The following is a 57,020-nucleotide window of genomic DNA, read 5'->3' on the forward strand; positions in this document are numbered from 1 at the left end:
TTGATGATGGAGAGAGGATTGTTGATTTCGTGAGCCAGCTTGCGGGCTTCAACCCGCATCTCCTCCTGCTGATCGGTGAGCATTTTGCGGTGGATGTCCAGCAGCCTCAGGGCGCGCGCCATGTAGCGCGAAATATGCTGCGAAAACAGCTCAATACCAATGGCGGGCGGTTTTATGCGTCGCCAGCGCGGTTCCGAAACCCCTGCGAAAAGGACGCCGAGAAATTTTTCCCCGTCGCGCAGGGGCAAAAACAGCAGGCCGTCCTGATGAAGCAGACGGCAGAGCTGCTGATCGATGACAGCGGCGGGATCGTCCTCCTCCACGGAATCGAAGGTGCAGTGGATCCGGCCTGTTTTCAGGGCCCTGGCGGCAAGGCTGGCTGATTTGTCGACATTGATATGAAGCTCGCGCAATAAATCCTGCCCATCATCCACTGTCGACAGGGGGTGAAGCGAGTGATTCTCTTCGTCGTAAGTCAGGAAGTGGATATCCTGCAACCCAAAGGCGATGGTCAGCTCCTGCCGGATGCGATCGAAGATCTGCTCGGGGGTGTCGGCCGGAGACGCATCGAGTTCACTGCTTCCGGTCAGGGCTGCATGGCGTACGTACTGCGAAAGTTTGTGCCGCATCTGCTGGTGCGTCGCGGTTTTCTCTTCCCGGTTGGGTTTGTCGGTTGAAGGGAAGATCAGACTCGAATGGATGCCGAACTGCTGGGCGCACTCAAGAACCGTTCTCCGTGCGCAGTCGCGGCATTCAGCCAGTAGCGCTTCATCCAGTCCGAACAGGTCGTCATGAGGGCGGGTGTCCGGGGTGTCCGGCCCGTGCAGCACGCTCTGGGTCAGTCTTGCCGCCAGATTAAGCAGCTTGACCAGATTCGATGCATCGCTCAAGGCGGCCTGAGGAGTATTCTGGAACAGAATCGCGTCGGCGACGAAAGGGTGCAGCGGCCACTGCCGGATCACCGCGGCGCCGACCTGCGCATGAGATGCGTTGAAAAGTTTTTTCTCGGCCCGCTCCACGGCCGAATCCGGATCGTCCATGAAAAGGATATCGAGATAGCTCTCCGGGTGGTTCTTCAGCAGCACAAGCTGGCCGAAACGGGAGAGCAGGCCGGTTGTATAAGCTTCATCAGGAAAGGGATAGCCGACCAGACGGGCCAGCTCCTGGGTGATATGCCCACAGAGCAGCGAGCGCGCCCAGATCGCGGTGACGATATCCTCCTGATGTTCGGAAAATTGACTGAAATACTGGTAAATAGCGCTGGTGACCGCGATATGGCGGACTTCATCGATGCCCATGACCACCAGCAGGCGGCGGATATGCTTGATTTCTGACCACTGGCGATAGAAGGAGGTATTGGCGATATGCAGGATTTTGGCGGAAATAACCGGATCTTGTTCGATGATGTGGGCGATATCGCCAAATTCCACCGTCGATTGGTGGAAAAGACGCAATAGCTCCAGCAGAACCTGCGGAACGGAGGGGATTTCCTCGATGTGGACCTCTGCATATTCCATAAAATAAAAAATCGTCGTCCAATCAAAGGGTTTGAGTTGGAAAATCAGACATTAACATATCATAAAAAAATGACATTTCCACACAAATGTATTTTACAAAGCGAAAAGACCAGAAATTTCTTCTGTTGGAATGTTGGCTTTGCAATAAAAATGCCGCAAGATTTAAAATATGCAATAAAGGGATGATAGTGAAAAGAAGTACAGGAATTAATGGTTTTTTTGAAGAAATCAGGGAAAAGTTGATTTTTTTTAAACAGCAGATAAAAAAAGGCCGGCTCCTGAAAGGAACCGGCCTCGAAACAGCCTTAGAAACGGCTGCTGAAACGCGCCATTTTGCGTGCTTTTTTGCGCAGGCGACGTGCAGCCTCCGCCTCTTTGCGCTTGCGGCGGACGCTGGGCTTCTCATAGAAGCGGCGACGCTTCATGTCGCGGAAGAAGCCGTCCTGCTGCAGCTTGCGTTTCATCACTTTCATTGCTTTGGCCAGATTGTCGTCATAGACCTTGATCTCCATAACTACACTCCTTTCATAGAATGAGGGCATTAAAAGATACCTGCCGGCCCGCAGGCGCAGTGCGCCCGCAGGAGACCGGCAGGGGGTGCGTTTTATTCAGGCACGTTGGGAATGGTCGTAGTCTGGCCCTTATGGTTGCGCAGGGTGTATTCCTTGTCATCGTGCCCCACGATGTAGTAATCGGGCATCAGCGGGATCTTGCCGATGTTGGTGGCGATGACGTACATGGGCTGCGCAAGCCCGGTCGTGTGTCCGCGCAGGGCGTCGCGGATCAGCTCCGCGCCTTTTTCCACCGGCGTACGGAAGTGGTCGATGCCCGGCGCCGGTTCGCAGTAGAACACGTAGTAGGGGCGGATGCGCACGCGCAGAAGCTTCTGATGCAGCTCGCGGAAGGTCTCCACATCGTCGTTGATCCCCTTGAGCAGGACGGCCTGGTTGCCGACGTTGACGCCGCAGGAGAGCAGATCGTACACGCCGCGCGCGGTCTCTTCAGTCAGCTCCTTGGGGTGGTTGCACTGGGTGTTGACCCAGATCGGCACCTTGTGGAAACCGCCCAGTACCTTCTTGAGCCCCGGTGTGATGCGTTGCGGAAGCACAATCGGCGCACGTGAACCGAAGCGAATCATCTGTACATGGTCGATCTCGCGCAGTTTGCTGATCAGGTAGTCGAGCTTTTCGTCAGAGAGCAGAAACGGGTCGCCGCCCGTCACCAGGACGTCGCGCACCTTAGGATGGTCGGCGATCCAGCGCAGACCGTCGTCCACGTTGAAGTCGAAGCTCAGATCGCCGTCGACTACCAGCTCCTTGCGGAAGCAGTGACGGCAGTAAACGCCGCAGTTCTGGGTGACGGTGAAAGCCACGCGATCTTCGTACTGACGCGCGATGCTGTCAGGGCGCACCTCTTCCGTGGCGCGGTTTTCCTTCCACATCAGGTAGTCGGTTTTGCCGTATTTATTGACCTTCTCCTGGGGAGAGGGGATGACCTGCTTGCGGATCGGACAATTGGGATCGTCGGGGTCCATCAGCGAAGCGAAATAGGGTGTCGTGCCCCAGGTGGTCCTGTTATCCTCCAGCGCTTTGCGTTCTGCGTCTGTGAGGTTGACGAATTTTTCGAGAGATTCAGTGGTGTTGACGAATTGGCGCAACTGCTGCTGCCATTCTTGCTGCATGACTTCTCCTTTGTCGTTGGGGGGCGCACGGCAATGCCCCGGTTATTTATGTGGTTGCGCTTGCGCGCCTGAGTCTTTTCTGTACGGTCGGCCGATGCATGAAACGCGATCAGCCAGACGGATCAACCGCAGATGACGATCAGGTGGTGATGAAGATAGGTGCTTGCGGGAGTGGACGAGAGGGGAGTCGTGCGGCGTGGATGAGCATCGAACAAATCCAGCGCATGGTTGTAGAACATTTCGTGTTGAACAAAATAAAAAATGGACTATAAAAAAACATGACTCACTTTCGTCTGAAATTATTTTTCACGGGCGGGAGACCCGCCGAAAATCGAAGACAGCCAAGAAACTAACATGAACCTTGGGTGATGTCAAAAAGCCGGTTCACGACAGGAAATATTTCAATCTGTAAATTACTGATTTCAATAAGAATTTCCAGGGCTATTTTTCTGGATATTCTACCTGATATTCAGCGTCTCATCGGATTTTCCCAGACCAATGAAAAATCAGGTGCCACCGGCAGCACGATGCGTTATGATCGTGGACCGTTGAGTCTCTGGTCTGCGCCCGCTAACCCGGGTTAAGGCGTACAGGGCGATTTCATGTCAGGAGAGGAACGGGATTACGATGGAAAAACTGTGGAGAAAAATTTTATGGATCGAGGGCGGTGCTTTCGCCGTGATTATCGGCTTTATCTGGCTCAATGAATATCTGGATCTGCCCCACGTGCTGTTCAAGGCCCCGCTGACCCCCTTCAATTTTACCGAAGCTCTGTTTGAGACCGCGCTGATTGTCGTTCTGGGCGGCAGCGCCACCATTTATACCATGGTGCTGGCCGGGCGTCTTCAGAAGTCGGACAGGGAGAAGAATCGGCTGCTTGAAGTCATCGCCCACGATCTGCGAAGCCCCTTTACTACCTTGCTCGGTAACACCGAACTGCTTCAGAACCCCCCTGAGGATCTCTCCGAAGAAGACCGCGCGACACTGATTTCCGATGTCCACCAAAGCGCCGCAAACACTTTCCAGATGCTTGAGAATCTTTTGAACTGGGCCCGCTTGCGTCGCCAGCACGCAGCCCCTGAACCGGAATTGATCGAGGCGCGGGAGCTGATCGATGAGATCGTCAATGACCTCGCCGATCAATGGCGCGATAAAGAGGTCACCATCACCAACAACCTGGAGAATGACACGCGCATATTTGCCGACCCCACCGAGTTGCGCTCCATCCTGCGCAACCTGATCAGCAATGCGATCAAATTTTCGCGACCCCAGGGCAAGGTTGAACTGACCGGTCGCAAGCGCGGCGGCAAAACGCGTATCGAGGTGATCGACCATGGCGTCGGCCTCACCCGCAAAGAACAGAAATTGCTGATGAGCAAGTATTTTGCCTTCTCCAAGCGTGGAACGAGGGGAGAGAAGGGCAGCGGCATCGGCCTGATGCTGGTGCGGGAGCTGACCCGCCGCAACGGCGGCACGCTGAAGCTGCGCAGCGCGCCGGATAAGGGCTCGGTGTTTACCCTGCAACTGCCACGGACGGTGCGCCGCCCACCCAAGGTAGAGAAGAAAAAGAAACGAAATACCTCAGCCAAATCTGCAGCTAATCCGCCCGGAGAAGCGTAATTCCAGGTTGTGGCCCGCTAAAATGAGATAAATTATTTTGGGCGAATGTCTTTTTTCCTGTTGCGTTTTTTTGTTTTCCGGTTAAACATTAGTTAATTGCTTGGTTCCATCGGTTTATCGGTGGGATCCCGAAGATTCCAGAACGGAGAACAAGGAGAAAAAAGACAATGGCTCAAGGTACAGTCAAATGGTTCAACGATGCCAAGGGGTTCGGTTTTATCGAGCAGGACAACGGACCTGATGTTTTCGTGCATTTCAGTGCAATTGGTGGCGACGGGTTCAAAAGTCTCGCCGAAGGGGAGCGCGTTGAATTTGACGTTTCCCAGGGACAAAAAGGTCCCCAGGCATCGAATGTGCGTAAAATCTGATCGGTTTTCACCGACGTTTCAAAAGCCCCGGAGAGCTTCTTTCCGGGGCTTTTTTAGTATCCGGCACGTTGCGTTTATAACGGTTTTTTAAAAATGGGTTGCTTTATGCGTTAACTTGTATAATGTTAAAAAATAAAGGTTTTTTGTCGGCAGAAAAGGAGCTTGAAATGGGATTTTTTAACAAATTGTTCGGCAGCAAAAACGATTATCCCGAAATCAATCCTTCCAGCCCCGTTGTGAACCGCCTGGAGAAATTCAAGGATCACATCGAAACCCTGTCCGACGAGGCCAAGCAGCCCTTGGAGGTTGTCCCGGGCGATGACCGCGCCTTTGTCTTTATCGGCAAGCCGCCCAAGAAGTTCGGCATTGCCTGGATCGAGGACGGGCAGATCAACAACCTTAAAACCCTGGTGGAACGCGACAACGTCGAGCCGCCGAAAGTACAGGCCATGGCCGATCGCCTGCGCCAGATCTACGAGAACTACCAGCAGACCGATCGTTTCAAGGCCCATGTCGGCAAATGCGACGTTGTTGTCACGCCATCGGACAAGTTCCGGAAGGAAGTCAGAGAGGCGATCGCGCAAGTCACCCATTGACTGCCCGATCTCCCGGTTGCCGCACCACGCATGCAGCCGCCACCCACAAAAGAGCGTCCTGCCCTGCCGCACCAGGCCCGAGCCTGTTTGATAATCTGGTCAGGCCGACGAAAAACCTGCTTCCACCGGGCCGCCGGGGCAGGCGCTCATTCCTTCTCTCGATCCACTCAAACCGTTATTGGTGATTTGCTCAGGAGCCCAGCAGTGCCTCCATTTCGGGTCAGGCTTCGCATTTCGGGTCAGGCTTGACAAATGGGGAAACCCTTGTAGGATTGCGCTATGCCCCGAAAACCTCGCATTCATTTTCCAGGTGCTGCCTACCACGTCATCCTCCGCGGAAACGATGGCCAGGATACTTTCCTTGACGAAGCGGACCGATCCCGCTTTTTCTTTCTGCTTCAAGCCGGCACTGAACGATTCGGCCACCGCATCCACGCCTTCTGCCTGATGAGCAATCACCTTCATCTTGCCGTACAGGTCAAGGAAATACCTCTTGCCCGCATCATGCAGAATCTCGGCTTTCGATATACACAGTATTTCAACCGGCGATATAAAAGAACCGGTCATCTTTTCCAGGGGCGCTACAAGGCGCTGCTAATCGATGCTGACAGTTATTTACTCGAACTGATGCGCTACATTCATCTCAATCCCATTCGAGCCGGCATGGTGGCGCGTCCGGAGAGCTATCCATGGTCAAGCCATTGTGCTTATCTCGGCGGTGAGAAACCTCCCTGGCTGACGACCGACTGGGTCCTCGGTCAATTCCCCGACGCTGAACGCTACCATCGCTTTATTGAAGATGGTATGGAAGAGGGGTATCGCAAAGAATTCCATACTGGTTCATTTGAGGGCAGGGCACTGGGTGACGACAGGTTTATCGAAGAGGCACTGTCTCAAGCCGAAGAGCCCGCGAGAGGAAAGCTGACTCTTGAAACCTTAATCGAAGCTGTATGCCGCGCTTATGGCTTGAGAAAAGCCGAACTTGCCAGTCGCAGCCGAGTGCGTAAGATCTCGGAAGCGCGTGCCATGGCGTCTCTGCTTGTGCGAGAAACTGAGATGTTGACGATGGTCGATCTTGGAAGGGAGATCAAGCAGGATGTGTCGAGTTTGAGTCAGGCGGCTCGAAGGCTTGAGATGCGGATCGAGAGTGATTCACCCCTGGAGGAGCGCTTTGAAGCAATTCAGGGAATGATTGCGAATCCCCATTTGTCAAGCCTGACCCCTTGTGCGTAACAGTAGGTCAACCGGATGGAAGAGAGGAGCCCATGCCGAAAAACACCACTGATGAACAACGCGAACGTCTCGTTGCTGATATGCGCAAGGAAGAAGCGCAGCGGCAAGCCAGTTATCGGGAGAAAGCACTGAAATTGTTTCCTCACGTCTGCGGGCGTTGTGCTCGCGAATTCGAAGGGAAGAAACTGCGTGAGCTGACCGTACACCACAGAGACCACAATCACGACAACAACCCGCCCGACGGCAGCAATTGGGAACTTCTGTGCATTTATTGTCACGATCACGAACATACCCGGGGCATACAGGAGCAGCGGGACGCGGATAGTTCTCCGAACGAGACGGGGGGCGCCTCGTTGGTACATTCACCCTTTGCGGCCCTTGCGGAGCGGTTCAAGAAGTAAGTCGGCGGTGAGTCTGCTGTTTTATCTGGTCCGGATCGGTCCGGGGGCAGACCAACCCAGGTATTTGAAACTAGGCTCAAAGAACCGTTTTTGCACCTTTTTTCAGGCTTTAAGCGGCCCATTTTGGCTATGAAATGAAATGTTAAAGGGGGGGGATGGAATGCCATGCAAGCGCATCTCGTACTTTTTGCCGGGGCGCGTCTGGCACATTATGCTATGTTATGCAGGTCCGACCCAGCTCATTGGCCCGACCTGGCTTATTATTGAACATCATTTGAAGGGTAGTGCCTGATGTATCGTATTTTCCTCCTGCTGTTCTTGGTTCTGTTGTTACCCTTTTTTGTCGGCTGTCAGCGCGACCTGGAGGCTCTTCCCGAAGACGCAGTCATCCTGGCTTTCGGTGATGATTATACTTACGGCACCGGCGCCGAAAAAGGAGAAGGGTACCCCGCGGTGCTCGAGCGATTGATAGACCGTAAGGTGGTCAACGCCGGGGTGCCCGGGGAGACCACCGCAGAAGGGCTGGAGCGGCTGCCCGGGGTTCTCGCCGAGGTGCGTCCCGACCTGGTGATCCTTTGCCATGGCGGCGCAGACATGAGGCAGGGACTCAAGGCGAAGAAGCTCGTCGCTAATCTCGAAGCGATGATTCGGCTCATCAAGGAAGCCGATGCCGAAGTTCTTCTGATCGCTGTTCCCCCGCCGGCCCATTTCCTCCAGCCGGCAACGTTCTATTCAGAGATTTCCCGCGAAATGGACGTCCGCATTGAGATCAACTCACTGACCAATATCCTCTCTCGGGAGGAGTTGAGCACGGAAGAGACCTACCCCAACGCCGAAGGATACGCCAAGCTGGCCAAGGCGATTTCCAAGCGCCTCAAAATGACTCCGTTAAAATAACGGGTGTCAAATGGGATTACCCCGCACCTTGAGCAAGGAAAGCTTCAGGCTCTGAAACGGCTCTCTTGGAGCAGATATTTACTTTCTCTTTGTTGAGCGCCGCGTGCGCCGGGGTTTTTCCTGAGCCGTCTCCATGACAGATGCAGTGTTTTTTTTGGGACGCGCCGGTTTGATGCGGATGCAGCGATCGACCAGGCGGGCACCGTCGAGCATGTTGAGGGCATCCCGGGCTTCGTCTGCAGTGCTCATGCACACAAAAGCGCAGCCCTTGAACTGCCCCGAGACACGATCATTGATCAGGTGAACCGAACGCACCGTCCCGCAGATCGCAAAAAGTTTCTGCAGGTCGTCTTCTGTGGCGTTGAATGAGATGTCGGACACGAAAAGATCTTTGTTTGTTGAAATATCCTTCATTCAGAGTCGCTTTCCTGCTCTCCATCCGTCTCGTCGTTTGCTGTGTCTTCAGCAGTTTCTGTGTCTGGACGCTTGCGTAGCCGCTTTTCCTCTTTTTTGGCCTTTTTCGCCAGTTCTTTTTTTCGTTTTTCAAAATTGTAATTGGGTTTTTTGGCCATGGAGCACTCCTTGAGAAAGAGGGTTACAGTGACAGTTCGGCGTGTCCCTGGTGGAGTTGTTCGCGCATGCGGGTGATCTCGGGGTTGTCCAGATATTCCTCGAAATTCATCACCCGGTCGATGATGCCGGACGGCGTGAGCTCGATGATCCGGTTGGCGACAGTATTGACGAATTGATGATCGTGCGAGGAGAGCAGGACCACTTCTGGAAAGTCGATCAAGCCGTTGTTAAGGGCGGTGATCGATTCGAGGTCGAGGTGGTTGGTCGGTTCGTCAAGCAGCAGGATGTCCGGGTTGCCGAAAAGGGCCTGTGCGAGAAGCACCCGCACTTTATCGCCGGCTTCAAGCTCTTTCATTTTCTTGTGGCGAAGCTCTTCCGGGATGCCGAGGCCATTCAACAGCACTGCTGCCTCGGTTTCAGCCTCGTAGCCGTTCATCTCGGCAAATTCGGCTTCCAGTTCGCCGGAGCGGATGCCGTCGTCTTCGTTGAAGTCAGCCTTGGCGTAGATCGCCTCGCGCTTGATCATGACCTCGTAAAGCCGCCTGTGCCCCATGATAACGGTGTTGAAAACGGTTTGCTCATCAAAGGCGAACTGATCCTGGCGCAGCATGGCGATGCGCTCGCCCGAGGTGACGTTGATCTCGCCCTTGTCGGTTTCGTTTTCACCGGCCAGGATCTTGAGAAAGGTCGACTTGCCGGCACCATTGGCGCCGATTAGTCCATAACAGTTGCCGGGGGTGAACTTGATGTTAACGTCTTTAAAGATCACTCTCTTGCCATAGGCGAGAGAGATGTTTGATGCACTGATCATTGCGTGGGAAAGTCCTTTTTCAGAAAAAATAAAAACCGCAGGGATCACCCCTGCGGTTCATGGATTGATGCTTCCTTATACCACTTTTCCCCTGATGGGGACAATCCCCTTATTTCATCATGTGGGAGATATCTGCGGGGGTGGACCTGTCCAGGTCTCCGAATCTGGTGCGATGTTGCACAGGCCGACCTGGCAAGTGCCCAACCAGGAAAGCAGACGATGGTCATTCTGGTTAACGTCGACATTGCTGGCCAACAGGGACAACGTGCCTGAATAGCCTGTGGCAGCAACTGAACCTGACAGGTTCTCTTGATGGGGTATTCTCTCGTTTTGAATCCAGCCAGAACTTCAATCTCGTTGATGTTGGTGCTGTCTTCTTTGCCGGGCCGTTAGGCCTGGCGGTGACCAAGGGGTATAATTTTGCCCGGATTTTTCAAGGCTAAGGCAGTGATCTACTGGCGGCGATCCAGGCAAAATGGACCGCGAGGCGCTGCAATCCGCCCTTGGCCTTTCAGATCGCAAATCCTTCCGCGAGCGCTATCTGATTTTGAAGGTTTGACTGACGACTTTTTATGGACTATATTTAGTCTCTAGGGAGGTGTTCATGAGACTCAGCAGCCAGATCAAGCCAATCAGCTATCTCAAAGCTCATGCCGCAGAGATTGTGCGCAATCTTGGAGAGCAGGGTGAGCCCCTGGTTATTACTCAGAATGGCGAAGCGAAGGCGGTCATCCAGAACATTAAAAGTTATGAGCAGATGCAGGAAACCATGGCGTTGCTGAAAATGCTTGCTCTTGGTTCTCGTCAAATTGAAGAAGGGAAGGTCCAGCCTGCTGGCGTAATCGTCAGACGCTTGCGGGAGCGGCGGGAGCGCTTTTGATGCCGTTTCAGGTTTATTTAACGCAGGACGCTGCTCACGACCTCGAGGATATCTATGATTATATTTTTCACCTTGATGTCGAGGGAAAGGCGGATAATGTCCTTGATCGGATAGAAAAAACTTTTGAAAGTCTGACAGAAAATCCCTTGCGGGGAGCCTCTCCCAAAGAATTACTCGATATCGGGATTCAGGAATACCGGGAGGTTTTCTTTAAGCCGTATCGCATTGTTTACAGAATCATCGATGACTTTGTCTACGTTCTTCTGATTGTGGACGGGCGGCGTGACATGCAGACGCTTCTGCAACGCAGGCTAATCAACGCTTGAATATTCAACGCCGGTCAAGCCAGCTCTTTTCAGCTGCGAATGATCGTACCTGAAGGGTGCTCAGCAAGAAACTTTTCGCAGCAAAGACTCACTTCATGTCTCTCGATTACACCACTCTTGACCTTCTGCGCAAAAACCATCCCGCCTGGCGACTGCTGCGTTCAGATCATGCCCCTCTGGTGGCGAGCTTTCTGCACCGGGTTTTTATCGCGCCCAACGTGCGCACCATGGCGCAGGCCGATCTGGCCGAAGCGCTTGAGGACGAGCTTTTCGCTCTGCGCGACCGGTATGGAGAAGAGGCGTTTCCGCGTTCGGCCGCCGCCTATCTCAACGACTGGGCAGATAACGAGAAGGGCTGGCTGCGTAAATTCTATCCTGCCGGCTCAGATGAACCTCATTTCGACCTGACTCCGGCGACGGAAAAAGCCATCGCCTGGCTGGAGAGCCTGACCGAGCGCGCTTTCGTGGGGACCGAGTCGCGGCTGCTGACCCTGTTTGAGCTGCTGCGGCAGATGAGTGAAGGCAGCCAGACCGATCCCGAAACGCGCATCGCGGAGTTGCACAAGCGCCGGAACGAAATCGACGCCGAAATTGCCCGCATCCTCGATGGCGATATCCCGCTGTTGGATGCAACCGCCTTGAAGGATCGCTTTCAGCAGTTTCTGCAGCTCGCCCGCGAACTGCTCACCGACTTTCGAGAGGTGGAGCACAATTTCCGCACTCTCGATCGGCGGGTGCGCGAGCGCATCGCCCTGTGGGAGGGCGCCAAAGGTACGCTGCTCGAAGAGATCATGGGCGAGCGCGATGCCATCGCCGATTCCGACCAGGGCAAAAGCTTTCGTGCCTTCTGGGATTTTCTCATGTCCCAGCGTCGCCAGGAAGAGTTGAGTCATCTGCTCGAACAGGTTCTCGAACTTGAGCCCATTGCCGAGATGCACCCTGATGCGCGCCTGCGGCGGGTGCATTACGACTGGCTGGAAGCCGGCGAACATACTCAGCGTACCGTTGCGCGCCTGTCACAGCAGCTGCGGCGTTTTCTCGACGACCAAGCCTGGCTGGAGAATCGCCGCATCATGGATATCCTGCACGACATTGAGGGGCGCGCCTTGGCGGTGAGAGAGACTCCACCCCCTCGCGATTTCATGGAGCTGGCGGAGAGCGCTCCACGCGTTGATCTGCCTTTTGAACGCCCCCTTTACAGCCCGCCGGTCAAACCGGTGATTGCCGATGTGGAGCTGGAAAGCGGTGAAACGGACATTGATACGGCGGCCCTTTATGCTCAGGTTGTGGTGGATCGCGCCGAGCTGCTGCGCAACCTGCGCCAGGCTCTGCAGGAGCGCTCCCAGGTTACTCTCGGCGAGGTCGTTGCCCGCCATCCCCTGCGCCATGGCCTGGCGGAGCTGCTGACCTATCTGCATCTGGCCGGCGACTGGCCCGAAGCTGTGGTTGACGAGGAGCAGCAGGATCTGATCGAATGGCGCACCGAAGAGGGAACGGTCCGTCGCGCCCGTCTGCCGCGCATAGTCTTTTTGAGGAAGAACGGATGAACCAAACTCACCCCGAACCGATCCCCGCAGGAGAAAACGACGGCGACCTCTCTCAAGTCGTTATCCCGCTGCTTAAGGGCGTCATTTACCAGGATGAAAATACGCCCCTGTGGAATGGCCTCCTCAATCTGCAGGCTCGGGTGCGCGACTATGTCGCCGTCCTGGGGCTTGAACTCATGCTTGACGAGGCTGAAGGTTACGCCTTTCTGCGCTCGCGGCCCGATGATGACGAGGAGCAGGGGAGCAAGCTGCCGCGTCTTGTTGCGCGCCGCCGTCTTTCTTTTCCCGTCAGCCTGCTGCTGGCGCTGCTGCGCAAGAAGCTGGCGGAATCCGATGCCGGGGGCGGCGAAACCCGCCTGATTCTGTCCCGCGACGAAGTGGTCGACCTGATCCGGGTTTTTCTCCCTGCAGGCAGTAACGAAACCCGGCTGATCGATCAGGTGGACACCCATCTCAACAAGATCGCCGAACTCGGTTTTGTGCGCCGTCTGCGTGGGCAGGAGAAGATGTTCGAGGTGCGACGCATCATCAAGGCGTTTGTCGATGCCCAGTGGCTGGCCGAATTCGACCGGCGGCTGGCTGAATATCAACAGGAACTGACTGGGCAACTGGAACTGACCGGGCAACAGGAACGGGCTGGGGAGAACGAGGGTGACGATGAGTGAAACCCTGGAGCTTGAATTCATTGGCGACGACAAACTGGCCGGATTCCGACTGCAGCGCCTGGAGGTCCTGAACTGGGGGACCTTCGACTCCAAGGTGTGGACGCTGAACCTCGATGGCAGGAATTCGCTGCTGACGGGCGATATCGGTTCGGGGAAATCGACCCTGGTGGATGCCGTCACCACTCTGCTGGTGCCGAGTCAGCGCATCTCCTACAACAAGGCCGCCGGGGCCGATGCCCGAGAGCGCTCCCTGCGCTCCTATGTGCTGGGCTACTACAAGTCGGAGCGTCAGGATACCCTCGGCAGCGTTAAGCCGGTGGCCCTGCGTAACCACAACAGTTTTTCGGTCATTCTGGGCGTATTCCACAACGCCGGTTACAACAAAACGGTGACCCTGGCCCAGGTGTTCTGGATGAAGGATGTTCAGGGGCAGCCGGCCCGTTTTTATGTCGCCTGTGAGCGCGATCTTTCCATCTCTGCCGATTTTTCCCGCTTCGGGACCGATATCGCGCAGCTGCGCAAACGTCTGCGGGGCGACAAAGCGGAGTTGTTTGACAGCTTCCCCCCTTACGGAGCCTGGTTCCGGCGGCGTTTCGGCATCGACAACGAGCAGGCTCTTGATCTGTTCCTGCAGACCGTTTCCCTTAAATCGGTGGGCAATCTCACGGATTTCGTCCGCAATCATATGCTTGAGCCCTTCGATGTGGCGCCGCGCATCAGCGCGTTGATCGGCCATTTCGACGACCTCAACCGGGCCCACGAAGCTGTTCTTAAAGCCAAGCGCCAGGTGGAGATGCTCGAGCCCCTGGTGGCGGACTGCGAACGGCACGGCGAGATGGTGCAGTCCCGGGACAACCTGCGCGCCTGCCGGGAGGGGCTGCGCCCCTGGTTTGCCGGCCTCAAGATGGCACTGCTGGACAAACGCCTCGAATCCCTGGATGAAGAGCTTCAGCGTCACCAGACTCGCATTGCCCGTCTGGAAGTACAGCGTCACGAGCAGCAGGTGCGGGAACGTGAGTTGCGCCGTACCATTGCCGAGCAGGGTGGCGATCGCATTGAGACCCTTGCCGAAGAAATCCGCCGCAAACAGGGTGAGTTGCAACGCTGTCGGCATAAAGCCGAACGCTATGCTGAATTGATGCAGGGACTGGAACTGGTCCCGGCCGACAACGAAGAGGATTTTCTGGTTCGTCGTCGCCAGTGTGCCGACCTGCGTGAGCAGACCCTGGAGAATGAAGCACGGATTCAGAATGACCTCAATGAAGCTGGAGTCTCCTTCGCCCAGCTGCGCAGCGAGCACGAAAAGCTGCAGGAGGAGATCCGCGGTCTGAAGGCGCGCCGCAGCAACATTGACGAAAAGCAGGTCGCGGTGCGTCGCGCCCTGTGCCGGGCCCTTGATCTTGCCGAAGACGATATGCCTTTTGCCGGCGAGTTGCTGCAGGTCCGTGAAGATGAGCGTGACTGGGAGGGAGCCGTCGAGCGCCTGCTGCGTAATTTTGGACTGTCTCTGCTGGTGCCCGACCAGCACTATGCGCGCGTGGCCGAATGGGTCGATGCGACCCACCTGCGTGGGCGGCTGGTTTACTTTCGGGTACGCGAAAGGGCGCCTGCGGAGCTGCCGTCCCTGCATCCCCATTCTCTCGCCCGCAAGATTCTGGTCAAGCCTGATTCAGCCTTTTACGACTGGCTCGAGCGCGAGGTGGCCCATCGCTTCGATCTGGCCTGCTGCAACGACCAGGAGCAGTTCCGGCGCGAGACAAAAGCCATCACCCGCGCCGGCCAGATCAAGGCACCGGGGGAGCGCCACGAAAAAGACGACCGGCACCGGATCGACGACCGCAGCCGCTATGTGCTGGGCTGGAGCAACGCCGCCAAAATTGCCGCCCTGGAAGAAAAAGCCCGTCTTCTGGAAATGGAACTGACAGAAACGGGCGGACATATCTCCTCTCTGCAGAAGGAGCAGAATGTTCTCAAAGAACGCCTCGGGCTGTTATCCAAGCTCGATGAATATCCTGATTTTGGCGAGCTGGACTGGCGTCCTCTGGCGCTCGAGATCTCCCGCCTGGAAGATGAAAAAGCCGACCTTGAAGCTGCCTCTGACGTTCTGAAAACCCTCGCCGACCAGCTGCAGGAGGTGGAAAAGGCGCTGGCTGAAACGGATCAGCACCTCAAGGATCGCTACGACAAACGCTCCAGGACCGAACAAAAGCGCAGCGATGCCCAGGAACTGCGACGCCAGGCCGAAGCCGTGCATCAGGATGCGACTCCGGATCAGAATGCGCAGTTCGATCACCTTGCCGTATTGCGCGATGAGGCGCTGGGCGATCAGCAGCTCACGGTGGAATCCTGCGACAACCGCGAGCGCGATATGCGCGATTGGCTGCAGGCGCGCATCGATGCCGAAGACAAGAAGCTGGGACGCCTGCGGGATAAAATCATCGACGCCATGCGCCAGTTTCAGACCGATTATCCCCTGGAAACCCAGGAGGTGGATGTGGCAGTGGAAGCCGCCGGCGACTATCGCGCCATGCTCGATCAGTTGCAGGCCGATGATCTGCCCCGTTTCGAGGCGCGTTTCAAGGAGCTGCTCAACGAAAATACCATCCGCGAGGTGGCCAATTTTCAATCGCAGCTCTCCCGGGAGCGTGAAACCATCAAGGAGCGCATCGCCCGTATCAACGAATCGCTGATTCAGATCGATTACAACCCCGGTCGCTATATCGTGCTGGAGACCCAGGCCGCTCCCGATGTGGATATCCGCGATTTTCAGGCCGAATTGCGCGCCTGTACGGAAGGGGCGCTGACCGGCTCCAACGACGCCCAGTATTCCGAGAACAAATTTCTGCAGGTGCGGCGCATCATCGAGCGCTTCCGCGGACGTGAGGGGCAGACCGAGCAGGATCGGCGCTGGACCGCCAAGGTCACCGACGTGCGCAACTGGTTCGTGTTTGCCGCCAGCGAGCGCTGGCGCGAAGACGACAACGAGTATGAACATTACGCCGATTCAGGGGGCAAGTCGGGCGGGCAGAAGGAAAAGCTCGCCTACACTGTGCTGGCGGCAAGCCTTGCTTACCAGTTCGGCCTCGAATGGGGTGCGGTGCGCTCGCGCTCTTTCCGCTTCGTGGTGATTGATGAGGCCTTCGGGCGCGGTTCCGATGAGTCGGCTCAGTACGGACTCAAACTTTTCGCTCAGCTCAACCTGCAGCTGCTCATCGTCACGCCGTTGCAGAAGATCCACATCATCGAGCCCTTCGTCGCCGGCGTCGGTTTTGTGCATAACGAAAACGGCCGCACCTCCGTGCTGCGCAATCTGAGTATCGAAGAATACCGGGCCGAGAAGCAGAGGCAGCAGGCATGAGCTGGACGACCCCCGCCGATGTGCGTGCCCAGGTGAGAAGGCTCTGGGACCGCGGCCTGCTGCCGGCGCAGCTGGTGGGCGGAGAGGAGCTTTTCCCGCGGCGAATCACTCTCAAGGGGCCCGGGTCCAAAGAGCTGGCGGAACGTTTTGACGAAGTGCGCAACTGGATTGCGCGCCTTGACGGCGAGGCGAAGCATTATCGGCTGGTATGGCGTAACGTCAATCACCGCATTCTTGGTGCCAATGCCGTCCCGGCGGAAATCTGGGTAGATTCCCTGGACGACGCTCTGAGCCTGACTGGAAGACAGAAGGACGCGCAGCGTCTTGCGGCCATCGTGGAAGAAACCCGGAAATCTCTGCCGCAGCTGATCCCCTGGCTGATCAAGCGACCGCTGCGGGCGCTGGAACTGGCCGATGACTGGACCCGCCTGCTGGCGGTTGCCCATTGGCTGCGGGAGCATCCCCGCCCTGGGATTTATCTGCGCCAGATCGATCTTGCGGGTGTCCACACCAAGCTGATCGAAAGACATCGCGGCGTTTTGTCCGAATTGCTCGATCTGGTTCTGCCCGCAGACGCCATTGATCCTTCTCACAGCGGTGTCGCGGGGTTCTGTCGCCGCTACGGCTTTCGGGATAAACCTCTACGGGTGCGTTTTCGTGTGCTTGATTCCAGCCTCCGTCTCCTTCCGGGCCAGGAGGAGCAGGACATCACCCTGACACAGCGGTCATTCTCGTCTCTTGAGTTGCCGGTCTCGAAAGTTTTTATCACCGAAAACGAGATCAACTTCCTGGCTTTTACGGAGGTTCCCGAGGCGCTGGTGATTTTCGGCGCCGGATACGGTTTCGAAAACCTCGCCTCCGCCCCCTGGCTGAATGAGAAAGAGATCCACTATTGGGGCGATATCGATACCCACGGCTTTGCTATTCTTAATCAGTTGCGCAGGTTTTTCCCCCACGCTCGATCCTTCCTCATGGACCGCCGGACCTTTCTGGGCCATCGACGGCTCTGGGGGCAGGAGATGAAGCCTGAAACGGCAAACCTCGATAAGTTAAACAAAGAAGAAGCCGCCCTCTACGATCAGTTGCGCGACAATCATTGGGGAGAGCGGATTCGGCTGGAACAGGAGAGGGTCGGGTTCGATTATCTGTGTGGTGCCCTGGACTGTCTGTGAGCCCTGCTTCCCCTCGGTTTGGCATGATGATATTCTGAAAAAAGGGACATGCTTCTTTCCCTTTGCGAAAATCGGCCTGTCACCTTTCAGGATTAAACTCCTTCATTTTCCCCCGGGACTCAAAACGGTCGAAGATGCCCTGAAAATCCGCAACAGGGTGCTGCTCGCCTACGAAGAAGCTGAATGGGAAACCGATTATGAAGCGCGTCGTGCCAAGCTGACCTTTGTGGTGGTGGGAGGTGGCCCCACGGGGGTTGAGCTGGCCGGGGCTCTCAAGGAAATTGCCGCCCATGCGATCCCGCGCGATTTCAGGTTTATCGATACTACAACCGCCCGGGTGATTCTCATTGAGGCGGGAAGCCGGCTGCTCCCCGCAATGCCGGAAGAATCGTCACAGTCTGCCCGGAAGCAACTCGAGCGCATGGGGGTTGAGGTGCGCCTGAACTGCCCCGTCACGGATTTCCGCGAGGGTGAAGTCGAGCTTGGAGAAGAGGTTTTGCCTGCTGCAAATATTATCTGGGCGGCCGGTGTGCGCGGGGCGCCCCTCGCACAGACGCTGGGAGTTCCTCTTGATAAGGCTGGGAGGGTCCCCGTCAACCCGGATTTGTCCCTCCCGGGGCATCCGGAAGTCTTCGTCGCTGGGGACCTGGCGCATGCTGTTGATTCTTTGACTCAAAAAACTGTTCCAGGTGTCGCTCCGGCTGCGATCCAGATGGGGCAGCATGTGGCAAAAAACATCCGGTCGGAAATTGAAGCCGGCGAGGGGAAGTCCAAACGGGAACCTTTTCAGTATCGGGATAAGGGAACGATGGCAACGATTGGACGCTGTCGTGCCGTGGCCTCGGTTAAAGGGGCGAAGGCATACATCAGGTATGTCGAGGTCCTGAAAAAGCGCCGTAACGCCGTAGGACGGACTTTTTGCGACGCCATCACTTTTGGTTCGATTGGTCGAGGATCAGACCTGGCGTATTCGTGCCCGTGCTACTCATGCCCTAACCGCCTTCGCTCCGCAGTCTTTACCCGCTTTGCGCGATCTGCTCAGACATGAAAACGAAAATGTCCGAGCATCGGCTGTACAGGCGTTGAGGGTGTTGGAGCAGGAAGAGGATCTCGTAGAAGCGCTTTACTCTTTTCCGCTGGATTGCTCCTGCGTGTCGTGATTGTGATTGCTTGCGGTCTGTGATGGCGAGAACTTCTCCTTTAGTTTGTCGAGCACTTCGCTGTGGCAGATCAGGACAAGTTCGTCTCCTTCCTGCAATTTAATGTCTTTCTCGGTCAGAAAAAAATCACCATCGCGGTAGAAGAAGATTGCCCGGGCCTGATCGGGTAGTTCAAGGTCGTCGATGGTTTGATGGGTGTGTTCCTGATCGATCGTGAAGGTGTAAAAGCGTGCCTCCCCCTTCATGACCGTGGAGAGTTCCAGAATGTCTACTCCGGCTACCATGTCTGCCAGATAGCGACTGATGGTGCGAGAAGGGATGATGATGTCTTCGAGCCCCAATTCCAGGCAGATATTTTCGAACTCCCATTCATGGATGTTGAGGACGACGCGTTTGAATCCAAGGGTCCTTCCCACCAGAGCGGCGATGATATTGTTCTGGTCGTTGTCCGTCAGGCAGAAAAGAATGTCTGTATGCTTTGGGTCGGCTTCGCGCAGAATCTGCGGATGACTGCCGTCGCCATGCAGGAAACTGCAATCGAGGTTTTCCGAGAGTTCTTCGATCTTGTTCTTGTCGGAATCGATAATAATGATCTCGTTGCCGCGATCCATCAGCAGACGGGCAGTCGTTATGGTCAGCTCGCTGGCGCCCACAAACACAATCCTCATGATTCCTCCACACGGTTGCCAAACCAGGTTCTTGGATAGAGTATGACCAGCCAGGCCAGGATTTCAAGCCGGCCCATCAGCATGTTTACACACAACACGGCCTTAAGCACGACCGGCAGGTCCGGACCGACCACCCCGCAGGAGAGCCCTACGGTGCCGGTGGCTGAAACCACGTCGAAAAGCGCATCCAGTGGATCGTAGCCCAACATCAGGAAGGGGAGCCAGGAGAAGGCGATAACCGTAAAAAAAAGCAGGAACAAAAGGAGAGCCTGGCGGATCTGATCATCCGCAAGCCGGTGTCCTCCCAGGCGTTGATCAAGCACCGCGTGGGGGGGCAGGCAGGTTTTTACCAAGGTCAGCTGCACCAGCCGCAGCAGGATGATGAAGCGCAGTATTTTGATCCCTCCAGCAGTGGACCCTATGCCGCCGCCGACAGCCATGGACAGGATCGTGATCAGTTTGGAAACAGGATCAAGCTCTCCAAGGTTGAAGGTGGCGAAGCCGGCTGTCGTCTGAGCTGAGAGGGCAAGCAGCGGTCCGTGGAACAGCGCCTGGTCCCAGGGTTGCTGCATGTAGAAATACAGACAGGCACTCAATGCCAGACTCACGAACAGAGAAAGCAGGAGCAGCCCACGCAACTGCAGATCCTGGAAGAAAGCCCTCCACCTCTCGCGTCTTCCGTACAAAGCCAGCGGCAGAGCGCAGGCGAGACAGGTCAGAATGGTCAACCAGGGGATTATGCCGCCGGAAAAATGGCCGAGGCTGGCGTCGTGAGGAGCGAACCCGCCCGTCGACACAGCAGCCAGGGTGTAGACAACGGCGTTGAACAATCCGCTGCCGGCCAACAGCAGTGCAGTGATGCCGATGCTGGTCAGGATCACATAGATGATGACCACCCGCCGCGCGTAAGCTTTGGTGCCTCCCACCAGATCATCGGTCACCTCTTCGGTGACGGCCAGGCTCTTGGCCGTAATTCCCGGGCGCATCAGCAGGGCCAGCGACAGGACGACCACTCCCAACCCGCCGTACCACTGCATCCAGGACCGCGCAAACAGAAAAACCGGTGATTTGTCTTCCACCGTTGTCAGGGTGCTGAGGCCGGTTGTGGTGGCGGCTGAAATCGCTTCGAACAAAGCGTCGTCAAAGCTTAATCCTGCGCCCATCATCGGATAGGTCATCAGCAGCGGAGTGATTAGAAAAGTCAACGCGGCCAGAACCATCGCTTCATTGGGCTGGACTCTGCTGCCGGCGCGGATCCGCGCCAGCAGCATCCCAATAACGGCCATCGCAGCGGCAACGACCGCGTAGCGCAAAGCCAGGCCGAACTCAGCGTAGCCGAGGGCAACGGCAAGCGGCACCAGTGTCAGAACAGCAACAACAAGACTGAGCTGGCCGAAATACTTGCCGATCACCCGCAGGCGAACAGCGTAACTGATCTCGATCGATTGTCTCCCCATCAGATTTCCCACCTGGGTTGCTTTCTCTATGTCTGAGAAAACTAAAACTTTGAAATCAGAACAAATTTGGCAAATTGTAACCGGAAACTCTGGTACGCACTCAGTTTACCAAGCAATGTTCTTTCCACAAAGTATGTCACGTTGTGTATGTTAAACTTTTCCGACGAAGGCCAAAGAAATAGATGGTTGTCTGGCGATACCGGGAAGGATTTTTGTCGAAAGGATCAGTATGGCGGAGCCTGAAAGCGAACTTCAGGAGGCTGAAAGATTATGTTCGGAGGTGTCAATATCCTGCGCGAGGGATTGGCGGCAAAAAGATCCAAATAATCAAGGAGAAAATATGTCTAAGAAGATGGTGTTTATTTTGCTGATTCTCGCTGTTGTCATTGGAGGCTTTATCGCCTATACCCAGCTCATGATGCTGCGGGGCGGCTGATCCAGAGGTTCAATGCTTGCAGCAGCCACACCCTTCGCATCCCGAATGGGCCGGTCCTGTTTTTTTGCTCTGGCTGGTCGGATCGCTGGAACAGCCGCAATCCCCGCCGGCCCGGGTTGCCCCGAACCGGCGGTAGAGATAGAAAACGGCTCCTGCGATGATCGCGACGGTGATGGATATATCCCAAAAGCTTGACATGGTTTGCTCCTTTGGTCAGCTCAGCAGGCTGCCGACCTGGAAAATCAGCACGGCGAAGATAAAGCCCAGGGCCGTGTTGAAGGTCATTGCGAAGAGGGCCCAGCGCCAGGATGACTCTTTAGCCATGGTGACCACGGTCACGAAGCAGGGCGCGTAGAGCAGCACGAAGACGATCAGGGCCAATGCCGTGTACTTGTTCCACGTAGGATCGGCCGCCAGACGGGAGGAAAGGGAGGTGGATTCCTCCGGATCCAGTTCGCCCAGCGAATAGGCGGTGCCGAAGGTGGAGACGATGACCTCTTTGGCGGCAAAACCGCCGACCAGGGCGATGTTGGTGCGCCAGTCGAAACCGGCCCACTGGCTGACGGGCTCGAAGAAGGTTCCGATGCGTCCTGCCACGGAGTGACGGATCGCCGCCTGCCCCTCGGCATTGTTGATCTCGGCCAGTCTGGTTTCACGTTGTTCTTCGCTGAGTGTGGCCGCCGCGACGCTCTGCCGCTGAGCTTCAAACTGTAGGACCTCCTCAGCCGGCGGCCCGGGAAAGGTCATCGCGGCCCACAGGATGATGGAAACAGCCAGGATGACGGTGCCCGCTTTTTTAACGTACTGCCAGGCGCGCTCCCAGGCGTGGATCACGACTCCGCGCAGGGTCGGCATGCGGTAGGGGGGCAGTTCCATGACAAAAGGAGTCGGCTCCCCTTTGATGATCGTCGAACGCACCAGCTTTGAAACCAGCAGGGCCATGATCCAGGCGAAAAGAGTGATGGAAAACATCACCTGGGCCTTGTGCTCGGAGAAGAAGGCTGCAACCAGCAGCAGAAAGACCGGCAGCTTCGCTCCGCAAGGCATAAAGGGCGCGGTCAGCAGGGTGGCAAGTTTCTCCTTGGGGCTGCGCAGGGTCCGTGTGGCCATGACGCCCGGCACCGCACAACCGCCTGCGATGCCGCCGGAGATGATAAAAGGCATGGCGGAGCAGCCGTGCAGGCCGAAGACCCGCAGGACCCGGTCGAGCATGTAGGCAACGCGGGCCATGTAGCCGGAATCCTCAAGAAACGAGATCATCACGAACATAATGGCGATCAGCGGAACGAATCCCATCACACCGCCCACCCCTTCGATGATGCCTGAAACGACAAGCGACTGAACGAGCCCTTCCGGAATAAGGACCGTGCCCATTTCTGCCATCCATCCGAACAGGCCTTCCAGCCATCCCATGGGGATTTCCCCTACGGTAAATGTGATGAAGAACATCGCATAGAGAATGCCGACCATGATGAGAGGGCCGAGGACGCGGTTGGTCAGGATCATATCCAGCTTCGCGCTGATGTCGATGCGTTCTTCCTGAGTTTTTTCGCGCGTAATGATCTCTTGTTTAAGAATCGAATTGATAAAGCCGTACCGGTAGTCGGCGATAATGGCCTCGGGAACGGTATTCAGGGTCTTGAGACAATGTTCGCGGGTCTCAGCGACGATTTTTTCAAGCTCATCATGCAACTCTCCAAGCAGGCGCCCCGCTCCCAGGACATCCTCATCCGCCTCCATGTACTTCAGGGCTACCCAGCGCGCCGGGTAACGGTTGGTCATGAAGCAACCGGCCTCGATTTTCTCACTCATGGTTTTGAGCGCCGGATCGATGTCAGGACCGTAGGAGATATACAGCGGTTCCCATTTCCCGGCGCGCTCACGACCATGCGCCAGTGCTTTTTCAGTCAACTCCTGCTTGCCCAGTCCGGTGCGGGCCGCGGTCGCCACAACCGGGCAGCCAAGCAGCTTGCTCAAACGGGCTGTGTCGATACGCAAACCCTGCTTGTTCGCATCATCGATCATGTTGAGCGCCAGGACCACCGGCACCCCAAGTTCAAACAACTGAACGGCCAGGTAGAGATGGCGCTCGAGCTTTGTGGCATCGACAATGTCGACGACCACCTGGGGCCGCTCATCGACCAGGACCTTGCGCGCCACCAGCTCCTCTTCAGAGTAGGCCGACAGGGAATAGCATCCGGGCAGATCAATGATGTTGACTTTCAGGTCGTTGAAATTGAACTGCCCTTCTTTGCGCTCAACGGTAATGCCGGGATAGTTCCCGACGCGTTGACGCGCCCCCGTCAAAGCATTGAACAGAGTTGTTTTTCCCGAGTTGGGGTTGCCGGCAAAAGCGATTGTCGCGGCATAGCTCATGATGCATTCTCCATTTTCTCGATCATAATAACGTCGGCTTCGTTGTTGCGCAGAGTCAGGATGAAATCGCGCAGCTTCAAAGCAACGGGGTCTTTCAGCGGCGCCCGTCCGACCACTTGTACAATGGTGCCGGGTGTCAGTCCCATATCCCGCAGTCGGCGGCTGATCTCTCCACCGGCCGCAATCGAAGTGATCTTTGCTTTTTCATTGATGTTCAGCCGTCTCAACGACTCAGGCATGATAGGTCTCCTTTTTATAGTAAATACGATGCTTGAATCTGAAAACGATTTTCATTTTACAGAGATTGTTTTGTGAGTCAAGAAAGAAATGAAAGTCGTTTTCAGAAATGTTTTTTGGATTTAATGCAGACGTTCTTGACAGACGTTCTTGACATACGCAGAACTTACGCATAAGTTGAAACAAGCATGAGGAGGTGCCTATGAGTCCATTGACGCCCAAGCAGAAAGCCGTGTTCGACTTCATCGTTTCATTTACCGAACGGGAAGGGTATGCACCGTCCCAGCAGGAGATCGCCCACGCCTTTGGATTTTCTTCCCTCGGCACGGTGCAGAACTACCTGGTGCGCCTGGAGCGCGAAGGGGTGTTGCGCAAGGACTGGAATGCCCGTCGCGGCCTGCAGGTGCGTCCTTCGGTGGCAAAGAACAGCCTGGAACTGCCCCTGGCGGGAACCGTGGCCGCAGGCCGGCCCATCGAAGCGATCAGCACGCCGGACACCATCGAAGTTCCGGCTTCCATGGTCGGATCGGGAGAGAACTTCGTGCTGCGGGTCAAGGGCGACTCCATGGTCGGCGACGGGATTCTGGATGGCGATTTCGTGGTGGTGCGCAAGCAGCCCCAGGCCCAATCCGGGCAGACCGTGGTGGCCCTGATTCGCGGCGAGGCCACCGTCAAGCGGCTGGTGCGCAAGGGCGAACGGATTGAGCTGCACCCCGCCAACCCCGCCATGGAACCGCTGGTGATCGAAGGTGAAGAGGATTTTCGCATCGAGGGGGTGGTGGTCGGTCTCATCCGCCACTGCCCGTGATTGTCCATGGCGCGTGATATCGTTCATCTGGCTGTGCCGGCCTTTGCCGTTTCCCTGGCGAGGGTGGTCGATGCGTCTCTGCGTGAACGACCGGTTGCTGTTTCTTCGGGCCCTTCGTCGCGCGCTCTGCTGCAGTGCGTTTCGAGCGAGGCGCAGGCCGAAGGGGTGTATGAAGGGATGTCTGCCCACCGCGCTCGTCTTCTATGTCCGGCGCTTCATGTTCTGCCGCCCGACCCCCACCTGCTGGCCCGCGGCAATCAAGCCCTGCAGCGGCTGGGCGGCGACTATACGCCGGTGGTGGAACCCGGCGACGGAGGGCGGTTGTTTCTCGATCTGACCGGCTGCAGCCGTCTTCTTGGGCCGGGGCGCGACGTGGCCGCGCGCCTGGAGAAAGACCTGCGGCAGCGGCTGCGCTTGAGCGGCAATGTCGGTGTGGCCGGCAACAAGCTGGTGGCGCGCATCGCCGCCGGCTGCCTGGAGCGCCCCGGCGTGTGCGACGTGCTGCGCGGCGCCGAGCAGAGCTTTATCGGCCCGCTGCCGACGACGGTTCTGCCGGGGGTTGGTCCGACCCGTCAGACCGGGCTGCTGCAGGATCTCAATATCCGCTTCGTACAGGAGCTGGCCGCCCTGTCCGTGGCGCAGATGCGGCTTGTGGTCGGGGCCTTTGCGCCGCTTCTGCATCAGCGCGCCCGCGGCATCGACCCCAGCGCGGTGCGTCCGCCGCAGAAATCTCCGCAAGTAGCGGAGGAAACCTTGCTGGCGCGCCAGGATAACGACGATCTGGTACTGCTTGCCGCGCTGTGCCAGCTGGTGGAAGCCTGCGGCCGTCGTCTGCGTCGCCTGCGCCGCATGACGGCGGAGATTGTTCTTTGCCTGACCTACGCCGACGGCGTCAGCCATCAGCGCCGGACGGCATTGGATATTCCCTGTAATCATGATCCTGAACTCTACACGGCGGCCGAGGATCTTTTGAAACGGGTTTGCGAGAGACGGGTGCGTATCAAGGGGATGCGCCTGGAGTGCCGGCAGCTGTGTCCCGTCATTTCGCAGGTCGACCTGTTCACCCGCAGCGGGCCTTCGCCGCGCCAGGCCGCTCTGCAGCAGGCCCTTGACCAAGTGCGCGACAAATACGGTATGGCGGCCGTGCGTCGCGGCCGCACCCTGCCTTTATGAACTACGCCGCCCTGCACGTCCATTCAGCCAGCTCCCCCCAGTGGGGTGTGCGCTCTCTGCCTGACATCTGCGCTGCGGCTCGCTCCCTGGGGATCAGGTCGTTGGCGCTGACGGATCGCAACGGCCTTTACGGCGTACCAAATTTTATTGAAGCCGCCCGATCCTGCGGACTCGAACCGATCATCGGCGCCGAGGTGTACACCGCCGGCCATCGGGCAGTACTGCTGGCCGAAGATGAGACCGGATATGCCCACCTGTGCCGCCTGCTTTCGGATCTGCACTGCCGGGATGATTTCGACCTGGCCCACAGCTTGAGCCATGCACGGCGCGGCCTGACGGTGATCAGCGATGATGCTCAGGTGTTGCGTTTGCTGTGCCGTCAAAACCGCGCCGGGCTCTACGTGGAACTGTCTCCGGGCCATCAGATGCACCGCGCCCTGGCCCTTGCGCGGGAGCTGAGGCTGCCGCCGGTCGCCACCACGCGCGCGCTGCTGCTCGACGACGAAGACTACGAAACTCACCGCGTCCTGCGGGCCATAGCTCTTAACACCCGGCTTTCGCGCCTGACGCCTGCAGATGTAGCGGGGGAGGGCGACCGCCTGATGTCGGCTGCACAGCTGGCGCAGTTTTTCCCCCACTGCCCGCAGGCGCTGGACAACACACTGGAGATTGCCGCCCGCTGCCGCACCGACTGGGATTTCAGCACCACCATATTCCCCGCGTTCAACGGTCTGAGCGATGATGAGGCGTTTGCCGTTCTTGAAGCCCGGGCCCGGGCGGGAGCCCGCCGGCGCTACGGCGACATCGACGCACGCGTCGAGGAACGGCTGCGCAGGGAGCTGGACCTGATCTTCGCCAAGGGCTTTGCCCATTACTTCCTGGTGGTGGAGGAGCTGGCCCGCCAGTCGCCCCGCACCTGCGGGCGCGGCAGCGCAGCGGCGTCGCTGGTGGCCTACACCCTGGGCATCACCCATGTCGATCCCCTGGCGTACAATCTGTTCTTTGAGCGCTTTCTCAACGAAGGGCGTCTCGACCCGCCGGATATCGACATCGACTTCCCCTGGGATGAGCGTGACGCCATCCTTGATTTCGCCTTCCGGCGCTACGGCGCGCGGCGCGCGGCGATGGTGGCCAACCAGATCAGCTTCAAGGGGCGCTCGTCATTGCGGGAGGTGGCCAAGGTCTTCGGTTTTGAGGAGGCGGAGATCAAGTCCGTGACCTCGCGGCTGTCCGGCTACTGCAGAGCCGGGGACGTTGCTGCGGCCATCTCGGGTGATCCGTTGTTTCAGGACCGTTCTTTGAGTGAAGACTGGCAGCAGGTGCTGCGCATTGCCAGCCGCCTTGAGGGGCAGCTGCGCTATCTCGGCCTGCACTGCGGCGGGCTGGTGGTGGTTCCCGATGAGATCCGCCGCTACGTCCCGGTCGAAGTCTCTGCCCGCGGTCTGCCGCTGATCCAGTGGGAGAAAGACCAGGCCGAGGCCGCCGGGCTGGTCAAGATCGATATCCTCGGCAACCGCTCCCTGGCGGTGATACGCGATGCCCTGCAGGCCATCAAGGAGCAGACCGGCCGCGAAATCGACTACGCCAGCTGGCAGCCGCTGGAGGATGCGTGCACCCGCAGGCTGCTCTGCCGGGGGGAGACCATGGGCTGCTTCTACATCGAATCGCCCGCCACCCGGCAGCTGCTCAAGCGCATGTTCGAGCAGGGTCCGGCCGAGGACGGCGCTTTTCTCTTCGAGCACCTGGTCATGGCGTCTTCCATCATCCGACCGGCTGCCAATAACTTTATCCGTGAATTTATCGCGTGCATGCGCGGCAAGTCCTGGCGTTTTCTGCACCCGCTGCTTGACACCGTGTTGGAGGAAACCTACGGCATCGCCATCTACCAGGAGCAGATTACCCAGATCGCCATGGCGCTGGCCGGTTTCACGGCGTTTGAGGGTGATCAGCTGCGTAAAATCATCAGCAAGAAGCACAAGGCGCAGACGCTGAAGGATTACCGGGAAAAATTCTTTGCCGGCGGCCGTAAAAAAGAGATCGACGACAAAACCCTGCAGGCGGTGTGGGAACAGATTCTCTCCTTCGGCGGGTACTCCTTCTGCAAGCCGCACTCGGCCTCCTACGCCCTGGTCAGCTGCAAATCGGCCTATCTCAAAACCCATTACCCGGCGCAGTTCATGGCAGCGGTCATCTCCAACCGGGGCGGTTTCTATTCTCCGCTGGCCTATCTCTCCGAAGCGCGCCGCATGGGGCTGACCATTCTGCCGCCCGACATCAATCAGAGTAAGGACCACTACCTTGGGTGGGACAGGGCACTGCGCATCGGTTTCATGCAGATTCAGGGGCTTTCGCACAAGGCGCTCAAGGCGGTGCTGGTTGAACGTGAAAAAGGTGGGAATTTCCGTGATTTTCAGGATTTTCTGCAGCGTGTGCGTCTCGATTGCGTCGATGTTCAGCGGCTGATCAAGGCCGGTTGCTTCGACGGGCTGGAGGGGCGGTCACGTCGCCCGGTTCTGCTGTGGCAGTGCCTTGCCGATTCGCGGCAGAATGCCGTCGGGCAGACGGGGCTGCTGTTTGATGCCCCTGCACTCGATCTGCCCAGACCACCCGCCTATGACGACAGAAAGGTTCTTGCCCAGGAAGTCGAAACCCTGGGGATGCTGGTGTCCTGCCATCCGCTGCGCCTCTACCGCCGTCAGATCGAACGCCTCAAGCCGGTGCCCGCCCGCTCCCTGGAGAAATGGGCCGGGCGCTACATCACCATGATCGGCTGGTGGGTGACCGGCAAGAGGGTGCGGGACAAAAACGGCCGCCCCATGGAGTTTGTCTCCTTCGAAGACACCACCGCCATCTTCGACGCGACATTTTTTCCTGCCGCCTACGGGCGCTTCTGCCGCAAGCTCTCGCGCCTGCGGCCCTACGTGCTCAAGGGGAGGGTGGAAGAGGAGTTCGGCGTGGCGACCCTGAGGGTGGAATGGGTCGACTTTCTGGAGGATGAGTGAGGAAGACCCCATAGGAGCTCCTTCAAAGGCGATGAATCTGGCGCTTGCTTTCCGTCGCGACCTGCCGAATAATGAGTCAGATTTTTGTAAAGCGCAATTGCGCAACCTCTGTACAATTCTTTGTATGGGGCCGGATTACGACCGATCGAGGATCATGAACAAACAGAACCTTTTTCACAATATTCCGGGTTCTCTACCTGCAGAACTGTTGCAGACCCTGGCCGGCAACGCGCAGGTGCGTATCGAGCGCATTGTCTCCCGTGGCCACAGTTCGCCGGAAGATTTCTGGTACGACCAGGAGCAGCATGAGTTCGTGCTGCTGGTGCAGGGGGAAGCTGAGCTGGAGTTTCAGAATCCGGCCGAACGCCTTCGCCTGCTCGCCGGCGACTGGCTGGTGATTCCTGCCCGCCGCAGGCATCGTGTGGTGCGAACCGATATGCATCAGGATACGGTCTGGCTGGCGGTATTTTACTAAACCCGGATTATTCATGAAGCTTTGTCGCGGGAAAAAGGTTCATTGGTGAAATAATCGCGACGACCAGGCAGTCGGCCGAGGCTATGGTCGAAAATTGCGTCAGTGAACTGGTGCCTGCCCGGAACGATACCGTGCCATCAGTGGGCTGATGGCCGATATCCTCTCCCATCTTTCTCCGCGCTGATCCCTTCCGGATCTCTCACCCCGTATTGCGCAGCCCGGCGGCAATGCCGTTGATCGTCGCCGCCAGCACATAGTTGAGTTCATCGTTTTGTTCGTCACGGCGCTTGCGTCGCAGCAGTTCCACCTGGATCAGGCTCAAGGGATCCACATAGGGGTTGCGCAGGCGCAGGCTCTGAGCCATGTCCGGAGTGCGTTCAAGAACCGCCTGCTGACCGGTTACCGACAGCACCATGGAGCGGGTGCGCCGGAATTCTTCGACAAACAGGGTAAAAACCCGCTCGCGCAAAGCGTCATCTTCGACCAGTCCCGCATAAAGGCGGGCCAGGGGCAGATCGACCTTGGCCAGGGCCACTTCGACGTTGCGGATCATGTCGCGGAACAGGGGAAATTTCTGCATCATCTCACGCAAAAGCGACAGGCCATGATCATGTTTTTCGGCAAAGCTTTGCAGTGCTTGTCCGACGGAGAACCAGCCGGGAATCATGTGGCGGCTCTGGATCCAGCCGAACCCCCAGGGAATGGCGCGCAGATCGTCGAGGCTGCTATTGTCCTTGCGGCGGGCCGGGCGCGATCCGATTTTGGCCAGATCGAACTCCAGTACCGGCGTGGCCTGCTCGAAATAGGGCAGGATGTCGGGATTGTCGGCAATCTGAGCGCGGTAAAATGAGAATGCCGTGGCCGACATCTCATCCATAGCCTCTATCCATTCGGAGCGTGGTTCAGGATCTACCAGGCCGGGGCGCGCGAGGGCTTCAAGGGAGGCTGCCGTCATCAGCTCGAGATTGCGCAGCGCCAGGGCCGCATCGGCGTACTTGAAATTGATGACCTCGCCCTGTTCGGTGATTTTGAGGCTGCCGGTAAAGGCTCCGGCAGGCTGGGCGACAATAGCGCGGTGGGTCGGGGTGCCGCCGCGCCCCACCGTGCCGCCGCGTCCGTGAAACAGGGTCAGCTTGACGTTGCACTCGGCCGCAACCCGATGCAGGTCGCGATGGGCTTTGAAGATCTCCCAGGTGCTGGTGAGCATCCCGCCGTCCTTGTTGGAGTCGGAGTAGCCCAGCATGATTTCCTGGTGGCGATCCCAGGAGTCGAGCAGCGGGGTGTAATCAGGGGTCGTCCACAGGTCACGACAAATCTGCGGAGCGTTGCGCAGATCCTCGATGGATTCAAACAGGGGCACCGGCATCAGTCCCGGGTCTTTGGACTCTGGATCGCCTTTGACTCTGATGCCGCTGATGTTGCACAGCCACAGCAGATTGAACACGTCCTCGATACAGGTCGCACCGCTGATAATGTAACTGCGGATTGAGGCCGGAGGATAGTCGCGTTTCAGGATCGCGATCGTTTTCAGCGTATCCAGCAGCTCCAGGGTTTTCTCCGACGGTGCCCCGGCCAGGACGTTTTCTGTTTGCTCAAGCATGCGTGCACCGGACCCCAGCTCTTCCACTGCAGCGCGATGGACTTTGGCATGCTGCCGTATATCGAGGGTGTGCAGATGAAACCCGAAGGTCTGCAGGCGACGCAGGATCGGGTCAACGTAGCTGCGCGCCAGACGTTCGCCGTCATGGGCGCTGAGGCTGCGGCGCACCAGCTGCAGTTCTTCGGTCAATTCCTCGGGGCTTTTGTAGGCCTCGGGATGGCGTGGGTCTTCGAGGGTTTTCTGCAGGCGATGCAATGCGATGCGCAGAAACTTGCGGTAGTGCTCGCAGTCGGGATAAGAACCGGTCATTGTTGCCGCTTCCGGATATTTGTGCAGCGCCTGCTCAATGGCTTCCAGCAGCTCCTGCGCAACGCCGACGCGGCAGGCTGAAGCGGTCAGCAGTTCACGCAGCTCCTCCATATTGTCCACATAAATGCGCAGAATGGTTTCGCGGGCCCGCTCCAGCGCGTCGCGGGTAGCGCTCGGGGTGACGAAGGGGTTGCCGTCGCGGTCTCCACCGATCCATGAGCCGAATCGGATCAAGGAGGGCAGGTCCGCCGGGAGGACCTCCTCACCGTAAACCTCGCTGAATGCTTCGGCCAGATCGCGGTAGAAATCGGGCAGCGGCTCCACCAGCGATTCCCGGTAATGATCGATTCCCATGCGGATTTCGTCGCCTACGGAAGGCTGACGGCGGCGCACCTCATCGGTCTGCCACAGCGCCGTGATCTCACTGAGAATTTCATCCTGGCGACGGGCCGCCTCGGTGACGGACAACGGCAGGCGGTCAAGCTGTTCCAGAATGCGGTCGATGCGGCGGCGTTTATAACGCACTACACGCCGCGCCACCTCGGTGGGGTGGGCGGTAAAAACCGGTACCACCTGGATGCATGACAGGAAATCGCGGGCAGCCGAGGTGTCGATACCGGCATCCTTCATGCGCTGCAGGGTGCCGCGCAGCGATCCCGGCTTGTCGCCGCCGTGCTCCAGGCGGGTCGCGCGACGGCGGCGTTTTCGGTGGTTGGTTTCGGCAAGGTTTGTAAGTTCGAAAAAAACGCCGAAAGCCTTGATGACCTGATGGGCGTCATGCAGGGACAATTGCGCCACCAACTGTTTGGATTCTTCTTCCAGCTGCAATTCCTCAGGGCATCCTAAGGCCTCGCCCTGGTCGTTGTTGCACAGCTCGCGATGGCGAATCGATTTTTTGCGCAGCAACTCTTCGGTATTGAAAATATGCTCGCCGGCCTGCTCGCGCAGTACGACCCCGAGCAGCATCCCCAGGGAGCGTACATCGCGCCGCAGGGGGCGTTCCTTGATATCTTCTTCGTGAGTGATCAGTTCGTTCAGTCTTTCCGACTGGCTATCGGCTTTCCAGAAAGTGACAGGTTTTTCCATGATTGTCCCTCTATAGAGTTCAGGTTATCTTAATAGCTTACGATTCGTGATGTGATATGCAAGGGAGGGAATCTTATCCCTCCGTAAATAGTGTTCACGTGTATCGGGTAAGCCTATTTCTGTCATTGGAGTCTGTGCGTGATTCGGTTGACCGGCTGATGAATGGCGTGACAAGATAGGGGCCCGGTCTTCAAGATATTTCAATACGCCCATTTCAGATCCAGGAGAGTTCCTTTGAATATTGAAACGCTTATCGAAAAATCCCGTGCCCAGGAGCCGTTCAGCCGAGAAGAGATTGTCGCCATGCTCTCTTTTCCCAGCGTATCTGAGCAGACCATGAGGCTGATGGCTGAGGGATCGCGTATTTCCCGCGAACTGACAGACAATCAGGCCGAAGTCCAGGGACAGTTTGCTCTCAATCTTGCGCCCTGTCCTATCAACTGCCAGTTCTGCTCCTTTTCGTCCGAGTATGAGATTTTCAGGGAACAGACCCAGATCAGTGCCGAGCAGGCTGTGGAATCTGCCAAGCTGTTTGACTCCAACCGTGAAAATGCCGCGGTGTTGATGATGGCGACCGCCGATTACGGTTTTGAGCGATTGCTCGAAACCGCCCAGGAAGTTCGCAGGGCTCTTGACCCTTCAACTCTTCTGATCGCCAATGTTGGTGATATGAGTCTGGAGAACGCGAAACGAATGAAGGAGAGCGGGTTCCATGGCGTGTACCACGCGGTGCGAATTGGCGAGGGATCTGCGACCCGCGCCCCCAAAAAACAGAGATTGCGCAGCATCCGCAATTTTCAGGAAGCAGGCCTGATTGTGGGTACCTGTGTCGAGCCCATCGGGCCTGAGCATTCCAACGAGGAGATCGCTGAGCATATCATGCTGGCCGGCTCCTTCGACCCCGCATTCAGCGGTGCTGCACGCCGCATCACGATTCCGGGATCGAAGCTGGAGAAGCACGGCATGATCTCCGAGCTGCGCATGAGCCAGATTGTCGCTGTAACCCGCATCGCCACCCCGCGCAGTGTCACCGGAAACTGCTCCCATGAACCCTGCAGCCTTGCCGCAGCGGCAGGTGCCAGCCTTTTCTGGGCGGAGACCGGGGCCAACCCCCGCGACATCAAGGAAAAAACTGAAGAGGGGCGCGGATTGTCCGTCCAAGGGTGTGCCGATCTGTTCCGCGAGGCCGACTGGCAGGTCAGAACGCAGCCGTCTCTTTATTTCAGCAAAACACACAAATGTCTGGCTGATCCGGACATGTCGCTTCAAGTATGATGGTGGTTAGTTGGAAAAAGGAAAAAGCGAAGAGGAGAGGATGCAAATTCGAATAATCGCGGTAAGATTGTGACCGACGGTTCGGAATCTGCTTATTCCGGCTGATATTATTCGAGGAGGATTTTATATGAAAGACCGATATCTGGTAAAAGTCACGGCCGTTGCTGCTGCTTTTGGTTTTATGATGCTGTCGGGCTGCAGCGAACGTCAGGAGGTCGCTGATGCCCCAAAAGCTCAGGAAGTAGAACGACGGGCCGAGAACGCTGCAGCCTCAAGCGATTATGACTCCACGGTTGCTCAGCAGACCTATGAAAAGCATTGTGCCTCCTGTCACCCCAACGGCGGCAATATCATCAATTCCGAAAAAAATCTCAAAAAAGCCTCTCTTGAAGCCAAGGGAATTGCGACGGCTGAGGATATCGTGAAGATCATGCGTGATCCAGGCCCAGGCATGCCGGCATTCAATGAACAAACTATTCCCGAAGATCTGGCACTGGATGTCGGGCGCTACATCCTGGACACATTCAAATAAAATCTAAAAATCCCCGGATAAGTTGTTTTTATCCGGGGATTTTTCTATCCTACCTCGTTATATTCCCGGGCGCGGAACATTGCGCCGAGATCTTCCGCCACCCGCCTGCAGGCCTCCACGTCGAGCCCCGGCACGGTGACTACGCTGGCGGTCACCGATGGGATGTAGCGCAGTGCCTCCCGGATGAAATCCTTGACCCCCTCGTACGCTTTTTCGCCGAAAGTTGAATGGCATATCTTCAGGTAGGTTTCGGCATCGGCGGCATTGAGTGAAACCGACACCGCATCGACCAGCCCTTCAAGCTCGGGTAGAGTGTTGCGTTCATGTACCAGGTTGGCCTGGCCGTCGGTGTTGATGCGAACCTTTTTCCCCTTCTTTTTCAGCCACGCGGCAACTTCCTTGACCAACTCAAGCCTCAGCAGGGGCTCTCCATATCCGCAGAAAACCACCTCATCATAGGTGGAAGGATCGCCAATGGCGGCGATGACTTCCTCGAAATCCGGCTCATGCTGAAGCTGAAGAGGGTGCCCCTTGACGGTGAAATCGCGAAACTTCGCGCAGAAACTGCAGGCGTTGGTGCAGCGGTTGGTGATATTGAGATAGAGCGAGTTGCGGATGGCGTAGGCAATTGCGCCCGATTGGTCTACCTGTCCCAGTCCGAAGAGCTTGATGGCGTTGCGGGTGGTGATGCGGGCCACATCTTCAAGGGAAAGGCCCTTGACCTCTGCCAGCGTTTCCGCTGTGCAGCGCACATAGGCCGGCTCGTTGCGCTTGCCTCGATAGGGCTGAGGCGCCAGGTAGGGGCAGTCCGTTTCCACCAGCAGGCGCTCGACGGGGATGGCTCGTGCCACTTCCCGCAGCGCCTCGTTTTTCGGGTAGGTCAGAGTGCCGGGGAAGGAGATGTAGAAGCCCATCTCAAGACAGGTGCGGGCCATATCCGTATCGCCGGAGAAGCAGTGAATCACACCGCCGATTTCCGCCGCGTTTTCTTGGCTGAGGATCTGCATAATCTCCTCGTGAGCATCCCGGTCATGGATGATCAGCGGTTTGCCCAGTCGTTTGGCCAGGCGAATTTGTTGCCTGAAAGCCTGACGCTGGATATCGCGGGGTGCGCGGTCGCGGTAGAAATCCAGCCCGGTTTCACCGATGGCAACGACCTTCGGATCCGAGAGCGCCAGCTCTTCCAGCGCGGAAAGGCCTTCGTCATCGGCCTGAAGGGCGTCGTGGGGATGAATTCCGACTGCGACAAAGATATTGGCATAGCGCCGGGCCAGGTCGAGGCAGCGGCGGGAACTTTCAATATCACAGCCGACGGTGATCATTCTGGAGATGCCGTTCTGTGCGGCTCTTTCCAGGACTTCATCGAGATCGGCTGCGAACTTGCCGCCGTCGAGATGAGCGTGAGTGTCGACCAGGGTGGATTTCAGGGTCATGCGGCTTTCTCCAAAAACAAGGGGCGCAGAAGGCGCCCCCGTGATTCGTTCGATTTTCAGGACGGGCACCATTTGGGTGCGCGGTTTCTACTCCCGCTCTATACGCGGAAACAGGGGCGCTGCTTTTTCGATTTTCGTTCCGGCGTTCAAACCGCCCCAGATATCGCGTCCGCGCAGCTTCGGATCGTTCGGGTCGCAGCCGAGGATGTCGAGAATCTTCTCGGAAGTGTCCGGCATGAAAGGGGAAATCATCAGCCCAATGATGCGGCTGGCCTCCGCCAGGTTGTACATGACCGTTGCGAGGCGTTCGCGGTCGGCCGGATCTTTGGCTAGAACCCAGGGTGCCGTCTGATCGATGTAGCGGTTGGCGGCGCTGATCAGCTCCCAGATGGTCTGCAGAGCCTTGTGAAAGGCCAGATCGTCCATGTGGCGATCAAGCGTTAGCAGGCTGTTGGGGAAGCGCGCGACGAATTCGCTGTCCATATCGTCTGCCGCGGCCGGCGGCGGCAGTTCCCCGTTGAAATATTTGTTGATCATGGCGGTGGTCCGGCTCACCAGGTTGCCCAGGTCGTTGGCCAGATCCGAATTGATGCGGTTGGTCAACGCCTGGTGGGAGAAATCACCGTCAAGGCCGAACGGCACTTCGCGCATGAGAAAGTAGCGGATGGCGTCCACGCCGTATTTGTCCACCAGCATGTTCGGTTCCACAACATTCATCAGGCTTTTACTCATTTTCTGCCCTTCGACTGTCCACCAGCCGTGAGCAAAAACTCTTTTCGGCAGGGGGATGCCTGCGGCCAGTAGGAAGGTGGGCCAGTAAACGGTGTGAAAACGCAGGATGTCCTTGCCGATCATATGAACATCGACCGGCCAGAACTTGCTGAAGTTTCCGTCGGGATCATCAGGGTAGCCCAGCGCGGTGATGTAATTGGAAAGGGCGTCGAACCACACGTAAATCACATGTTTGTCGTTGCCGGGAACCGGAAGTCCCCAGGAAAATGTGGTGCGAGAGATGGACAGATCGCGCAGTCCCTCGCGGACAAAGCTCAGGATCTCGTTGCGGCGTGACTTGGGCTGGATGAAGTCGGGGTTTTCCTCGATATGCTTGAGCAGAGCATCCTGGTACTTGCTCATGCGGAAGAAATAGGATTCTTCCTTGAGCTTTTCCGTCGGACGGCCGCAATCGGGGCAGCTGCCGTCCATCAACTGGGTTTCGGTCCAGAATGTTTCACAGGGAGTGCAGTACCAATCTACATACTCGCCGAGATAGATGTCCCCCTTGGATTCGATGATTTCAAAGAGCTTGTGAACCCCCTTTTTGTGGCGCTCCTGGGTGGTTCGGATGAAATCGGTGTGCGAGATGTTGAGCCGCTCCCACAGGGCCTGAAAGCGTTTCACGACCCGGTCGGCAAGCTCGTTGGGTGTTTCTCCCTTGGCTTGAGCCGCCTTTTCGACCTTCTGGCCGTGTTCGTCGGTTCCGGTGAGGAAGAATACCTCGTGTCCGCGGGCCCTCTTATAGCGGGCCATCACGTCGCAGGCCAGGGTGGTGTAGGCGTGACCGATGTGAGGAACGTCGTTGACGTAATAAATGGGAGTTGTGATGTAAAATGGCTGCGGCATGCTCATAATCTCCTGTTACTGGTCTTTTTTCCGGGGGCGGCGACGCGGTCGGCGTTTTTTTTCGCCGCTGCGCGGTTTGGCGGGCTGTCCCTGCTGGCCGGGTTGGCCGCCTTTCTGCTGTTCATCCCGGTTGGGTGTGGAATCGGCTTTGACGGATTTTTCAGGACGGCGCTTTTCCGGTTTGTCTGCAGACTCCTGTCTGGGTTTGGCCGGTGCGGATGGATTTTCCGCGGAGCGTGAAGTGTCCTCTTTTTTTCTGCTACGTCCGCGGGACGACCGTCCACGGCGCTTGCGCTTGCTCTTTTGTTCAGAGCCGGCATCGGCGGGCCCTTTCTGCTCCGGCTTTCCGCCTTTTTCCTGATCTATCTTTTTCTCCTGATCAGGTTTTGGTCTGCGTTGTTCCTTTTCCTGCTTGCCGTCCGGGCTCTTGAGCGCCGGATGCAGTGGAATTTCCTCAGCAGCCGGGGGGGAGGCGTCGGGGATTTCCCCCAGTTCGATATCGCGAGCGGTAAGAACAGCATCCTTCCCATCGTCGAGGCGCACTTTAACTTTACCGGCAAAAATATCGACGCTCAACACCATCGCCTCGCGCTTGCCGAGTTTGATGATGCGGCCGATTTTAGGCATTCTGCGCTTGAGATGGCAATAAGTTTCGTATTCATAGCCGAGACAGCACAGCAAACGACCGCATTGCCCGGAGATTTTTCCGGGATTCAGGGCCAGCCCCTGCTCTTTGGCCATTTTGACGGAAACCGGATTGAATTCACGCAGGAAAGTGCAGCAGCACAGCTCCCGTCCGCAGACTCCGACTCCGCCGAGCAGTTTGGCTTCGTCGCGCACGCCGATCTGGCGCATCTCAATGCGGGTGTGAAGATTGTGGGCCAGATCCTTGACCAGTTCGCGGAAGTCGACGCGGCCGTCGGCGGTGAAATAAAAAATGACCTTCGATCCTTCAAAAAGGTACTCGGCCCGAACCAGCTTCATGTCCATGCCGCGTTCTTCGATGCGCTTTTTGCAGTACTCAAAGGCCTGCTGCTCCTGATCCTTGTAGCGGGCGTCGATGGCCAGGTCTTCGTCTGTGGCTTTGCGCAGAACCTTTTTGAGCGAATCGTTGAGGTTTTCCGGGGCAACCTCGTGTGGAGGTGTGACAACCAGGCCCAGGGCGCGGCCACGTTCGGTTTCGACCACAACCTGATCGCCTTTGCTGAGTTCAAGATCGCCGGCGTCGAAATCGTAAAGACGGCCGGCATCGCGGAATTTAATTGATAAGACACGAATCATGGTGGTGGATGTATTTCCTGTCACAGAAGTCATAATGGGACGGATCCTTTGCCTGAAAGGCGGGGGTTCAGACGCACAGCCGCAGCAGAAGATTGTCCATGACGAGTTGTCGATTGACGTTGCGCTCCAGAAGGTGCAATGCCTCCTGAATTGCTTCGATTTTGTTCAGAGTTGAACTAACTGTTTCCTTCCCGGCAATACGACGGATTTTTTCCATGAGATCGATATTGACCAGGTCTTCGACCGGGCGACCATGGAGTGTCAGAAGCACATCCCGGTAAAAAGCCCGCAAGATTTCGAGATATTCCGGCAGGCTCTCCTTGTCGTCGGAACGTGCCCGCGACAATTCGAACAACGGCAGCACACTGCCGGGCGATAAGGCGGTCACGGTCTTGAGAAAGTCGCGGCGCAAGTCGAGGAACAGTTCGCGATCACGCCCCAGGGCTTTTTTAAAGCTGCCCTCCGACAGTGCCGCCAGTAAATGCCCCTGCTGCTCGTCAAGATCAAGGCGATGCATGAGATCATTCTTGAGCAGGTCGACGGGAATCCGCGAAAACGGCAGAGGCTGGCAGCGGGAGCGGATGGTTGAAAGTATCTGCTCGGGGTGTGCGCTCAGCAGTATAAAAAGAGCCTCCCCAGTGGGCTCTTCCAGTGTCTTGAGCAGTGCATTGGCCGCAGCCGTCTGCATCTTTTCGGGTTTTTCGATCAGGCAGACCTTGCGCGGGCTTTCCAGGGGGCGATAGGAAAACTCCCGCTGGATGGATCGTACCTGTCCGATTTTGATGTAATTGCCGTCCGGCTCAAGCAGATGCAGGTCCGGATGGTTGAAATGATCGACCTTGCGGCAGGCGACGCAATCTCCGCATCCGCCCCTCTCGCAAAAGACGGCCCGCACCAGCGCAAGTGCCATCAGTCTCTTGCCAACCCCATCAGGCCCGCTGAAAAGATAAGCATGAGCCAGCCGACCGGATGCGAGCACCCGGCGCAGAATGTCTTTCTGCCGGTCGTGGCCGAGGATGCGGGAGAAGGTCATCCTTCATCCCCTTGATTATGCGACAGTGCATCGTTGACTGCGCTCAAGACCTGCCGGGTCACGTCCTGCGGCGGTGCATCGGCACGAATCAGCCGAAAGCGCTCCGGGGATTGCCGCGCCAGCTCCAGGTATCCTTCGCGAATGCGTTGGTGGAACGCCAGGGACTCCTGTTCAAAGCGGTCTTCAGCAGGGCCGTCGCTTCGGGCGATGCGCTCCATGGCCCGGGACAGGCCGGTTTCTACCGGCAGATCGAACAACAGGGTCAGGTGCGGGTGAATATCATCAATGGCCAGCGCATTGAGTTGCCTGACCATGTCCAGGGGGAGGCGGCGGCCATGCCCCTGGTACGCCAGGGTGGCATCGCTGAAGCGATCGCACAGAACGATGCGGTTCTGGTTCAGGGCGGGCCGGATTACTTCTTCGACGTGCTGTGCACGGGCCGCAGCGTAAAGAAGCAGTTCCGCACGGGGAACCAGGGCGTTGTTGCGCGCATCAAGCAGTATGGCGCGGATCGCGTCGGCTATGGCACAGCCACCGGGTTCGCGTGTGGTGACCACGGATCGGCCCTGTAGGCGAAGTGTCTCCGTCAGCCGTTTGATCTGAGTTGTTTTGCCGCTGCCTTCGATGCCTTCGAAGGTAATGAAAAATGACATGGCATTTGTGTCTTTCAGAAAATCGCAAAGCTCCGATGCTTTTAACGGTCAAACTTGCCGGAGCATGGTCGTATATATGTACGACACCATAAAACTTGAATACTAATGGATAGACCGAAAGGGAATCAAGGAAAAAGCCTGGAAATTCGCCGACAATATAGGACCGTCGCTTCGGCATGTACCTATTTTTCACGGCAATTTCAGGCTATACGCAGTTGTTCGATTCTGTTAAAGTTACAGATTCGGTTTTTATCATCCACGGAAGATCAGAGGCGCAAGTCATTCCATGACCCCGGAATTTAACCCCGCAGAAATTGAAAAACGTATTGGCTATTGCTTTGCGTGCAAGGATCTGCTCCGAACCGCTTTGACCCATCGCTCCTATGTCAACGAGGCCATGGAAGGACGCGGAGACTACAATGAACGTCTCGAATTTCTCGGTGATGCTGTTTTGCAGCTGGCGGTCAGCCGTTTTATTTTTGATCGGTATCCCGACCTGCCTGAAGGAGATCTGACCCGCATCCGGGCCGAGGTGGTCAGTGAAAAGGGGTTGGCTGTCGTGGCGCAACAGCTGGAACTCGGTGAAGCGCTTCTTTTTGGACGCGGCGAAGATCGCAGCGGCGGACGCCGCAAGGCCAGCCTGCTCTCCAATGCGTTTGAAGCGCTGCTCGGTGCTGTTTTTCGCGATGGAGGATTCGATGCGGCAACCGATGTTGCCGAGAGACTTCTGCGTGAACGGATCGAAGCGGCACAGGGCCTTTCGGCGTGGACTGACTACAAAACCCGGCTGCAGGAACACTTTCAGGGACGCTATGGACGTCCCCCCGCATATCGGATGGTCTCGGTAACGGGACCTGAGCATGACCGGATCTATCGGGCCGAGGTGGTCTTCGATGGCGAGGTTGTAGGTCAGGGGCAGGGGCGCACCAAGAAAGCTGCGCAGCAGGCGGCGGCATGTCAGGCACTTGAAGCGCTGGAAGTCTGACAATGCAGGTTTTCCCCATTTTTCTGCCTCATCATGGTTGTCCGCACCGTTGCTGCTTCTGCGACCAGAGGCGGACGACGCAGCAGTTTTGTGCCTTTGAGCATGACCGGATCGAGAGCGATCTCGCAGACATGATTCCGGAGGAGGGACCGGGGGAGGGTGAGATCGCCTTCTATGGAGGCACCTTTACCCTGCTGCCGCCTGGCGAACAGAAGGCATTGCTCGAGCTTGCCCTGGGTTACGTGAACCGCGGACTTGTTCGCGGGGTCCGGGTTTCCACCCGCCCCGATGCTCTTGAAGATTGCCAGGTGGAATTTCTGGTAAGACACGGAGTGACGACCGTTGAGATCGGGGCGCAGTCGTTCGATGATCGCGTGCTGAATGCTGCCGGACGGGGTCATGACGCCGCTTCTACTCTGGATGCGATAGAGCGGCTGCGGAAAAACGGGATGAAAATCGGTTTGCAGCTCATGCCGGGGCTGCCCGGAAGTTCTTTTGATGAAGCGCTTTTTTCTCTCCGCACGGCATTTGAAGCCCGCCCCGACTTTTTACGCATCTACCCGACGGTGGTTTTTCCCGGCACCGAATTGGAGTCTTTGTGGCGTCGCGGTCTGTATCGGCCCTGGTCGCTGAATGAGGCGGTTGATATCTGCGCCGATATGCTCAAAGAGTGTCGCCGGCAATCAATGCCGGTCATCCGGCTGGGGTTGCAGCAGGTTGATGCGCTGGAGCGCGGGGGAGTCGCCGCCGGCCCCCATCATCCCGCGTTTGGACAACTGGTTCGATCGCGGCTGTGGTACGGTGCCCTGATGAGCCTTCTGTCCCCCTTGCAGAATGGAACGAAGCCTTTTCGCGTCCGGGTTTCGAGAGCGGATCTGGGGGATATCCTGGGGCACCGCCGGACAAATATCGAGAAATTGCGCAGCTTGGTACCCGGCCTGGTTTTTGAGATTTCCGATGACCTGCGCCGCGAGCATCTGGCCGTGGAAAATCGGTTATTTCATCTTGATTCCCTTTTACAGCAGACCCCGAGAGAGGAAAGACATGAATCAATCTTTGGGTGAACAGGACCTTCGTTCCGGTTTTGTCGGAATCATCGGTCGTCCCAATGTCGGCAAATCGACGCTGCTCAACCGCATACTCGGTCAAAAGATCAGCATCACCTCCAATAAGCCGCAAACGACGCGAAACCGGATTCTTGGAATCTACAACCGGCCGCAGGCTCAGATTCTGTTTCTGGATACCCCGGGTGTTCACCAGGCGCGCGGCCCCCTGCACCGCTACATGGTCGAGCAGGCCCTCGCGACACGCGGCGCTTCGGACCTGATTTTCTACCTGGTGGACGCCACTGCCGGAGCCGTGTGCGACGAGGATCTTGTGGCCAGGGTTCTGCAGGGGGGGCGCCCCGCGTTTCTCGTGATCAATAAGATCGACCTGGTTCCCAAACCGGTTCTGCTCGAGATCATGGCGGCGCACCGCGAACACACTTTCGCTGAAATCATACCGGTCAGTGCGGAAACCGGCGAAAATCTCGAGCGGTTACTTGAGGTGACCATCGGCTATCTGCCCAAGGGCCCCAGATATTACCCGGAGGACCAGGTGACCGATCTGCCGGAGCGCTTTATCTGCGCGGAGTTTATCCGGGAGAAGATCATGCGCCTGACGCGGGACGAGATCCCTTACGGATGTGCTGTTGTGGTTGAATCATTTACCGAGAAGCCGGAAAAGAATCTGATCCACATCGAGGCGACCATCCAGGTCGAACGCGAAGCTCACAAGCGCATTCTGATCGGCACCCGCGGCAGCATGATCCGCCGCATCGGCGAAGATGCCCGCGGCGCCATCGAGGCAATGCTCGGGACACGTGTCTATCTTGAGCTGTTCGTGCGGGTGAGGCGCAACTGGACCCGCGATGAATATCAGGTCAGAGATCTGGGGTACGAATAATCACCTTACAGGCCTCTGTCGAATGTCGAATAAATCAATAAGAGAAATGCAGGATCACTCATGATGCCCCTTGTCGCCATCGTCGGCCGTCCAAACGTCGGCAAATCAACCCTGTTCAATCGAATCTTCGGCCATCGCCGCGCCATCGTCGAAGATGTGCCCGGCGTCACCCGCGACCGCAACTATGCCGAAGTGACCCGCTATGAAAAACCGTTCACGCTGGTCGACACCGGTGGTTTTGAGCCCGATTCAAAGGAGAGTCTGCTGCAGCAGATGCGCCAGCAGTCGCAGCTGGCCATCGAGGAAGCCGATCTCATTATTTTCCTTATGGACGGTCGCGAGGGCCTGACCCCCTCGGATATGGAAGTCGCCGAGCTGCTGCGGCGCCAGCCCAAACCGGTTCTTTACGTGGTGAACAAGGTCGACGGCGAAAAGCAGGAGGAAGCGTCTCTTGAATTCTACTCCCTGGGAGTGGAAGAACTTCTGACTGTCTCCGCTGAACACGGCCGTGGCATCAGCACATTGATGGAAGCGGTGCTTGAGCTGCTTCCATCCGGATCCGGCAGGGCCGAAGTTGATGAAGTGACGCGTATTGCCGTCATCGGGCGCCCCAATGTGGGCAAGTCGAGCCTGGTGAACCGGCTGCTGGGCTTTGAGCGCGTCGTTGCCAACCCACAGTCAGGGACAACGCGCGACAGTATCGACACGCTTTTTGTTTACAACCGCAAGCCCTACCTGCTGATTGATACCGCTGGTATCCGCCGCAAGGGCCGGGTCAGTCAGAAACTTGAAAAATTCAGCGTTGTGCACGCGCTTAAAGCCATTGATCGTGCAGATGTTGTGCTGATGGTGATCGATGCCGTGGAGGGCGTGACCGAGCAGGATCTCAACGTCGCCGGGTATGCCCATGAAAAAGGGCGCGCCGTGATCCTGGTGGTGAACAAATGGGACGCCATTGAAAAAGACAATCAGACCCTTGGCCGTTATGTGGAAGAGGTGCGCATGGGGTTCAAGTTCATGTCCTATGCGCCGATCCAGTTCGTGTCGGCACTTACCGGGCAGCGCGTTGCACGTATCATGGATGAGGTCTGCAAGGTGAGCGAACAGTTCAGCCGCCGGGTTTCGACCTCCGAATTGAACAAGGTGCTTGAAGCTGCGGTTGCAGCACATCAGCCTCCCATATTCCGCGGTAAAAGACTCAAGATCTTTTACATGACCCAGGTTTCAACCAAACCACCCTCATTTATTGTCTTTGTTTCCAAATCGCAGGGAATTCATTTTTCATACGAACGATATCTTCTGAACAAGATCAGGGAGCATTTCGGTTTTGAGGGAACTCCTATCCGCCTTTTTTTCCGTGACAATAAAAGTTCCGATTGAACACGCAAATTGAAAAGCGAAAAGCAAAAAACCTTTACAGCCCACATTTTCTTCTATATATTAAACATTGTTCATCACTGTAAGGTAAATCGCGTGTTGACCCGCGAACGGCGCCGATTATGAGTCTAGTTGGAAATCTGGAAGATCTCGGTCTTGGGGACATCCTCCAGATCGTCAGCCTGAGCCGCAAATCCGGTGTTCTGTCGCTTCAGCACAAGCAGGATGAAGGCAAAATCTATTTTTCCAACGGTCAGGTGATCAAAGCCTGGAGCAACAACGACTATGACAATGTCGGAGATCTTCTGATTCGAAAAGGCCTGGTGACTGACAGGTTGCTCGAGAGGGCACTTGCGGTTCAGCGCAAAAGCGGTATCAAAAAGCGCATCGGAGCCATTCTTTGCGAGCATTTCAAGATTCCGCGGGATCAGATCGAAGAAACGGTTCGCGAGCAGACAGAACGGATCGTCTACGATTTTTTCACATGGGACCGTGGGACGTTTGAGTTTGAGCTGGGTGAGCCGGAAGAAATTGCGGCCACCAATTTCAATCCATTGCAGTTCATGCTTGAGCAGGGGCTGAACCCTCAATGGCTTGCCCTTGAAGGTGCCCGGCTGAAGGATGAAGGCGATGAAGTCTATTTTTCGCGCAAGAGTGCGCAGCCGGTTTCGCCTTGCGGCCGAATTGATGCCCAGACCTGCTTGGTTCTGGTTGACGACGATTGCACCACTCGTGATCTTCTCTCTTCTCTGCTGCGCCAAAAAGGTGTGAGCGTTGCTGCTTTCGGCGACAGCCGCAGTTTCCTCGACGCGTTGGCGGACTGGAGCCCTTCGCAGCAGTCACCACCTTTTGTCATCGATCTGATTATGGCGACCCTTGATGGAGAGGGGATCTTCGGGGGTCTCGAGCTGGCAAAGATCATCAAAAAAGAGTGGCCGCGCCAGCGGATTGTTCTGATGTCCGATCGTGTCGACGCATCGGTAAAGAATCGGGTCGCCGGGCTCGATATCGGGCACCTTATATCCAAGCCTTCGCGGAATTCGTTTGCCGAAGGCTCCGAGTCGCTGGCAGTCCGCGAATTTGTTGATAAACTGGTTGGGATTGTTGAAACTTCGGCCGAAGAGGAAAACGCGATGTTTTTCGATATCGGCCGTGACCTCAGTCATGAAGAAGGGGTCGATCTTCTCTCGCAGAGTGAGACCGGATCGGCAACTGACCTCAGCGTCAAAATACGGACGTTGGTCGAAGAAATCAGTTCTCCTCTGACGCCGGGGAGCATTGTGCTGCCTGCCCTGCAGTTGGCCGGGGAAACTTTCAGCCGTGCCGTAATTCTGCGCTGCAGGCCCGGCGAACTTGTGGGCATCGGGCAGTTCGGGCTGGAGCCGTTTTGCGGCGATGCCGATGCAATGATACGGGAGACGGTCATCTCCCTTGCCGGCGACTCGGTTTTCTCCCGGATCCTTGCGCAGCCCGCCCCCTGTATCATTGCGCCAGGGGACTCGGCCGAGGAGATAGACTTTTTTGCCCGATTGGGGGGGCGACTCCCTGAAGAGATATTCCTCGGGCAGGTCAAGTGCTTTGACCAGGTGGCATATCTGCTTTACGGTGACAACTGCCCCGATAACAGCCCCATCGTGGGTGTCGAACCGTTGGAGATTTTTCTGCTGCTGGCTGGTCTGGCCCTGGAAAAGGAATTGTTGCAAAAAGAGTTGCACAGGTGTCAAGCCGTTTGACAAGGAGCATAGCGAGGGTGTCGAAAAAAATTCTTGTAACTGAAGACTCTTCTACGATGCGTGCCATGATCTGCGCGACCATTGAAGCCCTGGGTGATTTCGATATTTTTGAAGCGCCCAACGGTTTCGAAGCGCTGCGGCTTCTGCCCCGTGAGAAGTTCGATCTGGTCATCACCGATATCAACATGCCTGACATCAACGGGCTTGAACTGGTCAGTTTTGTGAAAAACAACGATCAGTACCGCGCCATCCCACTGATTATCGTCAGTACCGAAGGGAGCGAACGCGACCGCAAGAAAGGGATGGGGCTCGGCGCCGATGCCTATCTGGTCAAGCCTTTCGATCCCGCCGAATTACAGGAACTGATTGAGAAGTTTCTTTCCTAGGAGGCGTTGTCTTGGCGGATAAATCATCCCAGGCCATCAAGGAGTTTCTCGGCGAAGCCGAGGAGATACTCGAGAACCTCAATGCGGATTTGATGGAACTGAGCCAATCCGCCGACAGCGGTGATGCCAACCCTGATCTGCTGAACAGCATTTTCCGTGGCGCGCACTCACTTAAAGGGCTCTCCGGCATGTTCGGTTTTTCAGATATCGCCGAGCTCTCCCACCAGATGGAAAACGCCCTGGACCACCTTCGCCTGGGTAAAATCCCTTTCGATGAACTGCTGATCGAAACTCTTTTCGATGCGTTCGAAACCCTGGGTAAGCTGGTTTACGGCAAGGGGGAGGATGAGCAGTTCACTCTCGACGTCTCTGGCCTGGTCAACCGTCTCGATGCTCTTGTCAAGGGGGAAGGGGGAGCTTCTGAGAAAGATCCCTTTGCCGGACTTGAAATCGATCGCTCCATTCTCGACGTTCTGACCGAGTACGAAGAACATCGCCTGCTTGAAAACATCAAGAAGGGGCGCAACCTTTTCAGGGTGCACGCAAGCTTTGCCCTGACCAGTTTCGACACCGACCTGGCCGCTATCACCGATGCATTGAAGGAAGACGGTGAAATTGTCAGCACCCTGCCCAGTCCGGATTGTGAAATCGAGGACGGCATTGCATTTCAGATTCTGGTGGGCACCCCTCTTGCTGAAAAGGATGTGAAAACGCTCCTTGATGGTAAAAATGCTGCCGTTGAAGCGGTGGGGCGAAAATCATCGGCAACCCAGGATAAGGTGCCTGAGGCAACCCCGAAAAAAGAACAATCGGAGGCTGAGGCCCAACAGGAGACCGTTGCCAGAGGGGAAAGGAGCGAAGATGCCGGTGGTGCAGGCATGCGCTCCATCAGCCGCATGGTGCGCGTTGATATCGACAAACTTGACGTGCTGATGAACATCGTCGGTGAACTGGTCATTGCCAAGGGGACCATCACCGAGATTGCCGAAACTCTGCGTATCGAAGGTCACGGTCTCGGAAGTGATCTGAACAAGGCGACGCGTGTTCTGGAGCGGCGTCTTTCCGAACTTCAGAAGGGCGTTATGGAAGTCCGGATGGTGCCCGTGCGCCAGTTGTTCGACAAAACCGCACGCGTGGTCCGCAAAGCGGCTCATGACATGTCCAAAAAGATCGATCTCCAGATTCGCGGTGCAGACACCGAACTCGACAAGTTGATTATCGAAGATCTTTCCGATCCCCTGGTTCACATTATCCGCAATTCCGTCGATCATGGTATTGAAACACCCGAGGAACGGGTTGCCGCCGGAAAGCCTGAGACCGGTACGCTGCGCCTGTCCGCCGCCCAGAAAGGCAATCATGTCGTGATTGAAATCCGGGACGACGGCCGCGGCATCGATCCGGAAAAAATTCGCCGCAAGGCTCTTGAACGTGGATTGATCGACGAAAGAACCGAGTTGAGTCGCGAAGAGGTCTACGATCTGCTTTTCATACCCGGTTTCTCCACCGCCGACAAGGTCAGCGAAATTTCCGGGCGTGGAGTCGGCATGGACGTGGTCAAGAGCAATATCTCTGCACTCTCCGGCATGATCGACATCGACAGCCGGGTTGGCGAGGGAACCACGCTCACCATCACCCTGCCTATTACTCTTGCCATTATCAAGGCTCTGATCATCCGGGTACTTGACAACGAATTTGCTATTCCCATCACCTCCGTCATGGAAACACTGATGGTTGAGCCGGCCAGCCTGCGGACCATCGAGGGCCGGGAAGTGATGGAACTGAGGCAGAGCACGCTGCCGCTTGTACGGTTGAGCCGTCTGTTTAACTTCTCCTCTTCCAGGGAAGCGAACCCTGACAATTTCTTTGTCGTTGTCGTGGGGATGGCCGAAAAACGGTTGGGACTGGTTGTCGATGAGCTTCTTGGGCAGCAGGATGTCGTTATCAAGCCTCTCGGCAATATTCTCTCATTCGTCAAGGGGTTTGCCGGCGCAGCTGAGATGGGGAACCGCAAAACCATTCTGGTGCTTGATGTCGGCGGCCTGATGAGTGAATCGTTGCGGGGAGATTTGACATCTCATGTATGAGCGGTTTTACGGGCTTCGTGAAAAACCGTTCAGCAAAACCCCTGATCCGCGCTTCCTGTACCTGGGGCGCGCTCACCGGGAGGCGCTGGCCCGACTTCTTTTCGCGGTGGAAGAGCGAGACCCCGCACTGCTGACAGGAGGGATCGGGTGCGGCAAGACCACCCTGTCGCGAGCCTTGATGGATCAGCTGGACAGCTCTTTTAAAATAATTCTGCTGATCAATCCCCGTCTGAGCCCCCTGGAATTTTTACGGGCGCTGGCGCGGCACCTCGGCATTGATGCGCCTTCAGATTACAAGACCGATCTTCTGGAGCAGATCGGCGAAAAGCTCTATCGGCTTTATCAGCAGCAGATCTGCCCGGTCCTGATTATCGATGAAGCGCAACTCATCCCCTACCGGGAGACATTTGACGAGATCCGGTTGTTGACCAATTTCCAGCTCGATGATCGAAATCTCTTGAGTGTGATTCTCATGGGGCAGCCCGAACTTCGACGGCGCCTGGCACACCCGGTCTATGAACCGCTGAGGCAGCGAATCGGCATGCAGTATGATCTCAAAGGTCTTGAGCGCGAAGATGTCGACGCCTATCTTGATTTCCGCCTCGAAACAGCCGGTGGGTCGAGAGGGCTTTTCCAGCCTGAGGCGGTCGATCGCATTTTCGCGTATTCGCAGGGCATTCCGCGCAAGATCAATCATGCCGCATCTCTGTGTCTGATTGAGGGCTTTGGTCGCGAAAGCAGAACTATCGATGCGGATATCGCAGAGGCTGTCATGGAAGAGCTTGCTCTTTTTGAATAACTCCGCAATATGTTGATCGGTGGATGGATTTGAATCTGAAAAGACATAAGGCGATGGCTTCATGATCGATCTTGCAGACATTCGAAAAAAAGCGCAGAAGGATAAAGGCGAACAGCCTTCCGCCGTAAAGGACGATGCCCCTGCTGAACGCATCTCTCCTGTGTCAGGGGAGGCGGATCTTCAGGAAAAGGATTCCGGCAACGCCGTGCAGGGCGTCCCAGCGGTTCGGTCTGAATCCCGCGGTTCCCATTTTCAGACGGTTGAGTCCGCCACCCGGGAGTCAGCAGCTGAGGTGACAACTGAGACAGACCCTCTGGAACGACTGTTTGCTCAAATTAACGATCCGCGCCTCGCCACGGAGGAAGTCTACTTCAAGGGTCTCGGCGCCGGAGTTGACCAGAGCAGTGAGACGCGTCGCGAATGGCTGACCTTTTCACTTGGAAAAGAAGAATATGCGCTGGACATTGAGGGCGTGGTGGAGATCATCAAGCCGCGCTCCATTTCACCGATCCCGCGGGTGCCCGGATTCATTCTCGGCATTATGAGCCTGCGCGGTGTGATCCTGCCGGTTTTTGATCTCAAACAACGCCTCAATCTTGGACAGGTCGAGGAAGATCCGTCCAACCGGGTTGTCGTCTGCCAGGTGGGAGACCGGATTGCCGGCCTGCTGGTTGACAATATTTCACAGGTTGTGCGTCTGACCGAGCGCAACATCGAACCACCGCCGTCTTTGATGCCTGATCTCGATGTGGAGTTGGTTGCAGGAGTAGGGCGATATCAGGGTCATTTTCTTATTTTGTTGAATTTGGGAGGCATTCTTGCCGCTGAATATTTCGGCGGGTAAGGAAAGGAGCATCTTGTGGCCAAGAAGAAGATACTGATCGTCGAGGATGAGGAAAGCCTTCTCAAGCTCGAAAGCATATTGTTGACCAGCAAGGGGTTCGAAGTGCGCGGCGTGACCAATGGGCGAAAAGCCCTCGAAGCCATTGAAGAGGATCGCCCCGACCTGGTCCTGCTTGACATCATGCTGCCCGAGATTGACGGCTTCGAGGTCTGTCGGCATATCAAGCAGAATGCCGCAACCCGTCATATCCCAGTGGTCATGCTCACTGCCAAGAAAACACGCGAGGACATGGACAAGGGCCGTGAGGTCGGTTGTGACTGCTACATCACCAAACCCTTCAAGTCCGCCATGGTGATCGAGACCATTCAGAGGTACCTGGCCAAATGAACTTTTCCGCCATGCAGAGCGATTCCAAGGCCGTCGCGAAAGAAGCGGGGCGTAACGAAATCCAGTTGGCATGCTTCCGTGTCGGGGAGGAACTCTACGGCCTCGACATTATGAAAATCCGCGAAATCATCAAGCCGCAAAAGCTCACTCCCGTGCCCAAAGCCCCCCCCTTTATCGAGGGGGTGATCAATCTTCGCGGCGCTGTGATTCCCATTGTTGATCTACGGCGCCGTTTCGGACAGAAGATCGATGAAGGCAACCGCCGTGCACGGGTGATTATCTGCTCCCTCAGCGGCAAGATCATCGGTCTGGTGGTGGATGAAGTGATCGAGGTTCGCAATTTCACCCGCCGCGAAATTCAGCCGGCGCCGCAATTTCTCAAAGGTCGCGAAGCCGCCTTTTTTATCGGGGTGTGCCGTGTACGCGGTGAGTTGACGATGATTCTTGATCTCGAACGTATATTGAGTTCGGATGAAAAAATCGACATTGAACGTATCCGGCAGACCGGCTCTTCTTCCTGAATTCTGGACCTGTTGTGAAATAATCCGCAATGGATGACTGTCATGATTGAAAATGTGGAACCGATGCTGCGTTCTTCACGCGAAGAGGAACGCATTGAAGCCTTGCGGCAGATCGTTGAACATAATCTCGATATTGATCCCGGGTTGATGGCCCCATTGCTTGGCGACAGCGGCTGGCGCGTGCGCAAGGAGGCGGTCGAGTGTTATCTCACCGTCTTTGCGCCTAACAGAGATCCCCGGGAAATCGTTTCGCTGCTGCACTCCGACGACAACGCCGGGCTGCGCAATGCGGCCATGGAAATTCTTGTGCGCCTCGGATCCAGCGCCGTTCCTGCGTTGAAAGAGGAAATGGCCAGCGATGATCAGGATGTGCGCAAGTTCGTGGTCGATATCATGGGTGAGATCGGCGATGAAACCTGTATTGGGTCACTGATTCATGCCCTTCAGGATGCCGATGCCAACGTGCGCACCGCAGCGGTTGAAAATCTTGGTAAGATCAAGGCGCGGGACGCCGTTCCGGCGCTGCTTGACGCCATGAGTGAGGATGATTTCGGGTGGCGTTTTACCATCCTCGAAGCGCTGTGTTCCATTGGCGAGCGTATCCCGGTGGGTCCTCTCGTGCCTTTCAGGAATGATCCCCTGCTCCGCAAGGCTCTGTTTGACTGCCTGGGAAGAGTCGGGGACCTCGACGCCATAGATCTGCTGATTGAAGGTCTCAATGATGCCCCCCGCAAGACCCGTGAGGCTGCGGTTGTCGGTCTGGCTAATCTCAGAGAAAATTATCCTGATGAGGTCGCTGCAGCCCTGAATGCTCTGGGCGACCGTGGTGTTGCACGCCCGCTGGTCGATTTGCTGGAAAATCGCGACCAGGGGGTGCGGATGGCGGCTATTGAGGTGCTGGGTCTGATCGGGGATGGCTCGGTTGCTGAGCGTTTACTGCCTCTTGTCGCGGACGAGGCTTGCGCTCAGACAGCTCTTCAGGCGTTGGACAATTTCGGTGAAGATGTGCTGTGCGACATGGTCTCACGCAACCTGGGACGCGACCCTGACCAGGATATCTATCTCGTCTATCTTGCCGGCACCGGCCAGTGTGCTGCGGTCGCGGATCGCATCATCGGCGGCCTGACTCACGACGAAGAGCAGATGCGCATGGTGACCGCCCGTTCGCTGGCCGCTATTGGCGGACCGGAGTGTATCAGCTCCCTTATTGACGCGCTGCGGGTTTCTTCTCCCGACCTTATGGAGGTGATTGTCGACGCGCTGGGCAAAATTGGCGAGCGCTTTCCCGAACAGGTTTTTCAAGCCGTTGCAGCCTTGACCGACGACAGTCGTGATGCCATTCGAGCCGGCGCAGTCCAGATTCTTGGACGACTTGGCGGCCCTGATTGTCATGCGCGCATTTCTCTTGCCTTTAAAGACGAATCCGCCCGGGTACGCCAGGCTGCACTTGGCACCCTTGATTCATTGCCTGGAGAAGAACGCGATACCCTTATGAAACTGGCGCTGACGGATGAGGATGCTGAGGTCCGTACTTTGGCGGCCAGAAACCTCGGGGAGTGGGGTTCAGAATCCATGGTTGAGACACTGGCCCCGGCTTTAGCTGACGAGGATCTCTGGGTGCGGGCCAATGCGGTGCGTTCCCTTGGGAAGATAAACAGTGAGAGAGCTTTGACGCTGATTTGCCAGGCGCTGGAAGACTCTGTCGGCCTGGTCGCGATCGCTGCCCTGGAAACCCTGGGCGCAATCGGTGGCCCGGAGGTCGATGAAGCTTTGGAAAAAGCCCTCTCCCATCCTGACGAAGAAGTGGTCAAGGCAGCCCTTCAGGCGCTAGCCGGAAGGCAGGACGGCCCCTGGGTTGAGAAAATTCTTTCCGACATGATCGACCATAAGCGCTGGGATGTTCGCCTGGCAGCCTTGGGATTGCTCGACAACCGCGGCGTCTCTCCGTTTAGAGCTATTCTCGAGCGGCGCTTGCAGGTAGAGGGCGATGACCTGGTTCAACGTAGGATTTCAGAACTTCTGACACGGCCTGCGGCCGCGGAGAATTGATTCGTCAATGTTCAATTTTACGCCTGACATCCCTATGACCAATGAGGAATTTCGTCTTTTGCGAGACCTCATTTATCAACACTGCGGCCTGCATTTCTCTGAAGACAACAAGTATCTTCTCGAGAAACGGCTGAGCAAGCAGGTCAGACACCACAAGTTCAAGAACTTCAAGGACTATTATTATCTACTGCGTTACGGCAAAACCCGCGACACCGAACTGGCCCAGGCGATTGACCTGCTGACCACCAACGAAACCTACTTTTTCCGCGAAGAAAGTCAGCTTAGAACCTTCTCTCAGGAGATCATCCCCGAACTGATCGCCCGGCGTGAAAAAGAGGGCTCCCGCAAGCTGCGGCTGTGGAGCGCAGGGTGCTCGACGGGAGAAGAACCCTATACCCTGGCCATAATGCTGCTGGAAAAACCTGAACTGCGGGGATGGGATATCGACATCATCGGCACCGACATCAGCCACAGGGTACTGCAGGTCGCCCGGAAGGGGATTTACGGAGCCTCATCGTTCCGAGCAACGGATGCGAAGTATATCCAGCGTTATTTCGAGGAAAACGAGGGCAAATACCGTATTCGCGACGAAGTACGCAAGCTGGTCGGAATCAGCCATCTCAACCTGTTCGATCAGAGTCGTATTTCTCTTTTGGGACAGATGGATGCCGTGTTCTGTCGTAATGTCATTATCTATTTCGACCTGGATGCCAAGAAGAAAGTGATCGACAGCTTTTACAACCGGCTGCGCCCAGAAGGTTTTCTGCTGCTGGGGCACAGCGAATCCCTGATGAATATCACCAGCCGCTTCTCCCTGCGTCCCTTCACCCACGACATGGTTTACCAGCGGCCGGCGGCGGTCGCCGGGACCGGGACGGGGGGCGAGTTATGACCGTAAAGCCCATTCGTGTTCTGGTGATCGATGATTCGGCCTACAATCGTCGCACGATCAGCAAAATCCTCGACGACATTCCCGGCGTGTCCGTTGTCGGTTACGCCATAAACGGTGAGGACGGGCTGCGTAAACTGGCCGACCTGCACCCGGATCTGATTACTCTCGATCTGGAGATGCCGCGCATGGACGGCTTTACGTTCCTGCGCATTCTCATGCACCAGCGCCCGACGCCGGTTATTGTCATCTCTTCCCGTACTGAGGATGAAAATGTCTTCAAGGCGCTGGAACTCGGCGCCCTGGATTTTATCGGCAAGCCCAGTTCACGAAGTGACAACCAGCTTCTCCGGATACGTGACGACCTGATTCGCAAGGTGCTGCAGTGTGGTCGTGCCGATATGCGCAAAGTCATGCGTCGCGTCGTCACCCCGAATGCGGATTGTGTTCCTGTCAGAAAAGAAACGGCAAAAAAGACGGTCGAGGCTTCCCATCTTGTTCTGATCGGGGCTTCTACCGGCGGCCCGCCGGCGGTTCAGTCGATTCTGATGGCCATGAAGCGCGACTATCCCCTGATGTTCGCTGTTTCGCAGCACATGCCTTCTGGTTTCACACGTGCGTTTGCCGAACGATTGAATAAATTCTGTGATCTGGAGGTTATCGAAGCTCAAACGGGTGATCGCTTTGTCCCCGGACGGGCACTGATTGCCCCGGGGGGCAAAAATCTGCAGTTCCGCAAAAGAGGGGCGGAATTGATCGCTCACATAACCGATCCCGAAGAGAATCAGCGCTTTGTGCCTTCCATCGATATCATGTTCGAATCAGCCGCGCGTATTTCTTCCGTGAAAAATCTGGCTGTCGTTTTGACCGGAATGGGGAACGATGGCGCAAGAGGCACGACCCTCATCAAGGAACGGGGGGGGCATGCCATCGCTGAACACGAGTCCTCCTGCGTGGTCTTTGGGATGCCCAAGGAAGCTATTGCCACAGGAAGCATCGACACGGTCTGCCCCTTGCCCGATATTGCTTATTCCATCCTCTACCATTGCGGTATTCAGGTCGTATGAATTTCCATCCCCGCTGGTTTTATCCCGTTTGAATCATTGCAAACTTGACAATCGGTCCCCCACTTATGTTTAATAGTGCGGATTTCGCATCACCAGCGCTTTTGCGCTTCATCAAAGCATCAATATGAATGGCTAAGCAAAAATCGACAAATGCAATGCGCGCGATTGTCAGGCAGTGAGGCGTACTGATGTACGTCAAAGCAGCGAGAGCAATTGCGGCAACGCAGTCGTTGGTGTGTTTTTGCGACGCCATTAATCAGGGAGGTTCTTTTGGCGAAAGAAGAAGCCATCGAAGTTGAAGGAAAAGTGATTGAACCCTTGCCTAATGCCATGTTCAAGGTCGAATTGGATAACGGACACGTTGTGCTGGCACACATCTCAGGCAAGATGAGAAAATACTACATCCGTATTCTGCCTGGCGATCGGGTGACGGTGGAACTCTCCCCGTACGATCTGACGCGCGGGCGCATCACTTATCGCGAGAAATAGAGTCGCGACAGTTCCATCAGAATACGCCTTTTGCGGTATTTTCTATGGGGGATCGCTCTCTGTCTGCATGCAGCGGACAGTGAAGGGCGGCATAAGCCGAATGTGCTCTTGCCGGACAGATCTCTTTTTCTCATGACAACCAATTTCAAGAGTACCGGCCCCGGCCGGTATTGCTGTTTCTGGCTCCTGCCCATTGCACGGCGGAAGTGAGGTCTCATGCAAGAACGTTACACCCCTGAAACAATCGAAAAAAAGTGGCAGCAGAACTGGTGCGACAACGATACCTTTGCCGTACAAGTCGACCGGGACAAGCCCAAATATTACGTGCTTGAAATGTTTCCCTATCCGTCGGGACGGATTCACATGGGCCACGTGCGCAATTATTCCATCGGGGATGTTGTGGCCCGCTTCAAACGGATGCAGGGGTTCAATGTTCTGCACCCCATGGGGTGGGACGCCTTCGGCATGCCGGCGGAGAACGCCGCTATCCAGCACGGCACGCACCCGGCCGAATGGACGTATAAGAATATCGACAACATGCGCTCCCAGCTCAAGAAAATGGGGCTGGCCTATGACTGGAACCGGGAGTTCGCGACCTGTGATGTCGATTATTACAAGTGGGAACAGCTGATTTTCCTTGAAATGCTGGAGCGGGGGCTGGTTTACAAAAAGACTTCCTCCGTCAACTGGTGTCCGGATTGCCAGACCGTGCTGGCCAATGAACAGGTCGACGACGGCTGCTGCTGGCGCTGCAACAACGAGGTTGTTCAGAAGGATCTGGAGCAGTGGTTCTTCAAGATTACCGAATACGCCCAAGAACTTCTTGAATGCACCGAAGAGATGCCGGGATGGCCGGAGCGCGTTCTGACCATGCAGCGCAACTGGATCGGCCGCAGTACCGGTTGCGCCATTGAATTCCCCATCGAAAACGGGCAGCGCACCATCGAGGTGTTCACGACCCGTCCCGATACCCTCTACGGGGCTACCTTCATGAGCCTTGCGCCTGAGAATCCCCTGGCTCTCGAGTTGGCAACCGGGGACCGGCGTGCAGAAGTCGAGGCTTTTATCCAGAAGGTGCGGCGGCAGGACAAGAATCAGCGCACCGCCGACGATTACGAGAAAGAAGGCGTTTTCACTGGAGGGTATTGCATCAATCCGCTGACCGGGCGACGCATGCCTGTATTCGTTGCCAATTTTGTTCTGA

At 56.6% G+C, this 57,020-nt stretch carries 55 protein-coding genes and 1 pseudogene (2 of these 56 cut by a window edge); 38 read left to right on the forward strand and 18 right to left on the reverse strand.

The genetic code is table 11. The features are described from left to right. The 3 genes from GSUB_RS07345 to GSUB_RS07355 form a co-directional block, all read right to left on the reverse strand. Positions 1–1,517, reverse strand: the 5' portion of a protein-coding gene (locus GSUB_RS07345; RefSeq protein ID WP_040200000.1) for an HDOD domain-containing protein. 658 nt of this gene lie to the left of the window's left edge; only the first 1,517 of its 2,175 coding nucleotides appear in the window; its start codon is at positions 1,515–1,517; its stop codon lies beyond the left edge, outside the window. A gap of 305 nt (positions 1,518–1,822) precedes the next feature. Further along, a complete protein-coding gene (gene rpsU / locus GSUB_RS07350; protein WP_040200001.1) occupies positions 1,823–2,029 on the reverse strand; it encodes a 30S ribosomal protein S21 in 207 nt (68 codons plus the stop codon). Between the two features lie 92 nt (positions 2,030–2,121). After that, positions 2,122–3,198: a KamA family radical SAM protein gene (locus tag GSUB_RS07355; RefSeq protein WP_040200002.1), complete on the reverse strand. Its 1,077-nt coding sequence runs from the start codon at positions 3,196–3,198 to the stop codon at positions 2,122–2,124. 627 nt (positions 3,199–3,825) lie between these two features. Here GSUB_RS07355 and GSUB_RS07360 point away from each other — a divergent pair. The 6 genes from GSUB_RS07360 to GSUB_RS07385 all read left to right on the forward strand — a co-directional run bounded on the left by GSUB_RS07360 (position 3,826) and on the right by GSUB_RS07385 (position 8,313). Then, positions 3,826–4,818, forward strand: coding sequence for a sensor histidine kinase (locus GSUB_RS07360; protein WP_040200003.1), 993 nt, complete (start codon positions 3,826–3,828; stop codon positions 4,816–4,818). Positions 4,819–4,985: 167 nt separating this feature from the next. Next, positions 4,986–5,186, forward strand: a complete 201-nt coding sequence (locus GSUB_RS07365; RefSeq protein ID WP_040200004.1) for a cold-shock protein — start codon at positions 4,986–4,988, stop codon at positions 5,184–5,186. 167 nt (positions 5,187–5,353) lie between these two features. Next, complete coding sequence (locus GSUB_RS07370; protein ID WP_040200005.1) at positions 5,354–5,782, forward strand: hypothetical protein; 429 nt, start codon at positions 5,354–5,356, stop codon at positions 5,780–5,782. A gap of 279 nt (positions 5,783–6,061) precedes the next feature. Further along, positions 6,062–7,015 (forward strand): transposase, encoded by a 954-nt coding sequence (locus GSUB_RS07375; protein WP_040200006.1) that lies wholly within the window; start codon positions 6,062–6,064, stop codon positions 7,013–7,015. Positions 7,016–7,047: 32 nt separating this feature from the next. After that, complete coding sequence (locus GSUB_RS07380; protein WP_040200007.1) at positions 7,048–7,416, forward strand: YajD family HNH nuclease; 369 nt, start codon at positions 7,048–7,050, stop codon at positions 7,414–7,416. 291 nt (positions 7,417–7,707) lie between these two features. Then, complete coding sequence (locus GSUB_RS07385) at positions 7,708–8,313, forward strand: GDSL-type esterase/lipase family protein (RefSeq protein ID WP_040200008.1); 606 nt, start codon at positions 7,708–7,710, stop codon at positions 8,311–8,313. Between the two features lie 78 nt (positions 8,314–8,391). Here the strand turns inward: GSUB_RS07385 and GSUB_RS07390 are convergent, their stop codons facing one another. The 3 genes and pseudogenes from GSUB_RS07390 to GSUB_RS07395 form a co-directional block, all read right to left on the reverse strand. Further along, the gene (locus GSUB_RS07390; RefSeq protein WP_052464726.1) at positions 8,392–8,727 is read right to left on the reverse strand and encodes an RNA recognition motif domain-containing protein; all 336 of its coding nucleotides are present in this window, start codon (positions 8,725–8,727) and stop codon (positions 8,392–8,394) included. Next, positions 8,724–8,885 (reverse strand): hypothetical protein, encoded by a 162-nt coding sequence (locus GSUB_RS19625; RefSeq protein WP_200890178.1) that lies wholly within the window; start codon positions 8,883–8,885, stop codon positions 8,724–8,726. The genes GSUB_RS07390 and GSUB_RS19625 overlap by 4 nt, the downstream gene beginning before the upstream one ends. 169 nt (positions 8,886–9,054) lie before the next feature. After that, positions 9,055–9,697 (reverse strand): annotated as a pseudogene (locus tag GSUB_RS07395) (ATP-binding cassette domain-containing protein); the annotation flags it as partial. Between GSUB_RS07395 and GSUB_RS19035 the strand changes: the two are divergent. From GSUB_RS19035 to GSUB_RS20060, 10 genes are all read left to right on the forward strand, one after another. Further along, on the forward strand, positions 9,678–9,974 hold the full coding sequence (locus GSUB_RS19035) for a hypothetical protein (RefSeq protein ID WP_144401980.1): 297 nt from the start codon (positions 9,678–9,680) through the stop codon (positions 9,972–9,974). The pseudogene GSUB_RS07395 and the gene GSUB_RS19035 sit on opposite strands and share 20 nt — an antisense overlap. A gap of 198 nt (positions 9,975–10,172) precedes the next feature. Continuing rightward, the gene (locus GSUB_RS20215; protein ID WP_492211717.1) at positions 10,173–10,256 is read left to right on the forward strand and encodes a hypothetical protein; all 84 of its coding nucleotides are present in this window, start codon (positions 10,173–10,175) and stop codon (positions 10,254–10,256) included. 45 nt (positions 10,257–10,301) lie between these two features. Continuing rightward, positions 10,302–10,577: a type II toxin-antitoxin system Phd/YefM family antitoxin gene (locus tag GSUB_RS07400; protein WP_040200010.1), complete on the forward strand. Its 276-nt coding sequence runs from the start codon at positions 10,302–10,304 to the stop codon at positions 10,575–10,577. Continuing rightward, positions 10,577–10,903, forward strand: coding sequence for a type II toxin-antitoxin system RelE/ParE family toxin (locus tag GSUB_RS07405; RefSeq protein WP_040200012.1), 327 nt, complete (start codon positions 10,577–10,579; stop codon positions 10,901–10,903). Before GSUB_RS07400 ends, GSUB_RS07405 begins: the two co-directional genes overlap by 1 nt. Positions 10,904–10,998: 95 nt before the next feature. Then, positions 10,999–12,450, forward strand: a complete 1,452-nt coding sequence (locus GSUB_RS07410) for a DUF3375 domain-containing protein (RefSeq protein ID WP_040200013.1) — start codon at positions 10,999–11,001, stop codon at positions 12,448–12,450. Beyond that, a complete protein-coding gene (locus GSUB_RS07415; RefSeq protein WP_052464728.1) occupies positions 12,447–13,115 on the forward strand; it encodes a DUF4194 domain-containing protein in 669 nt (222 codons plus the stop codon). Before GSUB_RS07410 ends, GSUB_RS07415 begins: the two co-directional genes overlap by 4 nt. Further along, positions 13,108–16,473, forward strand: a complete 3,366-nt coding sequence (locus GSUB_RS07420; protein ID WP_040200015.1) for an ATP-binding protein — start codon at positions 13,108–13,110, stop codon at positions 16,471–16,473. Before GSUB_RS07415 ends, GSUB_RS07420 begins: the two co-directional genes overlap by 8 nt. After that, on the forward strand, positions 16,470–17,645 hold the full coding sequence (locus tag GSUB_RS07425; RefSeq protein WP_040200016.1) for a Wadjet anti-phage system protein JetD domain-containing protein: 1,176 nt from the start codon (positions 16,470–16,472) through the stop codon (positions 17,643–17,645). The genes GSUB_RS07420 and GSUB_RS07425 overlap by 4 nt, the downstream gene beginning before the upstream one ends. 157 nt (positions 17,646–17,802) lie before the next feature. Next, positions 17,803–18,693, forward strand: a complete 891-nt coding sequence (locus GSUB_RS19380) for an NAD(P)/FAD-dependent oxidoreductase (protein ID WP_158414056.1) — start codon at positions 17,803–17,805, stop codon at positions 18,691–18,693. Continuing rightward, positions 18,590–18,805, forward strand: a complete 216-nt coding sequence (locus GSUB_RS20060) for a HEAT repeat domain-containing protein (protein ID WP_158414057.1) — start codon at positions 18,590–18,592, stop codon at positions 18,803–18,805. Before GSUB_RS19380 ends, GSUB_RS20060 begins: the two co-directional genes overlap by 104 nt. On the opposite strand, the gene GSUB_RS07435 is transcribed toward GSUB_RS20060, so the two are convergent. From GSUB_RS07435 to GSUB_RS07455, 5 genes are all read right to left on the reverse strand, one after another. Next, entirely contained in the window at positions 18,769–19,473 is a 705-nt protein-coding gene (locus GSUB_RS07435; protein ID WP_040200018.1) for a potassium channel family protein, read from the reverse strand. The genes GSUB_RS20060 and GSUB_RS07435 overlap by 37 nt on opposite strands. Continuing rightward, entirely contained in the window at positions 19,470–20,930 is a 1,461-nt protein-coding gene (locus tag GSUB_RS07440; protein WP_052464733.1) for a TrkH family potassium uptake protein, read from the reverse strand. Before GSUB_RS07440 ends, GSUB_RS07435 begins: the two co-directional genes overlap by 4 nt. 445 nt (positions 20,931–21,375) lie before the next feature. After that, positions 21,376–21,564, reverse strand: coding sequence for a hypothetical protein (locus GSUB_RS07445; protein WP_040200020.1), 189 nt, complete (start codon positions 21,562–21,564; stop codon positions 21,376–21,378). 15 nt (positions 21,565–21,579) lie between these two features. After that, a complete protein-coding gene (gene feoB / locus GSUB_RS07450) occupies positions 21,580–23,742 on the reverse strand; it encodes a ferrous iron transport protein B (protein ID WP_040200022.1) in 2,163 nt (720 codons plus the stop codon). Beyond that, positions 23,739–23,981 carry a FeoA family protein gene (locus GSUB_RS07455; protein WP_040200024.1) on the reverse strand — a complete coding sequence of 81 codons (243 nt, stop codon included), beginning with the start codon at positions 23,979–23,981 and terminating at the stop codon, positions 23,739–23,741. Before GSUB_RS07455 ends, feoB begins: the two co-directional genes overlap by 4 nt. A 200-nt stretch (positions 23,982–24,181) precedes the next feature. Between GSUB_RS07455 and lexA the strand changes: the two genes are divergently transcribed. The 4 genes from lexA (at position 24,182) to GSUB_RS07475 (ending at position 29,437) form a co-directional block, all read left to right on the forward strand. Beyond that, positions 24,182–24,787 carry a transcriptional repressor LexA gene (gene lexA, locus GSUB_RS07460; protein ID WP_040200025.1) on the forward strand — a complete coding sequence of 202 codons (606 nt, stop codon included), beginning with the start codon at positions 24,182–24,184 and terminating at the stop codon, positions 24,785–24,787. 6 nt (positions 24,788–24,793) lie between these two features. Continuing rightward, on the forward strand, positions 24,794–25,960 hold the full coding sequence (locus tag GSUB_RS07465; protein ID WP_040202242.1) for a DNA polymerase Y family protein: 1,167 nt from the start codon (positions 24,794–24,796) through the stop codon (positions 25,958–25,960). Continuing rightward, positions 25,957–28,962: a DNA polymerase III subunit alpha gene (locus tag GSUB_RS07470; protein WP_040200026.1), complete on the forward strand. Its 3,006-nt coding sequence runs from the start codon at positions 25,957–25,959 to the stop codon at positions 28,960–28,962. The genes GSUB_RS07465 and GSUB_RS07470 overlap by 4 nt, the downstream gene beginning before the upstream one ends. 154 nt (positions 28,963–29,116) lie before the next feature. Next, complete coding sequence (locus tag GSUB_RS07475) at positions 29,117–29,437, forward strand: cupin domain-containing protein (RefSeq protein WP_040202243.1); 321 nt, start codon at positions 29,117–29,119, stop codon at positions 29,435–29,437. Between the two features lie 7 nt (positions 29,438–29,444). Here GSUB_RS07475 and GSUB_RS19385 read toward each other — a convergent pair whose 3' ends face one another. Together GSUB_RS19385 and ppc are read right to left on the reverse strand one after the other, a co-directional pair. Next, positions 29,445–29,606: a hypothetical protein gene (locus GSUB_RS19385; protein WP_158414058.1), complete on the reverse strand. Its 162-nt coding sequence runs from the start codon at positions 29,604–29,606 to the stop codon at positions 29,445–29,447. A gap of 30 nt (positions 29,607–29,636) precedes the next feature. Continuing rightward, positions 29,637–32,432: a phosphoenolpyruvate carboxylase gene (ppc, locus tag GSUB_RS07480; RefSeq protein ID WP_040200028.1), complete on the reverse strand. Its 2,796-nt coding sequence runs from the start codon at positions 32,430–32,432 to the stop codon at positions 29,637–29,639. 234 nt (positions 32,433–32,666) lie between these two features. Between ppc and GSUB_RS07485 the strand changes: the two genes are divergently transcribed. Then, positions 32,667–33,707 carry a radical SAM protein gene (locus GSUB_RS07485; protein ID WP_040200030.1) on the forward strand — a complete coding sequence of 347 codons (1,041 nt, stop codon included), beginning with the start codon at positions 32,667–32,669 and terminating at the stop codon, positions 33,705–33,707. Between the two features lie 127 nt (positions 33,708–33,834). After that, positions 33,835–34,239, forward strand: a complete 405-nt coding sequence (locus tag GSUB_RS17995; protein ID WP_052464735.1) for a c-type cytochrome — start codon at positions 33,835–33,837, stop codon at positions 34,237–34,239. A 44-nt stretch (positions 34,240–34,283) separates the two neighbouring features. Here GSUB_RS17995 and GSUB_RS07495 read toward each other — a convergent pair whose 3' ends face one another. The 5 genes from GSUB_RS07495 to tmk all read right to left on the reverse strand — a co-directional run bounded on the left by GSUB_RS07495 (position 34,284) and on the right by tmk (position 40,259). Then, on the reverse strand, positions 34,284–35,672 hold the full coding sequence (locus GSUB_RS07495) for a TatD family hydrolase (RefSeq protein WP_040202247.1): 1,389 nt from the start codon (positions 35,670–35,672) through the stop codon (positions 34,284–34,286). 87 nt (positions 35,673–35,759) lie between these two features. After that, the gene (gene metG, locus GSUB_RS07500) at positions 35,760–37,292 is read right to left on the reverse strand and encodes a methionine--tRNA ligase (RefSeq protein WP_040200032.1); all 1,533 of its coding nucleotides are present in this window, start codon (positions 37,290–37,292) and stop codon (positions 35,760–35,762) included. 15 nt (positions 37,293–37,307) lie between these two features. Next, positions 37,308–38,606, reverse strand: a complete 1,299-nt coding sequence (locus tag GSUB_RS07505) for a PSP1 domain-containing protein (protein ID WP_235269921.1) — start codon at positions 38,604–38,606, stop codon at positions 37,308–37,310. 34 nt (positions 38,607–38,640) lie between these two features. Continuing rightward, on the reverse strand, positions 38,641–39,606 hold the full coding sequence (gene holB / locus GSUB_RS07510) for a DNA polymerase III subunit delta' (protein WP_040200034.1): 966 nt from the start codon (positions 39,604–39,606) through the stop codon (positions 38,641–38,643). Next, entirely contained in the window at positions 39,603–40,259 is a 657-nt protein-coding gene (gene tmk, locus GSUB_RS07515; RefSeq protein ID WP_040200035.1) for a dTMP kinase, read from the reverse strand. Before tmk ends, holB begins: the two co-directional genes overlap by 4 nt. Positions 40,260–40,545: 286 nt before the next feature. Here tmk and rnc point away from each other — a divergent pair, with 286 nt between their 5' ends. The 16 genes from rnc to leuS form a co-directional block, all read left to right on the forward strand. Then, positions 40,546–41,244 carry a ribonuclease III gene (gene rnc, locus GSUB_RS07520; protein WP_040200036.1) on the forward strand — a complete coding sequence of 233 codons (699 nt, stop codon included), beginning with the start codon at positions 40,546–40,548 and terminating at the stop codon, positions 41,242–41,244. Between the two features lie 2 nt (positions 41,245–41,246). After that, positions 41,247–42,308, forward strand: coding sequence for an elongator complex protein 3 (locus GSUB_RS07525; RefSeq protein WP_052464737.1), 1,062 nt, complete (start codon positions 41,247–41,249; stop codon positions 42,306–42,308). Further along, positions 42,301–43,191 carry a GTPase Era gene (gene era / locus GSUB_RS07530; protein WP_435051171.1) on the forward strand — a complete coding sequence of 297 codons (891 nt, stop codon included), beginning with the start codon at positions 42,301–42,303 and terminating at the stop codon, positions 43,189–43,191. The genes GSUB_RS07525 and era overlap by 8 nt, the downstream gene beginning before the upstream one ends. A 60-nt stretch (positions 43,192–43,251) precedes the next feature. After that, a complete protein-coding gene (gene der / locus GSUB_RS07535; RefSeq protein ID WP_040200039.1) occupies positions 43,252–44,571 on the forward strand; it encodes a ribosome biogenesis GTPase Der in 1,320 nt (439 codons plus the stop codon). 119 nt (positions 44,572–44,690) lie between these two features. Next, positions 44,691–46,301, forward strand: a complete 1,611-nt coding sequence (locus GSUB_RS18000) for a response regulator (protein WP_052464738.1) — start codon at positions 44,691–44,693, stop codon at positions 46,299–46,301. A gap of 17 nt (positions 46,302–46,318) precedes the next feature. After that, complete coding sequence (locus GSUB_RS07545) at positions 46,319–46,687, forward strand: response regulator (RefSeq protein ID WP_040200041.1); 369 nt, start codon at positions 46,319–46,321, stop codon at positions 46,685–46,687. Positions 46,688–46,698: 11 nt separating this feature from the next. Further along, entirely contained in the window at positions 46,699–48,771 is a 2,073-nt protein-coding gene (locus GSUB_RS07550) for a chemotaxis protein CheA (RefSeq protein WP_040200042.1), read from the forward strand. Then, entirely contained in the window at positions 48,764–49,570 is an 807-nt protein-coding gene (locus GSUB_RS07555; protein ID WP_040200044.1) for an ExeA family protein, read from the forward strand. The genes GSUB_RS07550 and GSUB_RS07555 overlap by 8 nt, the downstream gene beginning before the upstream one ends. A gap of 61 nt (positions 49,571–49,631) precedes the next feature. After that, complete coding sequence (locus tag GSUB_RS18005) at positions 49,632–50,414, forward strand: chemotaxis protein CheW (protein WP_052464740.1); 783 nt, start codon at positions 49,632–49,634, stop codon at positions 50,412–50,414. 15 nt (positions 50,415–50,429) lie between these two features. Then, positions 50,430–50,801: a response regulator transcription factor gene (locus GSUB_RS07565; protein ID WP_040200045.1), complete on the forward strand. Its 372-nt coding sequence runs from the start codon at positions 50,430–50,432 to the stop codon at positions 50,799–50,801. Next, positions 50,798–51,322 (forward strand): chemotaxis protein CheW, encoded by a 525-nt coding sequence (locus tag GSUB_RS07570; RefSeq protein WP_235269922.1) that lies wholly within the window; start codon positions 50,798–50,800, stop codon positions 51,320–51,322. The genes GSUB_RS07565 and GSUB_RS07570 overlap by 4 nt, the downstream gene beginning before the upstream one ends. A gap of 42 nt (positions 51,323–51,364) precedes the next feature. Continuing rightward, positions 51,365–53,371: a HEAT repeat domain-containing protein gene (locus GSUB_RS07575; protein WP_040200046.1), complete on the forward strand. Its 2,007-nt coding sequence runs from the start codon at positions 51,365–51,367 to the stop codon at positions 53,369–53,371. 7 nt (positions 53,372–53,378) lie between these two features. Beyond that, a complete protein-coding gene (locus GSUB_RS07580; protein ID WP_040200048.1) occupies positions 53,379–54,263 on the forward strand; it encodes a CheR family methyltransferase in 885 nt (294 codons plus the stop codon). Continuing rightward, positions 54,260–55,327: a protein-glutamate methylesterase/protein-glutamine glutaminase gene (locus tag GSUB_RS07585; RefSeq protein WP_040200049.1), complete on the forward strand. Its 1,068-nt coding sequence runs from the start codon at positions 54,260–54,262 to the stop codon at positions 55,325–55,327. Before GSUB_RS07580 ends, GSUB_RS07585 begins: the two co-directional genes overlap by 4 nt. Before the next feature lie 270 nt (positions 55,328–55,597). Then, entirely contained in the window at positions 55,598–55,816 is a 219-nt protein-coding gene (infA, locus tag GSUB_RS07595) for a translation initiation factor IF-1 (RefSeq protein ID WP_040200051.1), read from the forward strand. Between the two features lie 216 nt (positions 55,817–56,032). After that, positions 56,033–57,020, forward strand: partial view of a leucine--tRNA ligase gene (gene leuS, locus GSUB_RS07600; protein ID WP_040200052.1) — the 5' end (the start) only. The gene runs 1,568 nt beyond the window's last position; 988 of the gene's 2,556 nt are visible here — the first part of the coding sequence; it begins with the start codon at positions 56,033–56,035; its stop codon lies off the right edge, out of view.

Origin of the sequence: Geoalkalibacter subterraneus (assembly GCF_000827125.1) — a bacterium.
GTDB classification, from domain to species: domain Bacteria; phylum Desulfobacterota; class Desulfuromonadia; order Desulfuromonadales; family Geoalkalibacteraceae; genus Geoalkalibacter_A; species Geoalkalibacter_A subterraneus.

What these genes read in the sequence shown, in the direction of transcription:
- feoB (WP_040200022.1), bottom strand. Translation starts at nt 23,742, where the DNA reads ATGAGCTATGCCGCGACAATCGCTTTTGCCGGCAACCCCAACTCGGGA.
- GSUB_RS07400 (WP_040200010.1), top strand. Translation starts at nt 10,302, where the DNA reads ATGAGACTCAGCAGCCAGATCAAGCCAATCAGCTATCTCAAAGCTCAT.
- GSUB_RS07390 (WP_052464726.1), bottom strand. Translation starts at nt 8,727, where the DNA reads ATGAAGGATATTTCAACAAACAAAGATCTTTTCGTGTCCGACATCTCA.
- GSUB_RS20215 (WP_492211717.1), top strand. Translation starts at nt 10,173, where the DNA reads ATGGACCGCGAGGCGCTGCAATCCGCCCTTGGCCTTTCAGATCGCAAA.
- der (WP_040200039.1), top strand. Translation starts at nt 43,252, where the DNA reads ATGATGCCCCTTGTCGCCATCGTCGGCCGTCCAAACGTCGGCAAATCA.
- GSUB_RS07505 (WP_235269921.1), bottom strand. Translation starts at nt 38,606, where the DNA reads ATGACTTCTGTGACAGGAAATACATCCACCACCATGATTCGTGTCTTA.
- GSUB_RS07465 (WP_040202242.1), top strand. Translation starts at nt 24,794, where the DNA reads ATGGCGCGTGATATCGTTCATCTGGCTGTGCCGGCCTTTGCCGTTTCC.
- GSUB_RS07445 (WP_040200020.1), bottom strand. Translation starts at nt 21,564, where the DNA reads ATGTCAAGCTTTTGGGATATATCCATCACCGTCGCGATCATCGCAGGA.
- lexA (WP_040200025.1), top strand. Translation starts at nt 24,182, where the DNA reads ATGAGTCCATTGACGCCCAAGCAGAAAGCCGTGTTCGACTTCATCGTT.
- GSUB_RS07385 (WP_040200008.1), top strand. Translation starts at nt 7,708, where the DNA reads ATGTATCGTATTTTCCTCCTGCTGTTCTTGGTTCTGTTGTTACCCTTT.
- GSUB_RS07375 (WP_040200006.1), top strand. Translation starts at nt 6,062, where the DNA reads ATGCCCCGAAAACCTCGCATTCATTTTCCAGGTGCTGCCTACCACGTC.
- GSUB_RS07360 (WP_040200003.1), top strand. Translation starts at nt 3,826, where the DNA reads ATGGAAAAACTGTGGAGAAAAATTTTATGGATCGAGGGCGGTGCTTTC.
- tmk (WP_040200035.1), bottom strand. Translation starts at nt 40,259, where the DNA reads ATGTCATTTTTCATTACCTTCGAAGGCATCGAAGGCAGCGGCAAAACA.
- GSUB_RS07470 (WP_040200026.1), top strand. Translation starts at nt 25,957, where the DNA reads ATGAACTACGCCGCCCTGCACGTCCATTCAGCCAGCTCCCCCCAGTGG.
- GSUB_RS07585 (WP_040200049.1), top strand. Translation starts at nt 54,260, where the DNA reads ATGACCGTAAAGCCCATTCGTGTTCTGGTGATCGATGATTCGGCCTAC.
- rpsU (WP_040200001.1), bottom strand. Translation starts at nt 2,029, where the DNA reads ATGGAGATCAAGGTCTATGACGACAATCTGGCCAAAGCAATGAAAGTG.
- GSUB_RS17995 (WP_052464735.1), top strand. Translation starts at nt 33,835, where the DNA reads ATGAAAGACCGATATCTGGTAAAAGTCACGGCCGTTGCTGCTGCTTTT.
- holB (WP_040200034.1), bottom strand. Translation starts at nt 39,606, where the DNA reads ATGACCTTCTCCCGCATCCTCGGCCACGACCGGCAGAAAGACATTCTG.
- rnc (WP_040200036.1), top strand. Translation starts at nt 40,546, where the DNA reads ATGACCCCGGAATTTAACCCCGCAGAAATTGAAAAACGTATTGGCTAT.
- GSUB_RS07425 (WP_040200016.1), top strand. Translation starts at nt 16,470, where the DNA reads ATGAGCTGGACGACCCCCGCCGATGTGCGTGCCCAGGTGAGAAGGCTC.
- GSUB_RS19625 (WP_200890178.1), bottom strand. Translation starts at nt 8,885, where the DNA reads ATGGCCAAAAAACCCAATTACAATTTTGAAAAACGAAAAAAAGAACTG.
- metG (WP_040200032.1), bottom strand. Translation starts at nt 37,292, where the DNA reads ATGCCGCAGCCATTTTACATCACAACTCCCATTTATTACGTCAACGAC.
- GSUB_RS07575 (WP_040200046.1), top strand. Translation starts at nt 51,365, where the DNA reads ATGATTGAAAATGTGGAACCGATGCTGCGTTCTTCACGCGAAGAGGAA.
- GSUB_RS07440 (WP_052464733.1), bottom strand. Translation starts at nt 20,930, where the DNA reads ATGGGGAGACAATCGATCGAGATCAGTTACGCTGTTCGCCTGCGGGTG.
- GSUB_RS07420 (WP_040200015.1), top strand. Translation starts at nt 13,108, where the DNA reads ATGAGTGAAACCCTGGAGCTTGAATTCATTGGCGACGACAAACTGGCC.
- GSUB_RS07570 (WP_235269922.1), top strand. Translation starts at nt 50,798, where the DNA reads ATGAACTTTTCCGCCATGCAGAGCGATTCCAAGGCCGTCGCGAAAGAA.
- GSUB_RS18000 (WP_052464738.1), top strand. Translation starts at nt 44,691, where the DNA reads ATGAGTCTAGTTGGAAATCTGGAAGATCTCGGTCTTGGGGACATCCTC.
- GSUB_RS07525 (WP_052464737.1), top strand. Translation starts at nt 41,247, where the DNA reads ATGCAGGTTTTCCCCATTTTTCTGCCTCATCATGGTTGTCCGCACCGT.
- ppc (WP_040200028.1), bottom strand. Translation starts at nt 32,432, where the DNA reads ATGGAAAAACCTGTCACTTTCTGGAAAGCCGATAGCCAGTCGGAAAGA.
- GSUB_RS07455 (WP_040200024.1), bottom strand. Translation starts at nt 23,981, where the DNA reads ATGCCTGAGTCGTTGAGACGGCTGAACATCAATGAAAAAGCAAAGATC.
- GSUB_RS07355 (WP_040200002.1), bottom strand. Translation starts at nt 3,198, where the DNA reads ATGCAGCAAGAATGGCAGCAGCAGTTGCGCCAATTCGTCAACACCACT.
- GSUB_RS07580 (WP_040200048.1), top strand. Translation starts at nt 53,379, where the DNA reads ATGTTCAATTTTACGCCTGACATCCCTATGACCAATGAGGAATTTCGT.
- GSUB_RS19035 (WP_144401980.1), top strand. Translation starts at nt 9,678, where the DNA reads ATGTTTGATGCACTGATCATTGCGTGGGAAAGTCCTTTTTCAGAAAAA.
- GSUB_RS07555 (WP_040200044.1), top strand. Translation starts at nt 48,764, where the DNA reads ATGTATGAGCGGTTTTACGGGCTTCGTGAAAAACCGTTCAGCAAAACC.
- GSUB_RS07365 (WP_040200004.1), top strand. Translation starts at nt 4,986, where the DNA reads ATGGCTCAAGGTACAGTCAAATGGTTCAACGATGCCAAGGGGTTCGGT.
- GSUB_RS18005 (WP_052464740.1), top strand. Translation starts at nt 49,632, where the DNA reads ATGATCGATCTTGCAGACATTCGAAAAAAAGCGCAGAAGGATAAAGGC.
- GSUB_RS07495 (WP_040202247.1), bottom strand. Translation starts at nt 35,672, where the DNA reads ATGACCCTGAAATCCACCCTGGTCGACACTCACGCTCATCTCGACGGC.
- GSUB_RS07415 (WP_052464728.1), top strand. Translation starts at nt 12,447, where the DNA reads ATGAACCAAACTCACCCCGAACCGATCCCCGCAGGAGAAAACGACGGC.
- GSUB_RS07380 (WP_040200007.1), top strand. Translation starts at nt 7,048, where the DNA reads ATGCCGAAAAACACCACTGATGAACAACGCGAACGTCTCGTTGCTGAT.
- GSUB_RS07405 (WP_040200012.1), top strand. Translation starts at nt 10,577, where the DNA reads ATGCCGTTTCAGGTTTATTTAACGCAGGACGCTGCTCACGACCTCGAG.
- GSUB_RS07370 (WP_040200005.1), top strand. Translation starts at nt 5,354, where the DNA reads ATGGGATTTTTTAACAAATTGTTCGGCAGCAAAAACGATTATCCCGAA.
- GSUB_RS07475 (WP_040202243.1), top strand. Translation starts at nt 29,117, where the DNA reads ATGAACAAACAGAACCTTTTTCACAATATTCCGGGTTCTCTACCTGCA.
- GSUB_RS07435 (WP_040200018.1), bottom strand. Translation starts at nt 19,473, where the DNA reads ATGAGGATTGTGTTTGTGGGCGCCAGCGAGCTGACCATAACGACTGCC.
- GSUB_RS07410 (WP_040200013.1), top strand. Translation starts at nt 10,999, where the DNA reads ATGTCTCTCGATTACACCACTCTTGACCTTCTGCGCAAAAACCATCCC.
- GSUB_RS19385 (WP_158414058.1), bottom strand. Translation starts at nt 29,606, where the DNA reads ATGGGAGAGGATATCGGCCATCAGCCCACTGATGGCACGGTATCGTTC.